The 54,987-nt window shown below is 59.2% G+C and carries 58 protein-coding genes, 1 tRNA gene and 1 other RNA gene (1 of these 60 only partly in view); 26 read left to right on the top strand and 34 right to left on the bottom strand.

The genetic code is table 11. The features are described from left to right. The 5 genes from nagA to ACR0J2_RS05580 all read left to right on the top strand — a co-directional run. Positions 1-193, top strand: the end of a protein-coding gene (nagA, locus tag ACR0J2_RS05600; protein WP_480811916.1) for an N-acetylglucosamine-6-phosphate deacetylase. The gene continues 950 nt to the left of window position 1, outside the view; 193 of the gene's 1,143 nt are visible here — the last part of the coding sequence; the start codon falls outside the window, past its left edge; it ends in the stop codon at positions 191-193. 76 nt (positions 194-269) lie between these two features. Continuing rightward, a tRNA-Gly gene (locus ACR0J2_RS05595) sits at positions 270-344 on the top strand. 129 nt (positions 345-473) lie between these two features. Then, positions 474-2,294, top strand: coding sequence for an ABC transporter transmembrane domain-containing protein (locus tag ACR0J2_RS05590; protein WP_480811915.1), 1,821 nt, complete (start codon positions 474-476; stop codon positions 2,292-2,294). A gap of 156 nt (positions 2,295-2,450) precedes the next feature. Continuing rightward, complete coding sequence (locus tag ACR0J2_RS05585; RefSeq protein WP_480811914.1) at positions 2,451-4,340, top strand: acyl-CoA synthetase; 1,890 nt, start codon at positions 2,451-2,453, stop codon at positions 4,338-4,340. A 13-nt stretch (positions 4,341-4,353) separates the two neighbouring features. Further along, positions 4,354-5,277, top strand: coding sequence for an alpha/beta hydrolase (locus ACR0J2_RS05580; RefSeq protein WP_480811913.1), 924 nt, complete (start codon positions 4,354-4,356; stop codon positions 5,275-5,277). Positions 5,278-5,286: 9 nt separating this feature from the next. Here ACR0J2_RS05580 and ACR0J2_RS05575 read toward each other — a convergent pair whose 3' ends face one another. The 15 genes from ACR0J2_RS05575 to ACR0J2_RS05505 form a co-directional block, all read right to left on the bottom strand. After that, positions 5,287-6,123: an alkaline phosphatase family protein gene (locus ACR0J2_RS05575; protein ID WP_170609820.1), complete on the bottom strand. Its 837-nt coding sequence runs from the start codon at positions 6,121-6,123 to the stop codon at positions 5,287-5,289. A 158-nt stretch (positions 6,124-6,281) separates the two neighbouring features. Then, positions 6,282-7,919 (bottom strand): ABC transporter ATP-binding protein, encoded by a 1,638-nt coding sequence (locus ACR0J2_RS05570; RefSeq protein ID WP_170682045.1) that lies wholly within the window; start codon positions 7,917-7,919, stop codon positions 6,282-6,284. Then, a complete protein-coding gene (locus ACR0J2_RS05565; RefSeq protein ID WP_170610901.1) occupies positions 7,916-8,731 on the bottom strand; it encodes an ABC transporter permease in 816 nt (271 codons plus the stop codon). The genes ACR0J2_RS05570 and ACR0J2_RS05565 overlap by 4 nt, the downstream gene beginning before the upstream one ends. Beyond that, positions 8,731-9,687, bottom strand: a complete 957-nt coding sequence (locus ACR0J2_RS05560) for an ABC transporter permease (protein WP_480811912.1) — start codon at positions 9,685-9,687, stop codon at positions 8,731-8,733. The genes ACR0J2_RS05565 and ACR0J2_RS05560 overlap by 1 nt, the downstream gene beginning before the upstream one ends. Positions 9,688-9,702: 15 nt before the next feature. Beyond that, positions 9,703-11,289: an ABC transporter substrate-binding protein gene (locus ACR0J2_RS05555; protein ID WP_170609826.1), complete on the bottom strand. Its 1,587-nt coding sequence runs from the start codon at positions 11,287-11,289 to the stop codon at positions 9,703-9,705. Positions 11,290-11,645: 356 nt separating this feature from the next. Continuing rightward, the gene (locus ACR0J2_RS05550) at positions 11,646-12,749 is read right to left on the bottom strand and encodes a glycerate kinase type-2 family protein (RefSeq protein ID WP_480811911.1); all 1,104 of its coding nucleotides are present in this window, start codon (positions 12,747-12,749) and stop codon (positions 11,646-11,648) included. After that, positions 12,749-13,186 carry a D-aminoacyl-tRNA deacylase gene (gene dtd / locus ACR0J2_RS05545; RefSeq protein ID WP_480811910.1) on the bottom strand — a complete coding sequence of 146 codons (438 nt, stop codon included), beginning with the start codon at positions 13,184-13,186 and terminating at the stop codon, positions 12,749-12,751. The genes ACR0J2_RS05550 and dtd overlap by 1 nt, the downstream gene beginning before the upstream one ends. A 39-nt stretch (positions 13,187-13,225) precedes the next feature. Further along, positions 13,226-13,894, bottom strand: coding sequence for a nitroreductase (locus ACR0J2_RS05540; protein WP_480811909.1), 669 nt, complete (start codon positions 13,892-13,894; stop codon positions 13,226-13,228). A gap of 82 nt (positions 13,895-13,976) precedes the next feature. Continuing rightward, positions 13,977-15,101: a TFIIB-type zinc finger domain-containing protein gene (locus tag ACR0J2_RS05535; protein WP_480811908.1), complete on the bottom strand. Its 1,125-nt coding sequence runs from the start codon at positions 15,099-15,101 to the stop codon at positions 13,977-13,979. A gap of 35 nt (positions 15,102-15,136) precedes the next feature. Beyond that, on the bottom strand, positions 15,137-15,583 hold the full coding sequence (locus tag ACR0J2_RS05530; RefSeq protein ID WP_480811907.1) for a hypothetical protein: 447 nt from the start codon (positions 15,581-15,583) through the stop codon (positions 15,137-15,139). A 4-nt stretch (positions 15,584-15,587) separates the two neighbouring features. Then, on the bottom strand, positions 15,588-16,736 hold the full coding sequence (locus ACR0J2_RS05525; RefSeq protein ID WP_480811906.1) for an SPFH domain-containing protein: 1,149 nt from the start codon (positions 16,734-16,736) through the stop codon (positions 15,588-15,590). Between the two features lie 22 nt (positions 16,737-16,758). After that, the gene (locus ACR0J2_RS05520; RefSeq protein WP_170682037.1) at positions 16,759-17,754 is read right to left on the bottom strand and encodes a DUF2927 domain-containing protein; all 996 of its coding nucleotides are present in this window, start codon (positions 17,752-17,754) and stop codon (positions 16,759-16,761) included. After that, positions 17,729-18,919, bottom strand: coding sequence for a toxic anion resistance protein (locus ACR0J2_RS05515; protein ID WP_480811905.1), 1,191 nt, complete (start codon positions 18,917-18,919; stop codon positions 17,729-17,731). Before ACR0J2_RS05515 ends, ACR0J2_RS05520 begins: the two co-directional genes overlap by 26 nt. Positions 18,920-18,949: 30 nt before the next feature. Beyond that, positions 18,950-19,864 carry a 5-bromo-4-chloroindolyl phosphate hydrolysis family protein gene (locus tag ACR0J2_RS05510; protein WP_480811904.1) on the bottom strand — a complete coding sequence of 305 codons (915 nt, stop codon included), beginning with the start codon at positions 19,862-19,864 and terminating at the stop codon, positions 18,950-18,952. A 177-nt stretch (positions 19,865-20,041) separates the two neighbouring features. Then, complete coding sequence (locus ACR0J2_RS05505; protein ID WP_480525629.1) at positions 20,042-20,857, bottom strand: pseudouridine synthase; 816 nt, start codon at positions 20,855-20,857, stop codon at positions 20,042-20,044. A gap of 62 nt (positions 20,858-20,919) precedes the next feature. Between ACR0J2_RS05505 and ACR0J2_RS05500 the strand changes: the two genes are divergently transcribed. Continuing rightward, the gene (locus tag ACR0J2_RS05500; RefSeq protein ID WP_480811903.1) at positions 20,920-21,378 is read left to right on the top strand and encodes a nucleoside deaminase; all 459 of its coding nucleotides are present in this window, start codon (positions 20,920-20,922) and stop codon (positions 21,376-21,378) included. 27 nt (positions 21,379-21,405) lie between these two features. Here the strand turns inward: ACR0J2_RS05500 and ACR0J2_RS05495 are convergent, their stop codons facing one another. Together ACR0J2_RS05495 and ACR0J2_RS05490 are read right to left on the bottom strand one after the other, a co-directional pair. Then, entirely contained in the window at positions 21,406-22,377 is a 972-nt protein-coding gene (locus ACR0J2_RS05495; RefSeq protein ID WP_480811902.1) for an adenylate/guanylate cyclase domain-containing protein, read from the bottom strand. 7 nt (positions 22,378-22,384) lie between these two features. Then, a complete protein-coding gene (locus ACR0J2_RS05490; protein ID WP_480811901.1) occupies positions 22,385-23,077 on the bottom strand; it encodes a metal-dependent hydrolase in 693 nt (230 codons plus the stop codon). A 57-nt stretch (positions 23,078-23,134) separates the two neighbouring features. Here ACR0J2_RS05490 and ACR0J2_RS05485 point away from each other — a divergent pair, with 57 nt between their 5' ends. Next, positions 23,135-23,788, top strand: coding sequence for a ceramidase domain-containing protein (locus tag ACR0J2_RS05485; protein ID WP_480811900.1), 654 nt, complete (start codon positions 23,135-23,137; stop codon positions 23,786-23,788). Here ACR0J2_RS05485 and ACR0J2_RS05480 read toward each other — a convergent pair. Continuing rightward, a complete protein-coding gene (locus tag ACR0J2_RS05480; protein WP_480811899.1) occupies positions 23,779-24,351 on the bottom strand; it encodes a DUF4202 domain-containing protein in 573 nt (190 codons plus the stop codon). The genes ACR0J2_RS05485 and ACR0J2_RS05480 overlap by 10 nt on opposite strands. 151 nt (positions 24,352-24,502) lie before the next feature. Further along, positions 24,503-24,661 (bottom strand): hypothetical protein, encoded by a 159-nt coding sequence (locus ACR0J2_RS05475; protein WP_480811898.1) that lies wholly within the window; start codon positions 24,659-24,661, stop codon positions 24,503-24,505. Between the two features lie 233 nt (positions 24,662-24,894). On the opposite strand from ACR0J2_RS05475, the gene gatC reads away from it, so the two are divergent. The 5 genes from gatC (at position 24,895) to rnpB (ending at position 28,596) form a co-directional block, all read left to right on the top strand. Further along, complete coding sequence (gene gatC, locus ACR0J2_RS05470) at positions 24,895-25,182, top strand: Asp-tRNA(Asn)/Glu-tRNA(Gln) amidotransferase subunit GatC (protein WP_170325838.1); 288 nt, start codon at positions 24,895-24,897, stop codon at positions 25,180-25,182. Between the two features lie 3 nt (positions 25,183-25,185). Next, positions 25,186-26,673, top strand: a complete 1,488-nt coding sequence (gene gatA, locus ACR0J2_RS05465; protein ID WP_480811897.1) for an Asp-tRNA(Asn)/Glu-tRNA(Gln) amidotransferase subunit GatA — start codon at positions 25,186-25,188, stop codon at positions 26,671-26,673. A gap of 38 nt (positions 26,674-26,711) precedes the next feature. Beyond that, the gene (locus ACR0J2_RS05460) at positions 26,712-27,413 is read left to right on the top strand and encodes a hypothetical protein (RefSeq protein ID WP_170816665.1); all 702 of its coding nucleotides are present in this window, start codon (positions 26,712-26,714) and stop codon (positions 27,411-27,413) included. Next, positions 27,364-28,065, top strand: a complete 702-nt coding sequence (locus ACR0J2_RS05455) for an N-acetylmuramoyl-L-alanine amidase (protein ID WP_480811896.1) — start codon at positions 27,364-27,366, stop codon at positions 28,063-28,065. The genes ACR0J2_RS05460 and ACR0J2_RS05455 overlap by 50 nt, the downstream gene beginning before the upstream one ends. 139 nt (positions 28,066-28,204) lie before the next feature. Beyond that, an RNA gene (gene rnpB / locus ACR0J2_RS05450) (RNase P RNA component class A) lies at positions 28,205-28,596 on the top strand. Positions 28,597-28,602: 6 nt separating this feature from the next. On the opposite strand, the gene ACR0J2_RS05445 is transcribed toward rnpB, so the two are convergent. The 3 genes from ACR0J2_RS05445 to ACR0J2_RS05435 all read right to left on the bottom strand — a co-directional run bounded on the left by ACR0J2_RS05445 (position 28,603) and on the right by ACR0J2_RS05435 (position 30,491). Beyond that, positions 28,603-28,935, bottom strand: coding sequence for a GYD domain-containing protein (locus tag ACR0J2_RS05445; RefSeq protein WP_170609866.1), 333 nt, complete (start codon positions 28,933-28,935; stop codon positions 28,603-28,605). Positions 28,936-29,000: 65 nt separating this feature from the next. After that, entirely contained in the window at positions 29,001-29,843 is an 843-nt protein-coding gene (locus ACR0J2_RS05440) for a DUF2182 domain-containing protein (RefSeq protein ID WP_480811895.1), read from the bottom strand. A 12-nt stretch (positions 29,844-29,855) separates the two neighbouring features. Then, positions 29,856-30,491 carry a DUF1326 domain-containing protein gene (locus tag ACR0J2_RS05435; RefSeq protein WP_480811894.1) on the bottom strand — a complete coding sequence of 212 codons (636 nt, stop codon included), beginning with the start codon at positions 30,489-30,491 and terminating at the stop codon, positions 29,856-29,858. Between the two features lie 348 nt (positions 30,492-30,839). Between ACR0J2_RS05435 and ACR0J2_RS05430 the strand changes: the two genes are divergently transcribed. From ACR0J2_RS05430 to ACR0J2_RS05420, 3 genes are all read left to right on the top strand, one after another. After that, complete coding sequence (locus tag ACR0J2_RS05430) at positions 30,840-31,544, top strand: DUF533 domain-containing protein (protein WP_321252040.1); 705 nt, start codon at positions 30,840-30,842, stop codon at positions 31,542-31,544. Between the two features lie 128 nt (positions 31,545-31,672). Beyond that, positions 31,673-31,840 (top strand): 50S ribosomal protein L33, encoded by a 168-nt coding sequence (gene rpmG, locus ACR0J2_RS05425; RefSeq protein WP_010441901.1) that lies wholly within the window; start codon positions 31,673-31,675, stop codon positions 31,838-31,840. A 215-nt stretch (positions 31,841-32,055) separates the two neighbouring features. Then, positions 32,056-32,562, top strand: coding sequence for a hypothetical protein (locus tag ACR0J2_RS05420; protein ID WP_480525646.1), 507 nt, complete (start codon positions 32,056-32,058; stop codon positions 32,560-32,562). 53 nt (positions 32,563-32,615) lie between these two features. On the opposite strand, the gene ACR0J2_RS05415 is transcribed toward ACR0J2_RS05420, so the two are convergent. The 3 genes from ACR0J2_RS05415 to ACR0J2_RS05405 all read right to left on the bottom strand — a co-directional run bounded on the left by ACR0J2_RS05415 (position 32,616) and on the right by ACR0J2_RS05405 (position 34,336). Beyond that, positions 32,616-33,098, bottom strand: coding sequence for an N-acetyltransferase family protein (locus ACR0J2_RS05415; RefSeq protein ID WP_480811893.1), 483 nt, complete (start codon positions 33,096-33,098; stop codon positions 32,616-32,618). Between the two features lie 70 nt (positions 33,099-33,168). Then, a complete protein-coding gene (locus ACR0J2_RS05410) occupies positions 33,169-33,945 on the bottom strand; it encodes a Bax inhibitor-1/YccA family protein (RefSeq protein ID WP_170609877.1) in 777 nt (258 codons plus the stop codon). 172 nt (positions 33,946-34,117) lie between these two features. Further along, positions 34,118-34,336 carry a DUF1127 domain-containing protein gene (locus tag ACR0J2_RS05405; RefSeq protein ID WP_170682019.1) on the bottom strand — a complete coding sequence of 73 codons (219 nt, stop codon included), beginning with the start codon at positions 34,334-34,336 and terminating at the stop codon, positions 34,118-34,120. Between the two features lie 126 nt (positions 34,337-34,462). Between ACR0J2_RS05405 and ACR0J2_RS05400 the strand changes: the two genes are divergently transcribed. Next, complete coding sequence (locus ACR0J2_RS05400; RefSeq protein ID WP_480811892.1) at positions 34,463-35,344, top strand: LysR family transcriptional regulator; 882 nt, start codon at positions 34,463-34,465, stop codon at positions 35,342-35,344. Between the two features lie 6 nt (positions 35,345-35,350). Here ACR0J2_RS05400 and ACR0J2_RS05395 read toward each other — a convergent pair whose 3' ends face one another. Continuing rightward, the gene (locus ACR0J2_RS05395) at positions 35,351-36,307 is read right to left on the bottom strand and encodes an NADPH:quinone oxidoreductase family protein (RefSeq protein WP_480811891.1); all 957 of its coding nucleotides are present in this window, start codon (positions 36,305-36,307) and stop codon (positions 35,351-35,353) included. A gap of 344 nt (positions 36,308-36,651) precedes the next feature. On the opposite strand from ACR0J2_RS05395, the gene ACR0J2_RS05390 reads away from it, so the two are divergent. The 3 genes from ACR0J2_RS05390 (at position 36,652) to ACR0J2_RS05380 (ending at position 39,310) form a co-directional block, all read left to right on the top strand. Beyond that, positions 36,652-37,023, top strand: coding sequence for a helix-turn-helix domain-containing protein (locus ACR0J2_RS05390; RefSeq protein ID WP_170609884.1), 372 nt, complete (start codon positions 36,652-36,654; stop codon positions 37,021-37,023). A gap of 44 nt (positions 37,024-37,067) precedes the next feature. Beyond that, a complete protein-coding gene (gene hisN / locus ACR0J2_RS05385) occupies positions 37,068-37,859 on the top strand; it encodes a histidinol-phosphatase (protein WP_480811890.1) in 792 nt (263 codons plus the stop codon). Positions 37,860-37,975: 116 nt separating this feature from the next. Beyond that, positions 37,976-39,310, top strand: a complete 1,335-nt coding sequence (locus ACR0J2_RS05380) for an 8-oxoguanine deaminase (protein ID WP_480811889.1) — start codon at positions 37,976-37,978, stop codon at positions 39,308-39,310. A gap of 65 nt (positions 39,311-39,375) precedes the next feature. Here ACR0J2_RS05380 and guaD read toward each other — a convergent pair whose 3' ends face one another. After that, positions 39,376-40,665, bottom strand: a complete 1,290-nt coding sequence (guaD, locus tag ACR0J2_RS05375; protein WP_480811888.1) for a guanine deaminase — start codon at positions 40,663-40,665, stop codon at positions 39,376-39,378. A 138-nt stretch (positions 40,666-40,803) separates the two neighbouring features. Between guaD and mgtE the strand changes: the two genes are divergently transcribed. Beyond that, positions 40,804-42,198: a magnesium transporter gene (gene mgtE, locus ACR0J2_RS05370; protein ID WP_170609891.1), complete on the top strand. Its 1,395-nt coding sequence runs from the start codon at positions 40,804-40,806 to the stop codon at positions 42,196-42,198. Beyond that, positions 42,195-42,767 (top strand): 5-formyltetrahydrofolate cyclo-ligase, encoded by a 573-nt coding sequence (locus ACR0J2_RS05365; protein ID WP_480811887.1) that lies wholly within the window; start codon positions 42,195-42,197, stop codon positions 42,765-42,767. The genes mgtE and ACR0J2_RS05365 overlap by 4 nt, the downstream gene beginning before the upstream one ends. A gap of 3 nt (positions 42,768-42,770) precedes the next feature. On the opposite strand, the gene ACR0J2_RS05360 is transcribed toward ACR0J2_RS05365, so the two are convergent. Next, a complete protein-coding gene (locus ACR0J2_RS05360; RefSeq protein ID WP_480811886.1) occupies positions 42,771-43,004 on the bottom strand; it encodes a putative hemolysin in 234 nt (77 codons plus the stop codon). Between the two features lie 89 nt (positions 43,005-43,093). Between ACR0J2_RS05360 and ACR0J2_RS05355 the strand changes: the two genes are divergently transcribed. The 3 genes from ACR0J2_RS05355 to ACR0J2_RS05345 all read left to right on the top strand — a co-directional run bounded on the left by ACR0J2_RS05355 (position 43,094) and on the right by ACR0J2_RS05345 (position 46,620). After that, positions 43,094-43,915 (top strand): TIGR00282 family metallophosphoesterase, encoded by an 822-nt coding sequence (locus ACR0J2_RS05355; RefSeq protein ID WP_480811885.1) that lies wholly within the window; start codon positions 43,094-43,096, stop codon positions 43,913-43,915. Positions 43,916-43,997: 82 nt separating this feature from the next. Further along, positions 43,998-45,776, top strand: coding sequence for an SLC13 family permease (locus tag ACR0J2_RS05350; protein WP_480811884.1), 1,779 nt, complete (start codon positions 43,998-44,000; stop codon positions 45,774-45,776). Positions 45,777-45,873: 97 nt separating this feature from the next. Continuing rightward, positions 45,874-46,620, top strand: a complete 747-nt coding sequence (locus tag ACR0J2_RS05345) for a YbaY family lipoprotein (RefSeq protein ID WP_480811883.1) — start codon at positions 45,874-45,876, stop codon at positions 46,618-46,620. A gap of 4 nt (positions 46,621-46,624) precedes the next feature. Here ACR0J2_RS05345 and ACR0J2_RS05340 read toward each other — a convergent pair whose 3' ends face one another. The 4 genes from ACR0J2_RS05340 to ACR0J2_RS05325 form a co-directional block, all read right to left on the bottom strand. After that, on the bottom strand, positions 46,625-48,286 hold the full coding sequence (locus ACR0J2_RS05340; RefSeq protein ID WP_480811882.1) for an FAD-binding dehydrogenase: 1,662 nt from the start codon (positions 48,284-48,286) through the stop codon (positions 46,625-46,627). Positions 48,287-48,297: 11 nt separating this feature from the next. Beyond that, the gene (locus ACR0J2_RS05335; protein ID WP_170805294.1) at positions 48,298-49,155 is read right to left on the bottom strand and encodes a bile acid:sodium symporter family protein; all 858 of its coding nucleotides are present in this window, start codon (positions 49,153-49,155) and stop codon (positions 48,298-48,300) included. Between the two features lie 72 nt (positions 49,156-49,227). After that, positions 49,228-49,962 (bottom strand): glutamine amidotransferase, encoded by a 735-nt coding sequence (locus ACR0J2_RS05330; RefSeq protein WP_480811881.1) that lies wholly within the window; start codon positions 49,960-49,962, stop codon positions 49,228-49,230. A gap of 16 nt (positions 49,963-49,978) precedes the next feature. Then, positions 49,979-51,751 (bottom strand): SLC13 family permease, encoded by a 1,773-nt coding sequence (locus tag ACR0J2_RS05325; RefSeq protein WP_480811880.1) that lies wholly within the window; start codon positions 51,749-51,751, stop codon positions 49,979-49,981. Between the two features lie 110 nt (positions 51,752-51,861). Here ACR0J2_RS05325 and ACR0J2_RS05320 point away from each other — a divergent pair, with 110 nt between their 5' ends. Continuing rightward, on the top strand, positions 51,862-52,602 hold the full coding sequence (locus tag ACR0J2_RS05320; protein WP_170609910.1) for a YebC/PmpR family DNA-binding transcriptional regulator: 741 nt from the start codon (positions 51,862-51,864) through the stop codon (positions 52,600-52,602). Between the two features lie 72 nt (positions 52,603-52,674). Here the strand turns inward: ACR0J2_RS05320 and ACR0J2_RS05315 are convergent, their stop codons facing one another. Continuing rightward, complete coding sequence (locus tag ACR0J2_RS05315) at positions 52,675-53,364, bottom strand: nitroreductase family protein (RefSeq protein WP_480811879.1); 690 nt, start codon at positions 53,362-53,364, stop codon at positions 52,675-52,677. 37 nt (positions 53,365-53,401) lie between these two features. Continuing rightward, a complete protein-coding gene (locus ACR0J2_RS05310) occupies positions 53,402-54,286 on the bottom strand; it encodes a LysR family transcriptional regulator ArgP (RefSeq protein WP_480811878.1) in 885 nt (294 codons plus the stop codon). 85 nt (positions 54,287-54,371) lie between these two features. Between ACR0J2_RS05310 and ACR0J2_RS05305 the strand changes: the two genes are divergently transcribed. Continuing rightward, complete coding sequence (locus ACR0J2_RS05305) at positions 54,372-54,971, top strand: LysE/ArgO family amino acid transporter (RefSeq protein WP_480811877.1); 600 nt, start codon at positions 54,372-54,374, stop codon at positions 54,969-54,971. The last annotated feature ends 16 nt before the right edge of the window (positions 54,972-54,987 follow it).

Below are 54,987 nucleotides of genomic sequence, written 5' to 3'. Positions count from 1 at the left end.
TTTGACGACCGCTGTCAGAACCCTGGTTGAACAGGTCGGTGTGCCCTTGCGGGACGCTCTTGTGGCCGCGACAACAACACCTGCACGGATGATCGGGTTGCCGCCTGCGCCCTTGCAGGCGGACACAATGATCCGGATATCTTCTGACCTGAAATCCTGCGCGTGGTTGTCCAAAAGCCTGCCCCCTGCCTGAGGCAGGTTTTTTGATTTCCACCCGGCGAACTGCGCTTGACGCGGTCTGATGCATCGCTTAAACCGCCACCTGCTGAGCGGGCGTCGTATACTGGCTATTACCTCAGCCTTCCAAGCTGATGAAGCGGGTTCGATTCCCGCCGCCCGCTCCAGATCAGCCCCGAAAACTCTGCGTCAAATGGCCCATGTGGACCGCTGATTTTGCCATGCGGCTTGACCCTGCCGGTCACTGCCGCCAAGAAAGCGGTCACTCAAACCCGATCAAGACACAAGGGCCAGACATGGCAAGAAGCACGACCGCCAGTCCAGCAACAACACCGGCCCCCGGTGCCAGCGAAGAGCGTAAGGGATCGAGAAAGGTTGGGGTACTGACGTCTCTCTGGCCGTTCATGAAACCGTATCGGTTGCTGATGATCGGGGCCACTCTGGCGTTGGTGTTGACGGCGAGCATGACGCTGACACTGCCGCTGGCGGTGCGTCGGGTGGTGGACAATTTCCGCATCGAAGACGGTGAGCTGCTCGATTGGTATTTTCTGGCCGCACTGGGCATCGCGGCGGTGTTGGCGGTCGGAACCGGGGTTCGTTACGCTCTGGTGACGCGGCTGGGTGAGCGTGTGGTTGCCGATATCCGCAAGGCGGTGTTTGAACGTGTGATCGGCATGAGCCCGGAATTTTATGAACGTATCATGACCGGCGAAGTTCTGAGCCGCATCACCACAGACACAACCTTGATTCAATCTGTGTTGGGGTCGTCGGTCTCGATTGCGCTGCGCAACATGCTGTTGTTTTTCGGTGGTCTGGTGCTGATGCTGCTGACCTCGGCCAAGCTGACCGGCATGGTTTTGCTGCTGATCCCGATCGTGGTCGTTCCGATCCTCGTTCTGGGCCGCCGCCTGCGCGTGATCAGCCGCGAGAATCAGGACTGGATCGCCGCTTCGTCAGGCAATGCGGGTGAGGCGCTGGGTGCCGTTCAGACCGTGCAGGCCTTTACCCACGAAGACGCCAGCCGCAAGCAGTTCGGTGATATGACCGAGACTTCGTACGTGGTTTCGCTGCGCCGTATCCAGACCCGTGCGGTGTTGACCGTCATCGTTATCTTCCTTGTGTTTTCAGGCATCGTCGGCGTGTTGTGGATGGGCGCGAATGATGTGCGGAACGGGGTCATGACCGAAGGTGTTCTGATTCAGTTCGTGATCTATTCGATCATCATGGCAGGCTCGGTCGCTGCGCTGTCGGAAATCTGGAGCGAGCTTCAGCGCGCCGCAGGGGCAACCGAACGGCTGGTTGAACTGCTGAACGCCGAAGACACCGTGATCGATCCGGCGCAGGGCCAAACACTGCCACAGCCTGTACGGGGCGAAATCCGGTTCGAAGACGTGACTTTCCGCTATCCGGCGCGTCCGGACATCGTGGCGCTGGACCACCTGACGTTGCAGGTCAAACCGGGCGAAACGGTTGCTTTTGTTGGTCCGTCCGGGGCAGGCAAGACAACCGTGATCCAGATGATCCAGCGGTTCTATGACCCTGACGGAGGTTATGTCAGCCTCGACGGAGTGAACCTGCGCGATCTGAGCCGTGCCGATTTCCGCCAGCACATGGCGTTGGTGCCTCAGGATCCGGTGATCTTTGCGGCCTCTGCGCGGGAAAACATCCGTTTTGGCCGTCTTGAAGCAACCGATGCCGAGGTTGAGGCCGCCGCACGTGCCGCCGCCGCGCATGACTTCATCTCGGCGCTGCCGGAAGGCTATGACAGTTTTGTCGGCGAGCGAGGCGTCATGCTGTCTGGCGGACAGAAACAGCGTATCGCGATCGCTCGCGCAATCCTGCGGGACGCGCCGGTTCTGCTGCTGGACGAGGCGACCTCGGCACTGGATGCCGAAAGCGAACGGGCGGTGCAGGGCGCGGTGGATCAGATGCGCGCAGGGCGGACCACGCTGATCGTTGCGCACCGTCTGGCCACAGTTAAAAAGGCCGATCGCATCGTTGTGCTCGAAAGCGGCCGGATCGTGGCGCAGGGCACACATGAGGATCTGGTGGCGCAGGATGGCCTCTATGCACGTCTGGCGCGCCTGCAATTCACAGATGGCGTCGCTGCGGAATAGCCTGACGTATGGGCAATTCCGATTTCGCCGTGGCGTAATTCTACAAATCTTCTGCATCTCCCGATAAGCCGTTGCTTGATAACGCTCGGTTTTGGCCGCATCCTTGCATGCAAAGCAAACCCGCGCGTGACGTGGGAGAGATAAGGGAGGAGCCACATGGCCTTTGTGGGATTGGAAGACAAGGCGAGAATGGAGCAGGAGATGCCGTGGGAGGACCGCGACGTTCCGGTTACCTTCCATCAGTTGCTGTCGCGTACGGCCGGGCGTTTTCCCAACCACAAGGCAATCAGCTTTCAGTTGTTGTCTGGCCCGAAGGACAAGGCGGAGACCCTGACCTGGTCAGAACTGCTGGGCAAGGTTAATCAGGCGGCCAATCTGTTCCGTTCGCTTGGCATCGGGGAAAAGGACGTGGTGGCCTATGTGCTGCCCAACTGTAACGAAACGCTGGTCACTCTGATGGGTGGGGCGGTCGCGGGTATCGTGAATCCGATCAACCCGTTGCTGGAGCCGGAGCAGATCGCGGCCATCCTGCGTGAGACAGGTGCCAAGGTTGTCGTCACGTTGAAGTCATTCCCCAAGGCGGATGTCGCGCAGAAAGTGGAAGAAGCCGTACGGCACGCGCCAAGCGTCAACACCATTCTCGAAATTGATCTGAACCGCTATCTCACGCCTCCGAAATCGTGGCTGGTGCCGTTCCTGCGTCCCAAAATGGGCGACAAGGAGCACCTTGCCCATGCGGACTACAAGGATTTCGGACAAGAGCTGACCAAACAGCCGACAACGCTGACGTTTGAAGACAGCAAGGAAGACCGCGTCGCCTGTTTCTTCCATACCGGAGGGACAACCGGTATGCCAAAGGTCGCGCAGCACAAATATTCCGGTCTGATTTACAATGGCTGGCTGGGCAACACGCTGTTGTTCGATGAAAACGACGTCATCATGTGCCCGTTGCCCATGTTCCATGTCTTTGCTGTGCATGTGATCATGATGGCGGCGGTGTCCTCTGGCGCACATGTGATTTTCCCGACGCCTGCAGGGTATCGGGGCGACGGGGTGTTCGACAATTTCTGGAAACTGATCGAACGCTGGAAAGTTACCTTTATCATCACCGTACCCACCGCGATTTCCGCCAAGATGCAGCGCCCCGTGGATGCTGATATCTCAAGCGTTAAAACCGCCTTTTCGGGTTCGGCCCCGTTGCCGGTGGAGCTGTTCCGCCGGTTCGAGGAAGCGACCGGCGTTACAATTGTCGAAGGTTATGGCCTGACCGAAGCAACCTGCCTTGTTTCGTGCAATCCGGTGGATGGCGAGAAGAAGATCGGCTCGATCGGTATTCCGTTCCCATACACCGACGTCAAAATTCTGCGCGACGGGGCGGATGGCCCGACGGAATGCAACGTAGACGAGATTGGGGAAATCTGTGTTTCGAACCCCGGTGTCTACGCGGGCAATACCTATACCGAAGTGGACAAGAACGTTAACCTCTATCATTTCGACAAGTATCTTCGGACGGGTGACCTGGGGCGGTTTGACGAGGACGGGTATCTGTGGATCACCGGTCGTGCCAAGGACCTGATTATTCGCGGCGGCCACAACATCGATCCGGCCGAGATCGAAGAAGCACTGCTGGGGCACGAGGCGGTCGCCTTTGCCGGCGCAATCGGACAGCCGGACGCGCATTCGGGCGAGGTGCCGTGCGCTTTCGTGGAACTGGTCGACGGGGCCAGCGTGACCGAAGAAGAACTGTTGGAATACTGCAAGGTTCACGTTCACGAGCGTGCAGCGCAGCCCAAGCATATGACAATTCTGGACGAATTGCCAAAAACGGCGGTGGGCAAGGTCTTTAAGCCCGAACTGCGAAAACAGGCGATTACCCGCATCTACAACGGTGCGCTCGAGAAGGCGGGCGTCGACGCGCGCGTGGTTTCCGTGATCGACGACAAAAAGCGCGGGCTCGTCGCACAGCTTGACGCGAACGGCTCATCCGAGGACGATGTTTCCAAAGTGCTGGGATCGTTCACCCGGCCATGGGAATGGGCTGCCTGACCGCGGAGGGACAATGGATTATGAACGTCTGATCGATGAAGAAACCTGGGCGTTCATAAGACGAACGGCTGAAAGCTATCCCGAAGATGCCGTCGAGTTGTCGATTGACGATCAGCGCCGCGTCTATGACGCGATGTGTCAGGACTTTCGCCAACCCCGGCCGCCGGGCGTAAATACGCAGGACAGGTCCGCCAACGGTGTACCAGTCAGGGTCTATACAGCCGGAGATCCCACCCGCACCGTGGTTTATTTTCACGGCGGCGGATTTGTCGTTGGTGGCCTTGAAAGCCACGATGACGTCTGTGCCGAAATCTGCGCGCAAACCGGATACCACGTTGTCGCCGTCGACTATCGGCTTTGCCCCGAACATGTGCACCCGGCGCAGTTTCAGGACAGCTGGACTGCGGTCACCTGGGCCGCGCAGGAGTTCGGCGATCCCATGGTACTGGCTGGCGACAGCGCCGGGGGTAATCTGGCGGCAGCGGTTGCACACTATGCGCGCGGGCGACTGGACGACGTTCTGGGGCAGGTCCTGATTTATCCGGCTCTTGGTGGGGACAACTCAAAGGGGTCGTATGTCGAACATGCGCATGCCCCGCTTTTGACGAAGGAAGAAGTGACGTTCTATGAAAAAGTCCGCTGCGGCGGTTCCGTGCCGGATCATGATCCGACTTTTGCGCCTTTGCACGATTCTGACTTTGCCGGTCTCCCACCAACCGTTGTCGTAACCGCTGATTGCGATCCTCTGCGGGATGACGGGTCAGAATATTGTGAAAGGATCATAGCCGCTGGCGGGCAGGCCTGTTGGATCAACGAACCTGGTCTGGTTCACGGCTATCTGCGCGCCCGAACATCTGTCACACGCGCAGCAGCCAGCTTTGAGCGAATTTCCGTCGCCATCGAGGCGCTGGGGCAGGGCATCTGGTCTTACGACTGATCCCCTGCCTTATTTCAGAAACGCCTTAGCCTTCATCGTGTCGGCAATGGGGGCGCCCAGACGGGAAAGGATTGTCGGGGCAAGCTGTAGCTGGTCGATCACCTGATCGGCTTCAGGCCCCTTTGCGTCCCCAAAGTAATACAACGCTGTTTCCTGTTGCAGCGGGCTGCGCCCGCCGTGGTGGCCGCGTTCGTCCTGACCGTGATCGGCAGTCACGATGACCTCGTAGCCCAGTTGCCGCCAACGTGGGATGAACGGGGCCAGCATTTCGTCCGCGACGAAACAGGCGTGATCCATCTCTTCGCAATCGTGGTAGAAGCGGTGTCCCATGCTGTCCAGTGTACAGGCGTGAAGCAGCCCGTAATCCAGCCCGTGACGCAGGCAGAGGCTGGTCAGAGTGGCATATAGGTCTACGTCGGACGGCGTCATCTGATTGGCTTTGCCGTAGCCGGTCATGGTGTGGAACCGGCCGTGGTTGATCGTCTTGCTCTCAGGCTCATCATATTCGATGTCGCGGACGTAATCGAACGGGTGCCGGTTGAAGAATTGCGACCAATAGCTGTGGGTCACGGCGCCGGTCACGCCACCAGCCTCACGGACCTGGCTGAAGACGTCCTTGTGGCTTAGCCGGAACACATTTCCGTTGCCCGTGCAGCCGTGCTCCTGCGGTGTCACTCCGGTATGGATCGACGCATAGCAACTGGCCGATGTGGATGGCAGAACCGCGCGCAGTTTCCAGACCCGTGCCTCGCCATTTTCGACCCAGCCTTCAAGGTTGCCGAACAGTCTCCGGAAATTGCGCCACGGAACACCGTCCAGAATGATGAGGAGTAGTTTGCGGTCCATGTCATTGGCCTTTTGATTGAATATTTCAGGCGACCCTAGGGGATTCGCGGTCAGGGTTCTGCCCGTTCGCGCCCCCAATGGCAAAATCCCGACACCTGTCATTGAACAAGGTGTCGGGATTTCAGATTTTCACCGAAAAGTCACGGAAAGGGCAGGGATCAGTTCCCGGCACTTTCCATCTTGCGGTGGGCGACGACCTCTTCCAGCCAGCCCAGATGCATCTCGGGGACCGAGCTGAGCAGCAGGTCGGTATAGTCGTCGAACGGCGGGCTCAGAACCTCGGATTTCGGACCGTACCGGACCACGCGGCCCTGGTACATTACGGCAATCGAATCCGAGATCGCGCGCACAGTTGCCAGATCGTGGGTGATGAACAGATAGGCCACGTCCTCGATCTTCTGCAGGTCCAGCAGCAGCTTGAGGATGCCGTCCGCAACCAGCGGGTCGAGCGCCGAGGTCACCTCGTCACAGATGATCATCTTGGGCTTGGCCGCCAGCGAGCGCGCGATACATACACGCTGTTTCTGACCACCGGACAGTTCCGCCGGGTAGCGGTCGATGAACTTTTCGCCCAGTTCGATCTCATCCAGCAATTCGATGATCCGCTTGCGCTTTTCCGCGCCGCGCATGTTGAAGTAGAACTCCAGCGGCCGGCCGATGATCGTGCCAACCGTTTGACGGGGGTTCATCGCCACGTCGGCCATCTGATAGATCATCTGCAACTCGCGCAGGTCCTCGCGGGAACGCCCCTTTAAGTCGGGCGACAGCTTGCGCCCGGCAAAGGTGATCTCTCCGTCGCGGGGCGGCAGCAGGCCAGTGATCACCCGTGCAAGCGTCGATTTACCCGAACCGGATTCCCCCACGACCGCCAAAGTCTGCCCCGGATGAAGCTCGACATTGACGTTGTGCAGCACGTCGAAATTCAGCCCCTTGTAGCGCGCGGTGATGCCGTCGACGCTCAGCACCGCTTCGGGTGTGGGCTTCTTTTCTTCGTGTTCGATGGACCGGACCGAGACCAGCGCCTTGGTGTACTCTTCTTGCGGGTTGTTGATGATCTGATCGGTATTGCCGTATTCGACAGTGTTGCCCATTCGCAAAACCATAATGTCGTCGCTCACCTGCGCAACAACAGCAAGGTCGTGCGTAATGTAGAGCGCGGCAACGCCGGTATCGGCAATGGCTTCCTTGATGGCCATCAGAACGTCGATCTGCGTGGTAACGTCCAGCGCCGTGGTGGGTTCGTCGAACACCACCAGATCGGGCTCGGGACACAACGCCAGTGCTGTCATGCAGCGTTGCAACTGGCCGCCCGAGACCTGGTGCGGGTAGCGTTCGCCAATATTGTCCGGGTCAGGCAGACCCAGCTTGGCAAACAGCTCCCGTGCGCGGCCTTCGGCCACTTTCCGCGAGAACTTTTTCTGTTCGACTGCGGCCTCGACCACCTGATCCATGATCTTTTTGGCCGGGTTGAACGAGGCAGCGGCGGACTGAGACACGTATGTGACCTCACCCCCCCGCAACTTGCGGATATCGCCATGCGACGCTTTCAGGATATCTCGTCCGTTTACCCAGACCTCACCACCGGTGATCTTCACACCGCCCCGGCCATAGGCCATCGAGGCCAGTCCGATGGTGGATTTACCGGCGCCGGATTCACCGATCAGGCCCAGCACCTTGCCGGGCGCGAGGTCAAAGCTGACCCCGTGCACGATTTCGATGTCATGGGGCTTTTCGCCCGGCGGGTAGACGGTCGCGCCGATTTTGAGGTCGCGGACCTTGAGAAGGGTATCACTCATCCCCGGCCTCCTTTCAGCGATGTGGTACGGTTCAGAATCCAGTCAGCCACAAGGTTGACCGAAATGGCCAGTGTTGCGATAGCCACAGCGGGGTAGAGCGCTGCGCCAATGCCATAGACGATGCCGTCCTTGTTCTCTTTCACGATGCCGCCCCAGTCCGCCAGCGGCGGCTGGACGCCAAGACCCAGGAACGACAGGGTCGAGATGAACAGAACCATAAAGATGAAACGCAAACCGAACTCGGCCACCAAAGGCGACAGAGCGTTCGGCAGAATTTCCCGAAAGATGATCCAGCCCCGGCCTTCACCGCGCAGTTTGGCGGCTTCGACATAGTCCATGACGTTGATGTCCACGGCGACAGAGCGTGACAGGCGATAGGGTCGCGTTGCGTCCAGCAGGCCCATCACCAGGATCAGGATCGGAACGGTTACCGGAACGATTGCCAGAATGACCAGCGCCAGGATCAGCGTTGGGATCGACATGACCAGATCAACCGTCCGACTGAGCGCCTGATCGGCCCATCCGCCCAGAACCGCAGCCAACAGGCCCAGAGACGTGCCGGTAATGAAACTGAGCAGTGTCGCAGCGGCGGCGATGAAGATCGTTGTCCGACCGCCATAGATCATCCGGGTCAGCAGGTCGCGTCCGATATTGTCGGTGCCCAGCAGATGCTCGGCGCTGGCGGGCTCCCAAACGTCGCCGACGACTTCAGCCATTCCGTAAGGCGCAATCAATGGAGCAGCGATGGCCACAAAGAAATACGCGCCGGTGAACATAAGGCCGATCAATGCCGAAAGAGGAATATTCTTTATCATTTCGGATGCCTCAGTCTTGGGTTGGCAAGGATCGACACGATATCCGCAACCATGTTCAGGCCGATATAGACCGCCGCGAACACCACGCCGCAGGCCAGAACAACGGGCACGTCACGCTTGGTCACGGCGTCCACAAGATACTGCCCCATGCCGGGATAGACGAACACAACCTCGACAACGACGACACCCACAACCAGATAGGCGAGGTTCAGCATAACCACGTTGACAATCGGCGAAATCGCGTTGGGAAAAGCGTGTCGGGCAATGACCTGAAACGTGCTCAAACCCTTCAGTTCTGCGGTTTCGATATAGGCCGACTGCATCAGGTTCAGAATGGCCGCACGCGTCATGCGCATCATTTGCGCCAATACCACCAGCGTCAGAACGAAGGCCGGCAGCGCAATTGCGTTCAGCTTTTGCCCGAAGGACATGGAATCATTAATCATCGCTAGTGATGAAAACCATCCCAGCTTGACCGAAATATAGTAGATGACAACGTAGCCGATCAGGAACTCCGGGATAGAAACTGTCGTCAGGGTCACCGCGGAAATCAGTTTATCCGGCCAGCGGTTACGGTACCGGACGGCAAGCAGCCCCAGAAAGATCGCAAGCGGGACGGACACGATTGCGGCAACACACGCCAGAAACAGAGTGTTCCCAAGACGTTTTCCAATGCTCTCGGCAATATCGAGCTTGTTGGTGAGTGACTGGCCAAGATCACCCTGAACGATACCTCCCAGCCATTCGAAATAGCGGGACAGGGCAGGGCGGTTAAGGCCCATCTCCTCACGAAGGTTGGCCAGGGCTTCAGGCGTTGCGGACTGCCCCAGGACGGCTTGCGCGGCGTCTCCGGGAAGGGCTTCGGTTAGGCCGAAAATCAGGGCCGAAGCGCCGAACAGCAAAAGGATTCCCAGCGCAAGGCGCTGGGAAACCAGTTTGATGATGGGGTGCATTATCCGTAGCCCGTATCAGACGAACCACATTTTGCGGGACATGTTGCCGTTCATCATCTCCTGAGTCGGGTCAGATTCCCAGCCGTCCAGCTGGTTGCTCACGCCTTCGACAAAGTCGTTGAACATCGGACAGATCAGGCCGCCTTCGTTGCGGACCATTTGACCCATCTGGCTATAGATGCCCTTGCGCTTCTCGGCGTCCAGTTCCGCGCGCGCCGCGAACAGCAGATCGTCGAACGCCTGAACCTTGAACCGCGTGTCGTTCCAGTCGGCGCTGGACAGATATGCGGTCGAGTACATCTGATCCTGAACCGGACGGCCACCCCAGTACGACGCACAGAACGGCTGAACGTTCCAAACCTCGGACCAGTATCCATCGTTGGGTTCACGCTTGATTTCCAGCGGAATACCCGCCTGCGAAGCGGTTTGCTGGAACAGTGCAGCGGCGTCCACAGCACCCGGAAAGGCACCGTCGGCGACACGCAGAACGATCGGCGAGCCGTCATGGCCGGACTTCTTGTAGTGCTCAGCAGCTTTTTCAACACTGAACTCACGCTGTTCGATGGTCTCATCAAACAGGGGGTAGGCTGCGTTGATCGGCATGTCATTTCCGATCGAGCCATATCCGCGCAGCACTTTGTCCACCAGTTCCTCGCGGTTGATGGCGTATTTCAGCGCGGTGCGCAGTTCGTTGTTGTCAAACGGCGCCGTGTCGCAATGCATGATGAAGACATAATGTCCGCGACCAGCAGTCGAGTGCACCGTCAGGTTCGGTGCGCGGCCCAGCAGGTCGGCAACTTTGGGTTCAACACGGTTGACCGCATGGACCTGGCCGGATTGCAGCGCAGCCGTCCGTGCGGTTGCATCGTTGATAACAACGACTTCGACGCTGTCAAAGTTGCCGAAATCGCTGTTCCAGTGGTTTTCATTTTTGGTGAACAGGTGACGGACACCCGGTTCGTCCACTTCCAGCTTGTAAGGGCCGGTACCGATACCCGCACCAGGGTTGTCCATGCCGCCATCCGGCTGAATGATCAGATGGTAGTCGGCCATCAGATAGGGCAGGTCCGCATTCGGCTCGCTCAACGTGACCTGGAAGTTGTCGCCATCGGCCTTCATCGACTCGATGCCCTTCATGATGCCCAGAGCACCCGACTTCGAATCTTCGTTCGAATGACGCTGCATGGTCTTCAGCACGTCTTCGCTGGTCATTGTCTTGCCGTTGTGGAATTCGACACCCTGACGCAGCTTGAAAGTCCAGACCTTGGCATCTGCGCTGCCTTCAACGCTTTCGGCCAGACGCGGTTCGATCGTGCCGTCCGGCGCGACTTCGACCAGCTGGTCTCCGAATTGCTTGCCGTTCTGGAACGGAACCGAACTTGCATAGGTTGCCGGGTCAAGCGAGTTCGTGGATTCGCCGCCCTGCAGGCCGAACTTAAGATCACCGCCCTTTTTCGGGCCTGCCGCACGCGCGGCATCTGCAAACATGGTGCTGGCCATTGCCGCAGTTACACCCAATGCCGCTGCTTTCCCCATGAATTCGCGACGGGTCAGCTTGCCGGCTGTAACCTGTTTGGTCATGTGAGTGAGTTGTTCGTTCATTCAAGAATCTCCCGGTTGGTAGAGTTGCAGGCCCTTTCTGGGCTTTTTATTGACGCACGAGTCAAAGTTCGCGCATTTTAGAGCAGGCGACAAGAACTAAAATTTCAAGAAATGCCGTCCCAGCCTAAAAATGTTGTGTCTCGACGGTCGCTCATCCAGAGGGAACGCGACCAGATTACTTGTCCTTCAATACTATATCGCGATCCAGGCGTATCTCATCAGTGAAACTTTCTTCACGAAAGGTTTGATAACTGTCGATGTGCGGGCGCAAAATACGTCAGTTTTTCTGGTTTTGCGGACCGACCTCTGTCCGAAACGACCAACATCGCGCGACTTCGGGACCAGATCATTCCCGTTCACGCGCGCACCACGACAAGCAGGTCCATAACGTTCGTTCCGGTTGGACCGGTGATCAGCAATGCGCCTGCTTTGTCCAGAAAGCTCCCGCTGTCGGCCCGTTGCAATGCCTGCTCTGCGCCCTCGCCCCATGTTGATCCGTCGATGATCGCACCCGCAGCCAGTGTGGGACCATCGGTTCCATCGGTCCCGCCGACCACCAGTGTCAGCCCCTCGGTCCCGGCGATTTCCCGTGCCAGAGCCAGCGCGAGCGCCTGATTCCGCCCCCCGCGGCCGGGGTTTTGCGGCAGTACAACCGTTGGTTCACCACCAAAAATCATGGCCCCCGTCGACATGGACCGCAACCGCGGCCCCAGCGTCCGGGCAATTTCCAGATAATCGTCGTGCAGACACTCCTCGTTGGCCAGCACCGTGTATCCGGCGTCCGCCGCCAATTCGGCCGCTGCGCCCCGCGCATGTGCATTCGACGCCACGATCCGGGCCGTGGCCTGGTAGGCGTGATCATCGGGCAGTGCGCCGATGCCCGAACCGATGACGTTGATGTCATCACCGGGCACATCGGATATGGCCAGAACGGTCACGCGCGCGCCCGAAAAACCAGTCAACAGACCGCCGCCCTTGATCCGCGACAGCTTGCGCCGTTCGGCGTTCATGGCGGCAATATCCAGCCCCTCGGACAACAGTCTTTTGTTCAACTGTTCCAGATCGGACAGAGTTTTGCCCGGCACCAGATCCTCGGCCAGCGACGAGGCGCCGCCGGACACCAGCAACAGAAGATGTGATCCGTCCGCCATGTTCTCGACGGCTTCACGCAGGGCTTTGCCGCCCGCAAGACTGCGGTGGTCTGGAACAGGGTGCGAGGCCTCGATCACCTCAACATGCGGAGGCAGGTCGCGGCCGTGATCGTCCTTGGTTACGACAAGTGTCGGCAATGCACCAAAATGCTCCAGCGCCGCCCGCGCCATGGCCGCTGCCGGTTTGCCCACGGCAAGGATGCGATCGGGCGTCGGGATATCGCTCAACGCCTGTCTAACAGACGTGTATCCATCCACCGCCGAAACGCCGGCCTGCCAGATCCGCTGTGCTTTTTCCGCTTGGGACATCAGTTTTCCACCCAGATTGTGACCGGTCCATCGTTGACCAGTTCGACGGCCATTGTCGCGCCGAATTCTCCTGTTTCGACGGCAACACCCTGAGCCGCCAGTTTGTCTGCAAACGTTTCATAAAGCTGTTTGCCCTGTTCCGGAGGCGCAGCCTCAGAAAATCCTGGTCGGGTGCCGCGAGACGTATCGGCGGCCAGTGTGAACTGACTGACCACGAGGGCCGATCCGCGGATATCCAGCAGCGACCGGTTCATCTTTCCGGCGTCGTCCTGAAAGATACGCATTTTGGCAATCTTCTGCGCCAGCTTGTCCGCCTGCTGTTCGTCGTCACCCCGCATAGCACAGACAAGGATCAGCAGACCGGTGCCGGACTGACCGATCACTGTTCCGCCGACCGATACGGATGCGCGCGTCACGCGTTGCAGAAGGGCCCGCATGTCTTCTCTCCTAGTCCATTTTTTTCAGGAACACCGGCGTCAGCCCCGCCAGTCCACGATTTCATCCACGCCTGCGCGGTTGGTTCGAAAACCGTTCGCAGGGTGGTCCCTGTCCGGGTACCCGAAAGAAATCGCACACAGGATCAGGCGATCATCCGGGATCTGAAAAAACCGGTGCAGAAACGGGCTGTAAGCGGCCAGTGCCGCCTGGGGAATGGTGGCCACGCCCAGAGCCTGCGCCGCCAGCGTAAACGCCGTGACAAAACCACCGCAATCCATCACACCGTAAGGGCCTAGCTCGGCCGGGCTGGAAATAATAGCGCAATGTGGCGCACCGAAAAGGGCAAAATTCTCGCTCATTTGCCGCGCCGACGCCGCGCGGTCGCCGCGCTCGATCCCGACCGATTCGTACAATGCCCATCCACAGGCACGGCGGCGTTCCTGATAGGTTCCTGAATATGAGCTGGGAAAGGGCAGATCCGGGGCAGGGGTGCCGGTCGCGGCTTCATGCATCATGGCCTGCCGGAACCGCTCGGTTTCCGCGCCGCTGGTGATAACAACCTGCCAGGGCTGTGCATTACACCAACTTGGCACCCGGGACGCGCTGGTCAGGATTTTCCGGATATCACCCCGCGGTACCGGATCTGACAAAAAGGCGCGGCAGGAGTGTCGATCCTCCAGCAAGCCGTTCAATGCCGATAGCGTCACCCGATCTCTCCTTCGCCCCAACGCCGCGCAGGATGGCTGCGGGTTGGGCGAAGATCAAGGGTCCGGACGACGGATTGTAAGTCTATTGCTGGCCCGTCGCCGCCAGGTAGCCAACCCCGGCCGCGACCAGAAGTCCAAGCACCACCGCGATCGTGATCTTGATGGCCGACCAGGGCCGTTCCCCCTGAACCCGGCCGGTCCGCCCGTTCACTACGAATCGATAGGTCTGACCGCGGTATTTGTAGGCCGCCATCCAGACCGGCAGCAGGATATGTTTGAAGGTAACATCCCGCACATCGGTTTCGACCGCATGCACGCGCTGACGGTCGCCCCCGATGTCAAAGCGTACATCCCGTTCTATGACGCGCGCCATATGCGCCCGCGCCTCGGCATACCCGTCCTTCAACTCGACCGTGTAGGCTTCGGCCCGAAAGCCTGCCAGGTACTCGGGCTGATAAGGCTCCAGCGCTGGCAGGTCCCAGGGCTCCAGTGCATCGGTGTAACGTTTCGGCAATGAGCGAGAGGCGAGCACAAGAACATCATCAAAAAACCGCGCCACGCGGCCCGATTTGGGCGACCAGCGCACCTTTGCGACCTGTTGCTGAACCCGCTTCCCATCGCGCATGACCGTTATGGTTTCATAGTAGATCACACCCCGCTCACCGCGATATCGGGATTTGGTATCGGCATCGAACGTCCAGTAGGGCACGTAGATACCCTGCATCTTCCGCCCCTTGCGGGCGTATTCTTTCAGGCCATTCGGGGCGAACCACAGTCGGCCGAGCCAATCACCCATGGCCTTGTGGGCCGAACGTTCATCCAGCGCAAACGGCAATACCCCTTTGGGTTTGATGTGACGGTTCACGCCCGAATCCGTGACTACTGGCGTGGCGCAGAACGGGCATTCCGCCGCGTGCGTGGCGGGGTCGAATTCGACCTGTGCGGCACAGTTCGGGCAGGACAGAACTCGGGTTTCCTCAATCTCGCTGTCTGGCAGTCGATCTGCAACTGCCGCGTCAAAATCCAGCTCACGCAGGCTTGCACCACCCCACGGACCCGCACCAATCGACACCGAGTGCCCACAGTGATCGCAGGTCAACGTGCCGTCGCCGGGATTGAACCGGTAATCAGCGCCACACTGGTTGCATGGAAAGCGGTGTTCGTCTGTTTGTGTAACAGTGAGTTGCTCAGGATCGGTCATTGCCATTTCACCAGGGTTTACTGCCTCTTACAGGCGCGTGTTCAGTTGCTTTCCAAATGGTCATAGAAATCAGATGCCGGAACGACCTGCGATTGGTAGCTGCGTCTGGCGCCATTGCCGAACTCGACCTGAATCAGAATTGTGCCTTCGGGATTGTCGAATAGGTCAAGGCACGCGCCTGACCACTGATCAGCCGCAGCCAGACATATCCGGTTGCCTGACATCTCCGACACATAGGTGGACGTGCGAAGATCGGATAGCGCCCCAAATGACCGGTATTCAGCCCGGCCATTCTGGAATATCCGGAAACCGTCGCCTTTGGCATCGAACAAATCGACGGCAGCCCCCGGATGAGCCTTGAAAAAATTCTGCCGCGTGGCGTCCACCGCGAGCGCAGGAAGAGAGGGCGTGGCCGGTTCCCGGCCCGGTCCCGCACATCCGCTCAGCAAAGCGACGGCGATGAAGACTGGGGCAACAGACCTGCCCATCGGGTCACGCACCCGGCGGCGGCGGCGGGAGAATGGTGAAAAGTTGCGCCAGTTCCTGCACATCACCAGCCTTTTTCCAGCCGTCCTGTCCGGCCGTCCAGACATGCGTGTCGCGGGTGATTTCGCCATCCGTGGCCATGCGGCCCATTTTGGCTTTGGAAAACGGTCCACTGACCTGTCCGTCCACCGCGATGTGCCAGACATGTTCTACGGGCGGCGGGGGCGGCGGTGCCACACGCGCCGTCGGTTGCGGAGCAGCGGGGGCGGACGCACCCCAAGGGCCGCTCGGCTGACCCGCTGCCATGTTCGACATCTGCTGCGCCATCGCCATGCCCATTCCCATGCCAAGACCCGCGCCCATACCGTCTCCCTGACCGGGGTTGCTGGCGGCGGCCGTCATTGCTTCGGCTGCGGAATACTGGGTGAACTTGCCAAGATCTCCCGCCAGCCCCATCGATGTCCGCTTGTCCAGCGCAGCCTCGACCGCGGGCGGAAGCGAGATGTTTTCGATATAGAACTCAGGCATTTCCAGCCCGTAGCCATCCAGCACCGGCGACACCTCTGCCGCGATCAGCTTGCCCAGATCGGCTGTATTGGCCGCCATGTCCAGAACCGGAATGCCCGACCCGGCGATCACCCGGCTGAACTCCTGCACGATGATGTTGCGGATCTGAAAACTGATCTCGTCCATGGTGAATTCGCCATCAGTGCCGACGATTTCGACCAGGAATTTAGCGGGGTCCTTCACGCGGATCGTGTAGGTTCCATAGGCCCTGATGCGGGTCGGACCGAACTCGGGATCGCGCAACATGATCGGGTTCTTGGTGCCCCATTTCAGGTCATTGAACCGGGTCGTGTTGACGAAATAGATCTCGGATTTGAACGGAGACTGAAAGCCGTGGTCCCAATGCTGTAGCGTCGTCAGGATCGGCATGTTGTTAGTCTCAAGCATGTAAAGGCCCGGCGTGAACACATCCGCCAGTTGCCCCTCGTGCACAAACACCGCCGCCTGTCCCTCGCGCACCGTCAGCTTGGCGCCATACTTGATCTCGTGTCCTTCGCGTTCGAACCGCCAGACCATCGTATCCCGGGTGTCATCCACCCAATGAATGACGTCAATGAATTCGCCGGTCAGAAAATCTAAAATTCCCATCTGGGTTCTCCTGTCCTTGAGGTCAGAGCGACTGACCCATCAACTCGCGTGAAATGATACGCACCACGGGCCTGGCATCTTCAACAGACACGCCAGGCTGCAGACGTGGATCGTAAAGAATAGTCAGCAATTTCTCGTCATGGCTGGTCAGAAGCGCAAACTCGTCATCGTCGTTGAAAATCGACGGTCGCGCTGTGGGGCTGTCGTTGGACAGACCCAGGCCTTGGGCGATTTCCTCGTGAATGCAGCTGCGCCGCACCAGATCAGGCAATTCGGAACGGATCAGCGTGACAGCACGTACGTATTTATACGGTGACGTTCTTGTGGCCGAGGCCAGCACGAAACAGTCGAAGCTGGCGCGGGGATTGGCGATCAGATCCAGCGAGGCCTGACTGATATTCGGTATCAGCTGTTTCACGCGGGCGACGACGTAGGCGCTGTCGTCCTTGCCGGCAAAGAAGACGTGAAAATTGGCCTTGCGACTGACGACCGACACAGGGTGCCCCGTCAGTTTCGCCAGACGTTCGGTGTAGCCTTGGACAAGTTCCGAATCCCGCTTGCGTGTTTCGGGCAGAACTGACGGCCCGAACTCGGTCTGGATGCGTACGGGCCCCGACCAGCGACTGAGCTGCCCATCGGTCTGTCCTGAACCAATCGCCACGGCGTGATCAGGGTATTCACTGTAAAACGCGATGGCTTCGAAATTGCGAGCCAGATCGTCGGCATCATAGGGCGTATCCGGGCCGCCACCGTCCACACGAAGCAATCCGCGTGTCAGCAGATCGCGCTCGACCCGCTGATAGAAACGCGCCAGATCCTGACTGGCCGCAGACGGGGGAACATAGGCATTGGGCTGCGGCGCCGGTTCAGCCGGGCGAGCCTCGGGAACAAGTGAGGTCGTCAGCGCTTCGTCGCAATTGGCCAGAGCCAACAGCGAAACCAGTCCCAGCAGGACCTTGAGACATTTCAACGGACGCACGCCCCGACCCGCCTCAGCCCGATACAGCGGTTCCGGCATTGTCGCCAATGCCATCCTTTCGGGCTTTGGCCGCCGCCAGAGTGTCACGCAGTTCAGCCTCCATCTTTTTCAGCTCTTCTTCGGCGGCAGCGCGTTTGGCTTTGCCCTCATCGGCGATGGCAAGGCTTTCGTTGATCGTGCCGATCAGGTCTGCATTGGCCTTTTTGACGGCCTCAATGTCAAAGACACCGCGTTCCATTTCCTCGCGGATCATCTTGTTGGACTGGCGCAGATTGGCCGCGTTCGAGGTCAGCAATTCGTTGGTCAGGTCGTTGGCTTCGCGCACGGCCGAGGCAGCCTCGGCGCTGCGCTGGATCGTGACGGCCTGCGCAAGCTGCGTCTCCCACAGCGGGACTGTGTTGACCAAGGTCGAGTTGATCTTGGTCACCAGCGACTTGTCATTTTCCTGAACCAGACGGATCGACGGCAGCGATTGCATTGTCACCTGCCGGGTCAGCTTCAGGTCGTGAACGCGGCGTTCCAGATCATCGCGCGCGGCGCGCAGATCGCGCAGCTCCTGCGCTTCCATTACCTGTTCGCCCTCAGCGGCGGCCTGAACCTCGGCCTCTTTTTCCGGGATGTCGTGGCTGTCCAGTTCGGTCAGCTTTTCCTCACCCGCCGCGATGTAAAGCGCCAGTTCGTCATAAAAGCCCAGTGTCTTTTCGTATAGCAAATCCAGCGACTTGATGTCCTTGAGCAGGGTGTGTTCATGCCCCAGAAGATCGTCGGTGATCTTGTCGATCTGGCCTTGCACATCTTCGAACTGCGCTGTGAATTTGGTAAAGGGCGCGGCCTTGCCCAGCAATTTCTCCCACCAGCTACGTTCGCGGCGTACGTCCAGTTCACTGACCGAGAACCCGCGGATCGTGGTTACGATATCGCGCAGGCTGTCGCCAGCGGGACCAACATCCTTGTTGCGTACGTCCGCAAGCATGGCCTGGCTGATCTCTTGCAACTCGGCCTGTGCCGACGAACCAAAGGACACGATCGAATTGGTATTGCCCATGTCGATCTCTTCCATCCGTTTGCGAATTTCGGCGCCGACAGGTTCATCGGCCTCTTCCAGCGGAACAATATCGGCCTTGGGCTCGGGCAGGGCCACGGCAGTCACTTCCTGCACAATCGTTTCAGCTTCAACGGCCTTTTTCTTGATCTCATCGGACATGGGGATATTCCTCGCTCAAATAATGGCCGGTCAGTCCAACCGGACGCCTTCGCGCTGCAGCCTTTCGCGCAGCACTTCAATTTCAACCGTCAGATCACTTCGGTCATCCAATAGCATCTTGCGGGTGCGCGCGGCGAAATTCTGTTCAAGATCATCCAGCAACGATGAATAATCTGACAAGGCCTGCGCATCGCGGGTGCGCGCATAGACATCTGCAAACTTGATCGTCGCATCGCGGGCACCTTGCAGATAAACCGTCAGGTATTTGCGGGCACCGGCCAAATCGCGCGGGTCTTCCTCGACTGTGCGGAAAAGATCGCGGGCGGTGTCCTGAAAGCGTTCAACCCGAGCTTCGACAGTACGGTCCCCGGCACGTTTGATTGCGTCGGTCATCTCGGACAGGTGGGCTTCGGCGTCTTCCACCACACGTGCGACGCGATCCTGTTGAAAGGTGTCTATACCTTCCATGCCCTTGTCTTTCATCGGATCAAGGCCAAACGAGACCGAGTGCAGAACCGCCGCCGCCGCGCCAAACAGAACAGGCGCTAGCAGACTGACCTGCGACACCGCCTCGGCATCCAGATACTCGGTCCGGTACGAAGCAAGCGCCACACCCACCCCGGTCAGAATGCTAGCGAAAATCTTGCGTGGAAAGGCGGGGCGGCGGGCTGTGCGACGGGCGTTGTAGGCCCCTTCGGCGCGCAGGCCTTCGCGCAGCAGAAACGCAGCCGCCGTCAGCAAACCGGCAGCCACAAGACCCATGGTCATGCCGATGGCACCGTCGTTCAGAGACAGGAACACCAGGGGGATTGCCGGAATGAAAAGAACATTCGCCCGCGCGCCCGCAGGTTCGACCCGCGCACTGTCAAATTGTCCGCGCTTGGGCTGATCCGAAGGTGTCGTATCACCCTGGGGGCTGTATTTTCCGCCGTACTTTTTGGCCATGCGCCTATAGCCCTCCCAGCAGGCCGGTGCATACTCCAAACAACAGCACCAGCAGTGCCGCGTAGGCCAGTTTTTGCACTCCGCTTCCGGACATGGCACCCCCAAGGACTTCCGCGTTCACAGAAAATTTAGTGTATGCGCTGGCTTGGCGCTAGGGGGAAGGTTGTCCGACAGGCGTCACTTGCGAGTTTTCTTGCCGACCGGGGGACGTTTTCGTTGTGGGCGCGTGGTCCGTTTAGCGGTGCCATCGGGTTTTTCGCCGCCTTCCAGCCCCAGCTGATCCCGCATCACGCGGCGGCGCACTTCTTCGACCTCGCCGGGCTTCAGGTCGCCCAACTGGAATGGTCCATACGAGACCCGGAGCAGGCGGTTCACCGCATACCCGATATCCTCGATTGCACGGCGAATCTCGCGGTTCTTGCCTTCGCGCAGGCCGATCGTCAGCCAGGCGTTCGCCCCTTGTTGGCGGTCCAGGGAAACGGTCATCGGCTGAAACCGTTCCCCGTCGATCACCAGCCCCTTGCGCAGCGGCTCGAAGTCTTCATCTTTCGGCCGGCCGTTTACCCGGACGCGGTATTTGCGCAGCCAACCGGTCGAAGGCAGCTCCAGCTTGCGCTTGATGCCACCGTCATTGGTCAGCAGCAGCAACCCCTCGGAATTGAGGTCAAGCCGCCCGACGCTCATGACCCGGGGCATGTCCTCGGGCAGTTTGTCAAAAATCGTCGCGCGGCCCTTTTCGTCGCGTGTGGTTGTCACCAGCCCAGAAGGTTTGTGATACAGCCAAAGGCGCGAGGGTTCGGGTTCGGACACCGGCTTGCCATCGACCACAATTCTGTCTTTCGAGGTGACATTCAGCGCCGGGCTGTCGATCACCTTGCCATTCACGGCCACGCGACCTGCTTCGATCATGCGTTCAGCCTCGCGGCGCGAGGCGACGCCCGCGCGGGCAAGGACCTTGGCGATCCGGTCGCCGGGAGGAGGGGTGTTGCTCATGGACCCGGCCATAACCTATCCTGCCCGCTTGCGAAAGGCAGGTTTCTGATGCAGTCAGAGATATGGAATTCAGATCGCATATGAGCGCGGCGCTGGAACAGGCCAGATTGGCAGGCGAACGCGGAGAGGTACCGGTCGGTGCGGTTATCATCGCGCCCGACGGTCGGATTGTTGCGACCGCAGGCAACCGGACGCGCGAGTTGAATGATCCGACCGCCCATGCCGAGATTCTGGCCCTACGCGCTGCCTGCGCCGATACCGCGTCCGAGCGACTTCCGGATCATGACCTTTATGTCACGCTGGAGCCGTGCGCGATGTGCGCTGCCGCTTTGGCCGCCGCGCGCATCCGGCGTGTTTATTACGGGGCTGCCGATCCGAAATCGGGCGGTGTGGCACATGGCGCACGGGTCTTTACCCACCCGCAGACGCATCACAAGCCGGATGTTTATGATGGTATCGCAGCCAAAGAATGCGAAACCCTGCTGCTTGAGTTCTTTGCCGATAAGCGGGCAGGTAGGTGACTTTACCCTGACGTGGTTTGAAAGGGTCTAGGTCCAGTCCAAACGGTAGACTGTCTGGTGCCCGCCGAACCCTTTCAGCTGAACTGGTTTTGGGGCACTGAACTTCAATCCGGCGGTGTTGCCCACCAGCAGCCTTGTCACGTCAGTCACGTGAATTTCGTATGGCCCGCTGACATTCGTAACCCGCGCCGCCTTGTTGACGACGGACCCAAAGAAATCTTCGTCTTTGTGGATGACGTCGCCGGTATGAATCCCAATCCGAAGGCCAAGCGCGGTGTCGACGGTTGCCGACCTGTTTTCCCGTTGGAAATTGACGGCCGCCTGAACTGCGTCATGGACGGACGGAAAAATCGACATGGTGCCGTCGCCGAGCGATTTGACCAGACGCCCCTGATGCGCATGGATCACTTTCTCTGCCAGATCAAAGTGATGCGATATGACTTTGATCCACTCCTGATCGCCCAGTCGCCGTGTGATTTCGGATGATCCGGCAATGTCTGTGAACATGACCGAGGCGGTGCCCTCGCTCTGCTCCTGCTTGAACTCGCGCCGTGCCGCTTCGATCAGTGCATTCAGAGCCTCATGTTCGATCCCGATCTTTTCCATGTTAGAGGTCGGATTGGAGACATGCATTTGCACTATTTTCCAGACGCCGTTTTCCAGATGGAGAACAAAGGTAAATCGGTGCAACGCGGCTTTGCCGTTCGTGGCAAAGGTCAACGTCGCTTCACAGTGCGCCCAACCGGCGTTTCCGCACTCGAAGGCTTCCAGCGAATGTTCCTGCCAGGCATAGTCGGGAATTTCTTTCGTATGATCGGCGAAACCCTGTCGGAACACCTGCCCGGACCAGGATTCTTCATCCGCCGATCCCTGATAACGCAGGTGTTCCGAAGTTGAGAGCATGTTCTCCAAAACCGCGCGGTCCCTGTCTTGCACGGCCTTGTTCCATCGCCGCACAACCGCGATCAATTCCGGTGAAGGAGAAACCTCGCCGCTCACATCGGACCTATAGTTTAATCGCCTGCATCACTTCAGGCTCGATCACATCGACGCCGGGCAGGCCGTCTTTCAGATCCTGCGCAGATTGCTCAAGGATCGGGAAGGTTTTGTAGTGGCAGGGTATCACGGTCCGAAAATTGAAATAGCGCTTGGACGCATAAGCCGCGCCTTTCATGTCCATGGTGAAATGGCCGCCCGCGGACAGAATGCCGATATCCGGTTTGTAATAGTCGCCCATCCAGTCCATGTCGGCCATGATATCGGTGTCACCAGAGACATACAGCGTTTTGCCCTCGGTGACGATCATGAATCCGACCTCGGTGCCGCCGGTGCGCAGCCCCTCCGGCGTCGAAAAGGTTGAACTGTGCGACGCAGGTACCATCGAAACCTTGATGCCGTTCAGGTCGACCGTGCCGCCTTTGTTGAACCCGACCGTTTCGATGCCTTCAGTTTCGCCCCAAAAACCCATCAGATCGTATTGGCCGACAACCGGCACGCCCAGGCGTTTCGCCAAGGGAAGGATATCGACCACATGGTCGAAATGGGTATGTGTCAGCAGGATATGCGTGGCCCCTTCGATCGCCGCGTCATGCTGAGTTTCGGGCAGGACGGGGTTACCGCTCAGCCAGGGATCGATCAGCAAGACCTGACCGCTGGTTTCGATGCGGAAACTGCCGTGGCCCAACCAGATGATATTCATGAAAATCCTCCCATTCAGACTGTTGGCCTCAGCCTAGCATCGGCTATGTAAAAATCCATGGACTGGATGCAGGAAATCGATGGCTATTGCGAACGACTGTCGCCCGCCTATTGGGCTGAACCGGTCAATGCGCTGACCAATGCGGCCTTCCTGGTTGCTGCATGGGTAATGTGGCTCCGGGTGCGAGGGCAGGGTATGCCCTTGGCGATGGTGCTGGTCGCAGTGCTCGCCCTGATCGGAGTGGGCAGTTTTCTGTTTCACACTCATGCACAGCTTTGGGCGGCTATTGCCGATACAACGCCCATCCTGCTGTTCATTCTGGTCTACATCTATGCGGTTAACCGCGACATCTGGCGGATGTCTCCGGGATGGGCGCTGGTCGGCACCGCGCTTTTCATACCTTATGCGGCTGCGACAATCCCGCTGTTTCGGTTTGTGCCGGGTCTTGGCGGGTCCGCTGCCTACGCGCCGGTCCCGTTGCTGATCCTGATCTATGCTGCATTGTTGCGGTCAAAAAAACCTGTTCTGGCGCGCGGCATGACCGCCGGGGCAGTACTGCTGATCCTGTCCATCACGTTCCGCTCGCTTGATCCGGCCCTGTGTGCCCAGTTCCCGATGGGCACACACTTTATGTGGCATCTGTTGAACGCAACGATGCTGGGTTGGATGATCGAAGTCTACAGAAAGGCCCTGGCCGAAAATCAGGTCTGATCGGCGCGAAAAGCATCGGCCAGATGATCGGGCAGGTCGAATTCCCGCAACACCCGCGCGCGCCCTTCGCCAGACATCTTTCGGGCCGTTTTCTCGACGATGCTTTGAATCTTCTCGGCCGAGTGTTTTGCGGCAAAGGGCTGGAAGTACCATTTGAGAAAGACGAAACAGATCACGTCTTCCAGGGCCTGCACTTCGGCATCGCGTTTGATGCCTTGCTTGCGCAGCATCCGGCCCGCGGCATCGATCTGATCGGTGCCGTAGCCTTCCTTTTCCATCAGGCCCATGACGACTTCGGCATGGTGAACGCCCTGCGCCTTGCGCCAAGCCAGATAACCGGCCCGCCCTTCGGGGTATTCGCTGCGCGCCAGTTTCCAGCGTTCCACGTGCTGACCGCGTGCCGCAATCTGCAGCGCGTCAGAGGCGTCGGGGAACAGCCGCGCAAGCTCCTCGCTCATCCGCTTGCCATAGAGCAGGGCCTCCGGCTCTCCGCCATCCTGGTTGGGATCTTGTATGTTGACTGCGTCGATTGCGTCCAGGACGGCTTGTTTTTGTGCGCTCATGTATGGCTCCATAGTCTGGCAAGTCTGCACCTGCCGGATTTCCCGGCAGGTCCTTTCGCCCTATGGTAGCGGCTTGTCGCATGGTCCGCAGCATGCAATTGCAGCAACGCCGGATCAGTCGCGCCATATCTGATCCGGCGTTTTCTTCTATTTAGTTTCCGCGAATTGTGGTGTCCTTGGTGACCGGCTGGGTAACCGGTTCGGGGAAGGTCAGGGTGCGGGTCAACGGGTTGAAATCAAAGCCCGAAGCCATTGCTGGCGCAATGGCGGCAGTTGCGGACAAAACGAAGGCGGTGATGAAGGTTTTCATGATCTTTCTCCGGGTTTTGTGCTGTTGCACATGTCAGAAAGTGAACAGAGCAGTTCAGTTTTTCAAGACGCAAAGTGAACCGTGTAGTTCACTTTTTTGCATATGAGATATTCAGAATTGAATGGGGTGCTGCGGACCTGCCATGATCACCTTCGATCATCCGCCGAGTCTGTTGGTCTTGCGACCGGTGCGGCAGACGGGTAAATGCCCCCTAACGCATATGAGGTTTTCCGATGTCGATTGACCAAAGCACCGCCGCCAAGGTGGCCAAACTGGCCCGGATCAAGGTCGAGGACGACGCGCTGCCGGCGCTGGCGTCCGAGTTCAACACCATTCTTGGGTTCATCGAGCAACTCAACGAAGTGGATGTCGAAGGCGTCGAGCCGATGGTCTCGGTTGAGCCGATGCGCCTGAAACGTCGCGAGGATGTGGTTACGGACGGAAACCAGCAGGACAAGGTTCTGGCCAATGCCCCCGACGCCCGCGAAGGCTTTTTCGCAGTCCCCAAAGTGGTGGAGTAAGACATGAGCGATCTGAACAAACTGGGCCTGGCCGAAGCCCGAGACGCGCTGCGCAAGGGTGACGTGACCTCAGTCGAGTTGACCGAAGCCTGCCTGAAAGCAATCGATCAAGCAGATGCTTTGAATGCTTTTGTCCACAAGACGCCCGAGATTGCACTGGAACGCGCCAAGGCGGCTGATGAGCGGATCAAGGGCGGCGACGCATCGTCGATGTGTGGCTTGCCGATTGGCATCAAGGATCTGTTCTGCACCAAGGGTGTGCCCTCGCAGGCGGCCTCGAAGATTCTGGAAGGTTTCAAGCCGGAATACGAATCCACCGTTTCGCAGCAACTGGCCGATGCGGGCGCGGTTATGCTGGGCAAGCTGAACATGGACGAGTTCGCCATGGGCAGCAGTAACGAAACTTCTGTATATGGCAACGCGGTCAGCCCCTGGCGCCGCGGCAATGACGACGCGCAACTGACACCAGGCGGTTCATCCGGTGGGTCGGCTTCGGCCGTGTCTGCCGACCTTTGCCTAGCGGCAACCGGTACCGATACCGGCGGTTCGATCCGTCAGCCTGCCGCCTTCACCGGCATCACCGGCATCAAGCCGACCTATGGTCGTTGCTCGCGCTGGGGTATCGTCGCCTTTGCCTCTTCGTTGGATCAGGCTGGTCCGATGACCAAGAACGTGCGCGATGCTGCGATCATGCTCGAGGCGATGTGCGGTCACGATCCCAAGGACTCGACCAGTGCCGAACTGGCGGTGCCGAACTTTGAGGCGATGCTGACCGGCGACATCAAGGGCAAAAAAATCGGTATCCCCAAAGAATACCGCATGGATGGAATGCCTGCTGAGATTGAAAAGCTCTGGGCCGAAGGGGCCGAGATGCTGAAAGCAGCGGGTGCCGAGATTGTCGATATTTCGCTGCCGCATACTAAATACGCGTTGCCCGCGTATTACGTGATCGCACCGGCCGAGGCGTCCTCGAACCTTGCGCGTTATGACGGTGTGCGTTATGGCCGCCGCGCGCAACTGGCGCAGGGTGACGGCATCACCGAGATGTACGAAAAGACCCGCGCCGAGGGTTTCGGACATGAGGTGCAGCGCCGTGTCATGATTGGTACTTATGTGCTGTCAGCCGGTTTCTATGACGCCTACTACAACCGCGCTCGCCGCGTTCGGACCCTGATCAAGAAAGATTTCGAGGACGCGTTTGCCGCCGGAATCGATGCGATTCTGACACCTGCGACACCGTCGGCCTCCTTTGGTCTGGGCGAGATGACCGAAGCCGACCCTGTTCAAATGTATTTGAACGACGTGTTCACAGTGACGGTGAATCTGGCCGGTCTGCCCGGTATTTCGGTGCCTGCGGGTCTGGATTCACAAGGTCTGCCCCTTGGCCTGCAACTGATCGGACGTCCGTGGGACGAAGGCGATCTGCTCAACACCGCCTATGCGCTGGAAAACGCGGCCGGTTTCGTGGCCAAGCCGGGGAAATGGTGGTAAGCCTCTGGCAACCAGAGCAGCAGACACGGAGCAGTCACATGCGCTTTTTGCTTCTGATCCCCGCCATCGGCGTGGTGGCGGCTTGCACCGACGTGGCACCAGTGGCCAACACGGGATTCAACACGCCTGATTACCAGGCGCAACGCGAGGCTGAACTGGCCGGGCAGGGATTGGGCGGTAATCCGTTGCTTGGCCCGGTGGACGTGTCCGCACAACCGCTTGGCGCTCCGGGTGCGGTGACACCCGTGGCGACCGGGGCCAATGCGGACATCGCTTCTCAGACAGCCGCCGCCTTGGCCAGCACTTCTCCGCAGGGCGCATCCACTCCGATCCCGGTGTCCAATGCACAGGGAATTTCCGACGAACAGGATTTTGCGGCCGTATCCAACCGCCGCAGCATCGAATCCGACGCCGCCCTGATCGAACAGAACCGCCAGACATACGAGGTGGTCGCACCAACCGCCGTACCGCAGCGCGGGTCGGACGGACAGCCCAACATCGTTCAATATGCTCTGAACACGTCGAATCCCGTGGGGACCCAGCTTTACAGCCGCGCGGGGTTCAACCTGCAGGCCAAGGCGCAGCGCAACTGCGCGAAATATCCTTCCCCGGATCAGGCACAGATCGATTTTCTGTCAAATGGCGGCCCGCAGCGGGATCGTCAGGGGCTTGATCCGGACGGTGACGGCTATGCTTGCAACTGGGACCCAAGCCCGTTCCGCAGTGCCGTCAGCAACTGATCCCCTGACGCCGATCTGGCTCCGGTCCCCCAATTTCGGACCGCGCCGCGACGGGTTGAAGCCGTCTTTGGTTGTCCTCCACTACACAGCGATGGACAGCGCGCAGGCGGCCTTGGAACGTCTGTGCGATCCGCAGGCCGAAGTCTCCGCACATTACCTGATCGGAAATGATGGCACCCTCTGGCAATTGGTGCCCGAGGAAGACCGCGCATGGCATGCCGGGGCAGGGGAGTGGCTCGGTCAAAGCGATATCAACTCGCGCTCGATCGGGGTCGAGCTGGACAATACAGGCTTTCATCCCTTTTCGCACCTTCAGATGAATGTGCTGGAACACCTGTTACCCCAAATCATGACGCGCTGGTCGATCCCGCCGCAAGGCGTGATCGGGCATTCCGACATGGCACCGGGCCGCAAATCAGACCCCGGCCCCCGCTTTGACTGGCCTCGGCTTGAACGTCAGGGGCTTGCGGCGCGGCGAGGGCAGGGAAGATGCCCTCTGAACGCGTTGACACAAGAGTTCCGCACCAAGGCCCGCCTGGCGGGCTATACCGCTGACACGGATGACGAAACACTCCTCACCGCCGTTCGGCTCAGATACCGCCCCTGGGCCAAAGGTCCACTCACACCCGCTGACCTTGCGCCGATCAGCTGAGTCTCCCCAGAACAAGTCCGGGCTTCATCTGGCCAAAAATATCCCGGGGTTGAATTGGCCGCAGGCCAAGAAGGGGCTGGCCCCTTCGCACCCTGACCACTCTTGACGCCACCGCCCCCAAGGCATACCCAACGTCAGCGCGGAGGGCCGGATGGCCGCTGGGGTGCAAGCCCGAGAGGAAAGTCCGGACTCCACAAGGCAACGGTGCCGGGTAACGCCCGGGCGGGGCAACCCGACGGAAAGCGCCACAGAAAACAAACCGCCTTGCTTGCAGGGTAAGGATGAAACGGTGGGGTAAGAGCCCACCGCGCCGCTGGCAACAGCGGCGGCACGGCAAGCCCCACCGGGAGCAATGCCAAATAGGGTCCCAGCGCGGGCCGGTCGGCGCAAGCCGATACCGCCGCTAAGCGCGTCTTGGCCGAGAGGGACCGGGTTGGCAGCTTGAGCCGCGCAGCAATGTGCGGCCTAGAGGAATGGTCATCGAAGGGGGCAACCCCGGAACAAGATCCGGCTTACAGGCCCTCCGCGCGTATCCTCTTACCCTCCGGGCGGTGTGTAGGCACCGGTCAGGGCTGCCGCTTTTTCCGTGATGGCAACAAAATCCTCTGCCGTCCACGCGCGGACCGTCTCTATCTTGTCGACGGCGCCCGATGCGCCGACGGCCATTCCGACCGCAACTGCGTCGGTGCCGTCAGGTGCCTCACTGATCACAACCACATCGTTCGATCCGGTGGTCATATAGAATGCCAGCAGCTTGCCGCCCACCTTGTCAAGCAGGGCTTTGACCGGCGCGGTGCGGTCCGATGGCTTTTGCAGCATTCCTTTGATGCCGGATTGGGAATAGGTGGCGTACGTTATGAATAAAGGCATTTTCTCCTCCTGGGATCAATGTGACGGAACCCTGAATTCGGCCGGTTCCCTGGCCGTTTGAGCGCCTAGGTGCCGGAAGATATCGCGCTTGCCAGCACCCAGGCACCTGTTGCAATCAAACCGATGCCCGTCGCCGGGATCAGCCAACGGGCTCGGGGCAGAAGTTTTTCCAGCGCAACGTAAATTGCGATGGCGACAATCCAGTAGAGGTTCATGATGCCGCCGACGAACAGCAAGAGCATCAGGGCCCAGCAGCAGCCCAGACAAAATGTCCCGTGAATGACGCCCATGCTGAACGCACCCGATGCGCCGGGCCGATTGTGTTCGGCAAGAAACCGGGCGGGGCTTTGGCAATGTCGCAGACAAGCGGATTTGAGCGATGAAAGCTGATAGAGGCCCGCCGCAATCAGGACACAGCCTGCAAATGCCTTTGACCGGACGGTCATCATGGGGCCATCAGACAGGCCGACATGCTCAAGACCCCATTGCGCCAGTGTCGCAAGCAGGCTGAAGCCCCCCCAGGCGATTAGGTATCCTGCGAGGAACAGCAAGCTGAGGCGGGCCGCATTGGCCTTGTCAGCGCCGACACGTTTGAGGGCCAGAAACAACAGGACAACAGGGGCCGCGCTTGGGGTCATCATGGCGATCATCATGACCCACCACATCAAAAAGATGAGCAGCGCGTAGGGCAGGCTCCATGGCCGGTCGACCGGCATCTGCATGGGCTCGCCGATTGGCCGGGCCATCCTTGTCATTTCGACGGCAGACATGTTCATGCCGATCCCGGCAATCGTGTACCATGAGGCCCCGAGAACGATGACCAAGACACTGACCAGAACGATCAGCCTGTCCTGTCGCAGCAACCGCTCAGCGACCGCCACGGGCGGTGCGTCAGAGTTTTGTGTCATGCGACGCCCCTGTTAAGCGCCCAAAACACCGTGGCCGGAAATGTTGAGATGCGCCAAGTGCGCGTGGGTGGCATCAAATGTCAGGCTTATGGCACCCCCGGATGTTCTCGTCGTACCTGCGGCGGATTCCGCGTGGCGGTACTCGAACCCGTTCGGCAGCTGGATGGATGCGCGGTGCGGCGCTCCGGATACGATATGCGGGATCGGGTTGACCTCGACGTCGAAGATACCGTGGACTTTCGCGAACCCCTTGCGTTCCTCGCGATCCCAGTCCAGCTCGATCGGAAGGTACAGAGTTTCGTGTTTCTGCGGGGCCATGGCGCTGTAGACGTACCACATGGTGGCCATTTCATCGGTGTCCTCGCCGGTCATGATCGCTTGCAGGGCCGCCCGCTGATCGGGACTGGCGCTTTCGTCGATGATAAGCTGCATCTGACCGCCGCCTTCATGGATCGGTCCGGGCCAGTAATAGACACCGGCAGCGCGCAAGCCCGCCAGATCGGTATCGCCATATTTGCCAGATTCAATGTCAAAGACGACAACCGCTTCGCAATTCCCATGTGTTGGAAGTACGCTGAACTGGCAAGGACAACCGAAATTGCAGTTACAATTGGCCAGCTCTTCCCCCTGAATAGTCCATTCTGTCATGATAGCCCCCCAGAAAAACATGCCTTAAAACTCTGCTAACAGAGGTTTCGCCTGCTTTCAGTGCCTCAAGCGTTAAGCGCTTAGATGGCTTCTTGGGTCTGTGAATTGGCGGCACGGTATCACGAATTCGTGATCCGGGCAATTGAAGCTCCGCATGTGCGGGAAAGCGCCAATTTAATGATGGAAATGCACAAGCGCGTACATGGTTTTTCGTTTTCGTATACTCTTGTGTCTGCTGAGTTTTCAGTCCGCAACAGTCCAGCCGTTGTCCGACGAATTTCGAAAGCCGGGTTCAAGGCCGTCTGAGTAGGTGCGGTAAGGAGTAATTTTTGAATCGGGAGGACGATTATGAGTTTCATGAAAGCACTTGCCTCGGTGGCCGTAGGGTTTGCTGCCGCGAAAGGACTGGAGAAATACAAGCAGATGGGCGGTATGGCCGGCCTGCAGGATGCAATGCAGGGTGCGGGGGGCGGATTTGGCATGGACCAGCTTGGCAAGATGGCCGAGCAGTTCGGCATGCCCGGCGGGGCCGCCGGACTTCAGGAGATGATCGGCAAGCTGGGTATGGTAAACCCGGCTGGTGCCGCTGGGCTGGGCGGTCTGATGAACGCCATGCAGGGCGCGGCTAGATCGGGCAGCCAGCAAACGGCGGACATGATGGATACCGTGTTCCGGGGAACACCCGGTGGCGCCGTCATGGAGGAGCAGGCCAAGCTGATGCTGCGGGCGATGATTCAGGCGGCCAAGGCGGATGGTGAACTGGACACCCATGAAAAAGAAACAATTCTGGGAGAGTTGGGGGACGACATCAGCGATGAGGAGCGGGCCTTCGTTCAAGAACAACTGAACGCGCCGATTGATGTCATGGGCTTGGCGGCCGCTGCGGGCGGACCTTTGAAAACACAGATATACGCCACGTCTCTGGCTGCGATTCGTCTGGATAACGCGCGTGAGGCGTCATATCTGCGTCAGCTGGCAACCGCATTGGGGCTGTCGGACGCGGAATGTAATCAGATTCATACCTATATGGGGGCACCGACACTTCCTGCATAAGGCCATCCCACCTTCTGCTGCCTCGATGCGCGCGATAGCCCTTGACATGGGCTGTGCAGCGCGTAAAAGCGCACGCTCATAGGAATTCAACCGAAAGGCCCCTGCCTTTTCGGACGCAGGAGATAACCATGGCGAAGCCGACGACAATCAAGATCCGTCTGAACTCGACCGCGGGCACGGGCCACTTCTACGTGACCAAGAAAAACGCTCGCACCATGACCGAGAAGATGACCATTCGTAAATACGACCCGGTCGCTCGCAAGCATGTCGAGTACAAGGAAGGCAAGATCAAGTAATTTGCCTGTCCATCCGGACACAGTTAAAGGGTTCTGCGAAGCAGGACCCTTTTTTTGTTTTTCAACGTTTCACAAGCGCGTTTGTGCTTTCCTATGCACGTCCATGGCCGTTGCAGCAGAGCATCAGCATATGGCCCAATCGCATCGCCGGCGTCTTGCTTTTCGTGGCGACCTGCCGCTACGGTTGAGCAAACCGCCACAAAACGTTGAGCGCCATGAAAAAAATCTTGTTATCTTCGACCCTCGTTCTGAGCCTGTCGGCCTGTGAGGACCCGTTCAACCGCCAAGGCGTTGGTTTTACCGGCATTGATGGTGAGCCGCGCACGGTCTCGGAAGTCGAAGGCGCAGTTGCATTTGCACCGCCAGCGACCAATGTACCCGCGGAACTTGCAAAAATTCCGACCGTTTCGGTCGTCTCGGATGAGACTGAATTGTCAAAAATCGCCGGTGTGGCGATTGCCAATGGCGGGCAATCCGATGTCAGTGCTGTTCAATTGTCCAACCAGGGCAACAACCTGTACCTGAGCACTGTCAGCGTAAACGGCACGCTTTTCGGGGTTCTGCGCACCGCCAGCAACGGTGGAAAAGTGGACAGTTCCACAGGAGCGGCGTTTGGCGCCAACACTGAACGGTTCACCGGGTGCCTGCCAGCTGGCGAAGTGTACCGGAAAGGGTCTGACAGTCGCAGCTCCGGTTTTGCGGTGCCTCTGAACTGTAGCTGATACTCGGGCTGACAACGAATTTGATTGGGCCCCACCTTTTCGGTGGGGCTTTTTCATTGAGGGATCGGATCGCGCCATTCCATCGTGGTCAGAGAATGGTTCAGCCCGGAATGGGCCATAAGGGCCTGGGACGGGGCGTTGAAACTGGCGACCGAGGCCGTGAGAACGCTTCCGCCAACCAGCCTCAGCCGCGATTTGACGGTTTCCAGCAGCGCGGTGCCGATGCCACGGCGGCGCGCGGCCCTGTCGACGCTGATCTGGTGGAGCACAGCGCGGGTATCAACCGGGTGAAAGGGTGACGCGGGGCGCCGGGAAATCTCGAAAATGGCATAACCCAGCAGCTTGTCGCGTTCGAAAAAACCGACAGTGAACAGGTTGGGCTGCATGAGCCAGGATTGGATGTAGTCGGTCAGTTCGGCATCCGGCGGCAGTGCTGCGTATCTTTCAGGCTGATGTTCCAGATGCAGGTCATGAACCTGGTGTAGCAGGGGTAAAATCAGATGGGCCTGATCTGGCCGGATATCCTGGATCGTCATGGGCTTCCTTTCGGCAAAAAAAAGGGCGGGTCTTTCGGACCCGCCCTTTCGTATTGGATTGTGCGCCGCGTTATTCGCGGTTGCCAAACAACTGGAGCAGGAACATGAACATGTTGATGAAGTCCAGATAAAGGCTCAGCGCGCCCATGATGGCGGCTTTGCCCAGCCATTCCTGATCACCCGAGTGGGCCATTTGCAGGTATGTGGCCTTGATGTTCTGCGTGTCATACGCGGTCAGACCGGCAAAGATCAGAACGCCGATGACCGAAATGGCGAAAGCCATGGCGGACGAGGCGATGAAGATGTTGACGATCGACGCCACGATCAGGCCGATCACGCCCATGATCAGGAACGTACCCATCGCCGAAAGGTCTTTTTTGGTGGTGTAGCCATACAGCGACAGGCCCGCGAAGGCGATCGCGGTGATCAGGAACACCTGAATGATCGACTGGCCGGTGAAGACCAGGAAAATCCAGCTGATCGATACCCCCATGACAGCGGCAAACAGGTAGAACACCGTCTGTGCGCCGGCTGCGGACAGGCGATTGATCCCGGCGCTGAAGCCAAAGATGAAGGCCAGCGGAGCGAACATGATCACCCATTTAAGCGGCGAAGCGAACAGTGCGTATCCGAGCGACGTCAGATACTTGGTCTCGCTCAGCTGAGCTGCCGCGGCAGACGGATCAGTTGTGGTCGCAAGGCCGGCGATGGCCCATGCAGCCAGGAAAGTGATCAGCATACCCACGGACATGGTGCCGTAGACTTTGTTCATGTGGGCGCGCAGGCCCTCGTCAATCTGGGCGGCGCGCGCACCGGTCGCCGTCCGGATCGTGTCAAATTGTGCCATTAAGGGTCTCCCTTCGCAATTCTGGTTCAGCCCGCAGTTGCAGACCGATTTCCCTGCAAATATCGGAGAGTGAGGCACATGTTTCAAGAGTTTTACGCCCAAAACCTGCTAAAACACTCGACAAATCTGACGGCATTGTTTCAGTTGCCGCCAGATCGCGATGCTTGACCGGTCAATAAAGGCGTTTGTGCCAGTTTTCGGGAGCATCCCAGAACGGGCGGGCTGCTTCGCGACTGGCCTCGATGTGTGTCACACCGATGTCTTTCAGTGCGTTGCCATCCAGCTTGGCAAGGTCACGACGCTGCCGGGCAAGGCCAAGAAGATCCCGCAATCTGTAGCCTTTCGATGGCTGTTTGCATACGTGCTCGTGTGATGCTGCAATTTGGGTCATAACGGTTGTCCTTTCCTTGCTCTGTGATGATTAATGCGGTTTGCATCAACTTCCTTGATTTATATGTATCACTGTGGCACATTTTAAAAATGAATGTTTTTGACGTGAACCATCAGGATTCGTGAAATGAGAAATTTGGACATCACCACTTTGCGGTCCTTCGTTGCCGTGGCCGATCAGGGCGGCGTCACACGCGCCGCCGGTTTTCTGCACCTGACGCAATCTGCGGTTTCGATGCAGCTCAAGCGGTTGGAGGAGCTTCTGGGCCTTGAGCTATTGGATCGCAGCGGCAGAACCATCGCGTTGACGGCGTCGGGCGAACAATTGCTGGCCTACGCGCGCCGCATGATCGCCCTGAACGACGAAGTGATCTCGAAACTCACCGATCAGGCTTTCGAAGGCGAAGTCGTGCTGGGCGTGCCGCATGACATTGTTTATCCGGCGATCCCGCGCGTGCTACAGCGTTTCAACGCAGATTTTCCGCGCGTCCGCGTCCAGCTGGTTTCGTCCTATTCGCTGCAACTCAAGGACATGTACAAGCGCGGCGAATGTGATCTGATACTGACGACCGAGGCCTCGGCGGCCGAAGGTGCGGAAACCGTGGCCGAGTTGCCGTTGCGCTGGATTGGAGCTTCTGGCGGGTCGGCGTGGCGCAAGCGCCCATTGCCTTTGGCGCTTGGTCGGCGCTGTTTGTTCCGGCCTCAGGTCATTGCGGCGCTGGACGCGGCGGGTATCCCCTGGGAATTGTCTGTCGAAACAGAAAACGACCGTACAATCGAAGCGACCGTCAGCGCCGATCTTGCCGTTCACGCAATGCTGGATGGAACGGAGGCCGCGCATCTGCAGCAAATCGACTCGGGTGGGGCATTGCCAGAGCTGCCTGCCCACATGATCAACCTTTACGGAGGGGATCCCGGTCGCAGCGCGGTGATCGAGGAGCTGGCGTCGCTGGTTCGTCAGAATTTCCGCATGGTGGGCGGCACACCATTGAAGGCCGTGGTCGGGTGACAGGCCTCAGATCGTGATGACGATCTTGCCGGTTGATTTCCGTTCTTTCAGCAAACGCATGCCCTGTTCCACGTCCTCCAGTGGCAGGGTGTGGCTGATATGCGGTTTGATCCGGCCTTCTGCGCGCCAACGGAACAGCGTGTCAAAGCTGTCGCGCACGATCTGCGGCCTGAATTTCAGATACCCACCGATATAAAGCCCGATCACGGTCAGGTTCTTGACCAGAAGATGGTTGGCCGGAATTTGCGGAACCTCTCCACCCGCAAAGCCGATCGGTAGCAGTCGGCCTTCGGGGTTTGTGGCACGAAAGGCGGCTTTGAACACGTCGCCGCCAATCGCATCATAAACCACGTCCGCCCCACCCAGTTCCCTGACGCGGGCGCGCAGGTCTTCGGAAGCATCCACGAGATGATCCGCACCTGCCGCGCGGGCCACCGCAAGCTTTTCAGAACCACGGGCCTGCGCAATCACTGTCGCGCCGATCAGTTTGCCGATTTCGACGGCAGTCAGGCCGACGCCGCCCGCCGCGCCGGTGACCAAAAGGGTTTCGCCGGGTTGCAGGCGCGCACGATGATCCAACGCGATATGGCTGGTGCCGTATGCAATCTGAATGGCGGCAGCGTCCTCGAAGTTGATCTGATCGGGCAGGAGAATCGCCCTTTCGGCATCGAATACGCCAAACTCGGCCAATCCACCCTGACCTGAATAGACCGCAACACGGTCCCCGGGCTTCAGATGAGAGACATTGTTTCCAATTTCATCAACAATACCCGCGATCTCCATGCCCAACGTGAACGGAGTATCCGGCGTGTCCTGATACGTGCCGTTCTGCATAAGCAGATCCGCAAAATTCAATCCGCACGCTTTAATAGCGACCCGAACCTGGTCCTGCCCCGGCTTTGGGACGTTGATGTTGCAGAGCCGGGCTGTTGATTCTCCGGATTGAAGGCGAAAGGCCAGCATCGTCGCGCTCCTTGTTTTTCGCATAGGCCAGCGATGCGGGGGGAATGTCAATCAATTACCAGAGAGCGCGTGAATGATGTATAATAGGGCTTCGTTGATTGTGTCTGTTCGGGAAACAGAACGCTCAAAACCGGCGGTTGTACAACCACAAACCATTATACGATGTTACTGATTCAACCTTCTTGAAAAAAAAGACAAAAGAGGTGATATTGAAATCTGGTGCTGTTTCGGGGGGAGCACATTCCTGAATTAGGGAATAGTTAACAGCGGCTCGCTAGGTTGGCGAACACGTTTGTTTTTTGCGTAACCCCCGGCAGTTGTGTGTGTAGTAGAGGAGAATACCAATGACTCATCACGTCGATGTCCATGTGGGCAAACGCGTAAGGCATCGCCGCTGGCTGATTGGCATGACCCAGCAGCAGCTGGCCGAGCAGGTTGGTATCAAGTTTCAGCAAATCCAGAAATACGAAACCGGGGCCAACCGGATCAGCGCATCGCGCCTTTGGGACATCGCCGAAGCATTGGATGTGCCGGTCAGCTTTTTCTTTGAGGGTCTGGAAGAAACCCAGAAAGAAGATGCCGGGAAGAAATCGGTGCCTGCCGATCTGATGGGAGATAAGGAAGCTTTGGATCTGGTTCGCTCGTACTACGCGATCCCGGAAAACCAGCGCCGTCGTCTGTTCGAACTGGCGCGTGTTCTCAGTGACGTCGCCTGATCAGCAGGCTTGACTTCGGAACGCGCTGACCGCACGGGTTGCGCATGTATCAAAGTTCAGCAACCGATCTGGAAATCGCCGGGGAAATGGCCGATGCGGCGCGCGCGGCCATACTTCCTTACTTCCGGCAGTCCGACCTTGAAACGTCCAACAAACTTGCTGATGGGTTTGACCCCGTAACCGTCGCTGACCGCGAGGCGGAAAAAGCGATGCGGGCCGTTCTGGCCCGGCGCTGCCCGCAGGATGGCGTTTTTGGCGAGGAATTCGGCCATGCCGATGGCACCAGCGGGCGGACCTGGGTTCTTGATCCGATCGATGGTACGCGAGGGTTCATCAGCGGCACCCCGACATGGGGCGTTCTGATTGCATTGAGCACGCAGGACGGGCCGATCCTGGGTGTGATTGACCAGCCTTATATTGGTGAGCGGTTCGTGGGGTCCGCACACGCGGCACAGGTCACAGGCCCGACAGGCACCCGACAGCTCAGGACCCGGTCCACGCAATCGCTGGATCAGGCGATGGTGTTCACAACCTTTCCCGAAGTTGGAACGCCTGAAGACCGGGCCGGGTTTGAGGCGGTGTCTCGGCAAGCCAGACTGACCCGTTATGGAATGGACTGTTACGCCTACGCCCTTCTGGCGGCAGGGCAGGTTGATCTGGTGATCGAGGCCGGACTGAACGCTTATGACATTCAGGCGCCAATCGCCGTCATTCAGGCGGCGGGTGGTATCGTGACAGATTGGCAGGGCAGACCGGCCCACAACGGAGGCCGCGCTCTGGCGGCTGCCAACCCGGACATCCACGCCTCTGCGCTGGAGATTCTTCGCAATTTCTGAAACCTGTTGATGGCACCCGCAGCCGCCGGTACAGTGCCGATGGCTGGTTCTTGTGTCCGTTTTCCGCCAGCCCATGCACTTCTTGCACGAGACGGACTGATGCAGGAGGGCACAAATTGACTTATACTCTAATAAAGAATGCCGATTTCATTCTGACAATGAATGACGATCGGCAGGAACTGAATGGCGCGGACATCCTGATCCGGGACGGCGTTATTGCTGAATTGGGGCAGGGGCTTACCACAACCGGTGACGTGCACGACGCCAAGGGCTGCGTCGTGACCCCCGGCCTGGTGAATACGCACCACCACCTTTACCAAACTCTGACCCGGGCGGTTCCCGGAGGTCAGGATGCGCTGTTGTTTGGCTGGCTGCAAACACTCTACCCGATATGGTCCCGCTTTGGCCCGGAAGAGATGTTCGTCTCTGCTCAGATCGGATTGGCCGAACTGGCGCTTTCGGGATGTACGCTCAGTTCCGATCATCTGTATCTTTATCCCAATGGCGCGCGACTGGACGACACCATCGCCGCCGCCGCCGAACTGGGCCTGCGCTTTCATCCGACACGCGGTGCGATGAGTATCGGTGAGAGCGATGGTGGCCTGCCGCCGGACATGTTGGTCGAAGCAGAGCAGGATATTCTGTCTGACATGATCCGGGTTGTGGACAAATTCCACGATCCATCCGAAGGGTCGATGTGCCGCGTCGGTCTGGCCCCGTGCTCACCATTCTCGGTCAGTCGTGAACTTATGCGCGACACGGCGGTGCTGGCACGGGACAAGCGCGTGATGCTGCACACGCATCTGGCTGAAAACGACGAAGACATTGCCTATTCCCAGTCACAATTCGGATGCCGTCCGGGCCAGTATGCGCAGGAGTTGGGGTGGACCGGTTCGGACGTCTGGCACGCCCATTGCGTCAAGCTGGACAGTGCCGAGATCGATCTGTTTGCCCGAACCCGCACCGGTGTTGCGCATTGCCCGTGTTCAAACTGCCGGTTGGGGTCAGGCATAGCGCCGGTCCGCGCAATGCGCGACGCGGGCGTTCCGGTTGCGTTGGGCGTTGACGGGTCGGCCAGCAATGACGGCGGCAATCTGGTGGCCGAGGCCCGGCAGGCGATGCTGTTGCAGCGGGTCGCGAATGGCGCGGATGCCATGTCGGCCCGCGAAGCGCTCGAGATAGCAACCCGTGGCGGTGCAGACGTGCTCAATCGCCCCGATTGCGGGCGGCTTATGCCGGGCAAACGCGCCGATATCGCGATCTGGGATGTATCCGGCATAGAAAGCGCGGGAAGCTGGGATCCGGCCGCCTTGCTGCTTGCGGGGCCGTTTCGGGTCAAACATCTGTTCGTCGAAGGCAGACAAATCGTGCGAGATGGGCACATAACCACGCTGGACATGCCCCGCGTGATCGAACGCCAGAATGAACTTGCGCGGGCGCTTGCCAGATAAGCGTCGATCTCGTCGTCTGTTCAGAAATTCCGTTGCCGGAGGAATGCGCCGTCAGGCGTATTCCTTCAAACCGTGACTGGTTTGCCGGCAATCCGGACCTCGGCAATGGCCCGGTCATCCCCCATCATGATGGTTGGGAAAACGGCTTCCCACAGGTCTTCTGCGCAGGCTTCGCGCTGGGCAATGGCCGGGGTCGAGGCCAGGTCGAGAACCACCAGATCCGCCTCCATCCCCGGGGCGATATTGCCGATGCAATTGTCCATTCGCAGCGACCGGGCCGATCCGACGGTGGCCAGCCACAACAATTGTGCCGCATGCAACGGCGATCCGCGCAACTGGCCGATCTCGTAAGCTGCGGCCATTGTCCGCAACATCGAGAAACTCGAACCTCCGCCGGTATCCGTCGCCAGCCCGACCCGGTGACCGTCCTTCATCAGCCCGGCCATGTCGAACAGGCCCGAGCCTATGAACGTGTTCGAGGTCGGGCAGTGAATCAGGGCCGCATCCAGTTCGCGCAACCGGTCGCGTTCCCGTGGCTCAAGATGAATGGCGTGACCGTACAGGCCATGGCTGGCCAGCAGACCGAACTTTTCGTAGGTGTCCAGGTAGTCGCGCGCGTCGGGAAACAGCGTCCGGACCCATTCGATCTCATCTGTTTGTTCGCTCAGGTGCGTCTGCATCAGGCAATGTGGGTGCTCGGCCCACAATGCCCCCATGGCTTCAAGCTGTTCCGGGGTCGAAGTTGGTGAAAAACGGGGCGTAATGGCATACGACAGCCGGTCGATGCCGTGCCACTTCTCCAGCAGTGCTTCGGACTGATCATAGGCCGTCTGTGCCGTGTCGCGCAGACCCTCGGGTGCATTGCGATCCATACAGGTCTTGCCGGCCACGACCCGCTGTCCACGCTGCTGCGCCGCAGTGAAAAAGGCGTCGACGCTTTCCGGGTGGATGGTGCAGAAACTGCACATCGTTGTTGTCCCATGCGCAGCCGTCAGGTCCAGATACCGGTTGGCGATCTCGGTGGCATAGGTGATTTCACCAAACTTCATCTCTTCGGGGAATGTATAGGAGTTTAGCCAATCGATCAGCCGCTTGCCCCAGCTGGCAATCATGGCTGTCTGCGGATAGTGCACATGCGCGTCAACGAACCCTGCCATGATCAGGTGCTGTCCGTGATCGACGATTGCGGCATCCGGATGCGCTTCTGTCAGGCTCCGGGTGTCACCAACGGCCGCGATATGGCCTTCATCGATGACGACCGCCTCGCTGATGGTGACGGCATCTTTCGGTTCACCTTCGAAAGGTGAGCCCGAAAAGCTCAGGACACGTCCCTTCAACAGTGTTTTTTGCGCCATTTCCGCTTTCCTCCGCCCGGCTGAGACCGCGAAACACCATAAGCGCGCGGAAGATGCCGGTAAATTGGCGCATTGTCATTGTTTTCCGGTAGCTGCTTCTTCTAATTAGGGGCAAATGGAAATGCGCGGGGGCAGCATATGACAACAGGCTTTGATGAACCCGTAACCGAGTCCGCCGAGGACGAAGATGTCTACGCGCTGGACCGCCGGACTGTGGCAGCCATCCTTTATGCTGTCGATGTAGAAGATCGCGACAAACTCGTCGAATTGATGGAGCCGCTGCACGCGGCTGACATCGCCGACCTTCTGGAGCAGATCAATCCGTTCGATCGTGCCCGGCTGATCCGGCTGTATGACAAGGAGTTCGACGGCGACATTCTTTCCGAACTGGATGAAGTGGTTCGGGAAGAGGTGATTGGCGTTCTGCGCCCGGATGTTCTGGCCGATGCTGTCCGCGATATGGAAAGCGACGATGTCGTCGACCTGCTGGAAGACCTTGAGGAACCTCAGCAGGAAGCCATCCTGGGCGCGCTGGAGCATGCCGAGCGGATCGCGGCCCTGCAGGCGCTGTCTTACCCGGAAAATTCCGCCGGTCGCCTCATGCAGCGCGAAGTGGTCATGGCGCCTGAGCATTGGACAGTGGGTCAGGCCATTGATTTCATGCGCGCCAATGACGACCTGCCCGAGCAATTCTATCACGTCATTCTTATCGATCCCCGCCTGAAACCGGTGGCGCAGGTCGCCCTGGGAAAACTGATGGCAACCCGGCGCGAAGTTCCGCTGCGCGACATCGCAGAAGAGGAATTCTATACCATCCCCGTCGATCAGGACGAAGAGGATGTGGCCTATGCCTTCAACCAGTACCACCTGATCTCGGCTCCGGTCATGGATGACGATGGGCGGCTGGTGGGTGTAATCACCATCGACGATGCGATGGTTGTTCTGGACGAAGAACACGAGGAAGACATCCTGCGTCTGGCCGGGGTCAGCGACGAAAGCTCACTGTCCGACAGCGTGGCTGCGACCAGCAGGCGCCGACTGCCGTGGCTGGCGGTGAATCTGTGTACCGCCATCTGTGCCTCGCTGGTGATTTCGCAGTTCGAAGCGGCCATCGACCAACTGGTAGCTCTGGCGATCCTGATGCCGATCGTTGCATCGATGGGCGGCAATGCGGGCACTCAGTCTCTGACGGTTGCCGTGCGGGCACTTGCAACACGCGACCTGACGGGTTCGAACGTTAGGCGCGTGATCCGGCGGGAGTTGCTGGTTGGGATGCTCAACGGTCTGTGTTTTGCGGTCGTTCTGGGCACGGTTGGCATGTTGTGGTTCGATTCGCCGCTATTGGGTGTCGTGATCGGGTCCGCGCTGGTCGTGAACATGATCATCGCGGGCTTTGCAGGTACGGTAGTACCGGTCTTGCTGGACCGTATGGGTGTTGACCCGGCGCTGGCATCTGGAACCTTTGTGACGACAACCACGGATGTCATGGGGTTCTTCATCTTTCTGGGGCTTGCCAGCGTGGTGCTATTGTGACCGAAACGACCGATCTGACAGAAATCAAGGCCGCCGCCCGAAAGGCCGCTTTCGCCCGCCGCAAGGCGGCGTTTGACACGCGCATGCCCGGCGCGGCAGGGCGGTTGTCCGAGGTGCTGGCCGGGTACCGCGGGGTGCCGCTGTCGGGCTACATGCCGATCCGCACCGAGATCGACCCGCTGGCGGCAATGGCCGAGGCGTCGGCCTGCGGGCCAGTCGGCGTTCCGGTGATTCAGGCCGCGGGGCAACCACTGAGGTTTTCCCGTTGGACCCCCGATGGTGTTTTGAAAGATGGGCCGTTTGGCGCCAAAGTGCCCGAGGTCGACGATTACTTCGACCCCGAGATCCTGATCGTGCCATTGGTTGCTTTTGACGCGCAGGGCGGCAGGCTGGGCTATGGCGGCGGGTTCTATGATCGCACGCTGGAGGGGCTGCGCGCCAAACGCCCGACGTTGGCGATCGGGTTTGCATTTGATGCGCAGCAGGCCGAGGGGTTGCCTCTGGAACCGACAGATCAGCCGCTGGATATGGTGATCACTGAAAGCCGCGTTCTGACCTTTTCCGATTGATCGTCAGGCCGGGTTGTTTTCGCGGAAATACTCCCAGGCGTCGACTTCGCGCCCGTCTTCCAGAATGCAGACGCCGGACTGGCCGTCGGCACCGTCCCGGATCTCATACCGTGCGCCGCTTTCCACGCAAAAGGTAGCGGCCGGGTTGGCCAGCTGAGTGGAAGACTCGCCGGAAGAAGGCTGATCACATGCTGCCAACGAGGCCAGACCAACAATCGCCACAAAGATGCGGAACATACAAATTCTCCTGTGTTGGGTATATTGACGGATTGTGCAGACAGTTTAACCGCTTGTGCTTGCCTGATGCCACACTTAGGACGGTTTGAATGAGGATACTTTTTCTGGGTGACGTCATGGGCCGTGCGGGACGCGCGGCCATACAACAGCATCTGCCGCGTCTGCGCGACGAATGGCGGCTGGATTTTGTTGTGGTCAACGGTGAAAACGCCTCGAACGGGATGGGGCTGACAGGGGATCACGCAAAGCTGTTGCTGGATGCGGGGGCCGATTGCCTGACACTGGGCGATCATGCGTTCGACCAGAAAGACATGCTGCAATTCATCGAGAAAGAATCGCGCATCGTGCGGCCGGTGAATTTCGCCAAGGGTGCGCCCGGTCGGGGGCATCGTCTGTTCAACGCGCCGAGTGGACGCAAGGTGCTGGTTGTGCAGGTGTTGGGGCAGGTGTTCATGAAGCGGCCCTTTGACGATCCGTTCTCGGCCATCGAGCCGATCCTAAAGTCGCATCCGCGTGGCGGGCAGGCGCAGGCCATCATTGTCGACATGCATTGCGAGGCAACGTCCGAGAAAATGGCCATGGGTCACTATTGCGACAGGCGTGCCAGCCTTGTGGTCGGCACGCACACGCATGTGCCGACGGCAGATGCGCAGATATTGCCGGGCGGCACGGCTTATCTGACGGATGCCGGGATGTGCGGAGACTACGATTCGGTCATCGGCATGGACAAGCAGGAGCCGATGAGGCGTTTTATCACCGGAATGCCCAAGGCCCGGTTCACACCTGCGAATGGCGATGCCACGCTAAGCGGAGTTTTTGTCGAAACCGATGATCGCGACGGTCAGGCCAAGTCGATTCACATGGTGCGGGTGGGCGGCCGGCTGCAACAAGCAGGCCCGCCGGGTGCATGACAGGCTTGCTCAACCCCGAGCAATGCGTGAAACTGCATGTCAGGCGCTCAGGCCGGGTTAGGGTTCGGACAGAATACCACGAATGCAATTCCTTCAATTGACAGACACCGGCAGCGCGATACTGGCGCTTGCGATTGTCGCGGGCATGTTCGTCATGTTCCTGCGCGAAGTTTATCCGACCGAGGTCGTTGCCATCGGTGGGGTCGCACTGATGCTGGTAACCGGCATTCTGCCCTACCAAAGCGCGCTTGCGGTCTTGTCCAACCCGGCCCCGTGGACCATCGCCGCGATGTTTATCATCATGGGCGCTCTGGTCAGGACCGGGGCGTTGGACGCCTTTACATCGACGGCGCAGAAACAGGCGCAGGTCAATCCACGAATAGCAATTGGCCTGTTGATGGGGTTCGTCATTCTGGCCTCGGCCGTCGTGTCCAACACACCGGTGGTTGTTGTGATGATCCCGGTGTTCGTACAGATCGCACGAACGCTGAACATGCCCGCTTCGAAGTTGCTGATTCCGCTGAGCTATGCTGCCATTCTGGGCGGAACCTTGACGCTGATCGGCACCTCGACCAATCTTTTGGTCGACGGCGTTGCCCGGGCGCAGGGAATGACCCCCTTTACCATCTTCGAAGTGACCCCGTTGGGGATCGCTCTGGTGATTTACGGCATGGTCTACCTGCGCTTCATCGCGCCGCGCCTGCTGCCTGCACGCGACAGTATGGCCACGATGCTCAGCGACCGTTCGAAGATGAAGTTCTTCACCGAAGCGGTGGTGCCGCCTGACAGCAACCTGATCGACCGCGAAGTGATGGGCGTGCAACTGTTCAAACGGCCCGGAGTGCGCCTGATCGACGTGATCCGGGGGGACGAGTCGCTGCGGCGAAATCTGAAGGACGTGAACCTGAAAGTCGGGGATCGCGTTGTTCTGCGGACCGAGATGACCGAGTTGCTCAGCCTTCAGCGCAACAAGGAACTCAAGCGGGTCGATCAGGTTTCCGCTGTCGAAACCAAGACGGTCGAGGTTCTGATCACACCGGGCTGCCGCATGGTTGGCCGAACCCTTGGCGCGCTGCGCCTGCGCCGCCGGTATGGCGTTTACGTGCTGGCCGTGCACCGCCGGAACCAGAATATCGGACGTCAGCTGGATGATCTGATCGTGCGCGTGGGCGATACCCTGCTGCTGGAGGGCGCGCCCGCGGACATTCAGAGACTGGCGGCGGATATGGATATGGTCGATGTTTCCCAACCTTCGGCGCGGGCGTTCCGGCGCAGTCACGCGCCAATTGCCATCGGCGCTCTGGTGGGCATCGTCGCTCTGGCTGCCCTTGGTGTGGCACCGATACTGCTGTTGTCGATCCTTGCGGTCGCCGTCGTTCTGATTACCCGATGCATCGATGCGGATGAGGCGTTTTCCTTTATCGAAGGCCGGTTGCTGGCCCTGATCTTTTCGATGCTGGCAATCGGAGCGGCCCTGGACAAATCCGGCGCCGTGTCCCTGATTGTCGAGGCGATCGCGCCGGGCCTGAGTGCCCTTCCGCCGTTCCTGATTATATGGGCAGTCTATCTGCTGACATCCGTTCTGACCGAGCTGGTCTCGAACAATGCGGTGGCAGTTGTGGTGACGCCTATCGCTATCGGACTGGCGCAGGCGGTCGGCATCGATCCGCGCCCGTTGGTGGTGGCGGTCATGGTGGCGGCGTCTGCGTCTTTTGCGACCCCGATCGGGTATCAGACCAATATGATGGTCTATGGCCCCGGCGGGTATCGGTTTACCGACTTCCTGAAGGTCGGCGTTCCGCTGAACCTGACGGTTGGTTTGCTGGCCTCGCTTCTGATCCCGTTGATCTGGCCATTGTAGGACCGGCGTGGAACCGCCGAATTTGGCGGGTTGCTCTTGTAAATGCCGATCCGGGCACAATCTTTTCTGCTTAGAGTATCAAAGCAAGGACAGAACAATGCCTTTTCCCAGGATAGGGCAGGCCATAGTCGCCTGCGCAGTATTTTTGACCCTGCTTGGCAGTCAGAGTTCCGCCGGAACTCTGACCGGAACCGCCACATATCGCGAACGGATAGCGGTTCCGCCCGATGCGACCCTCTATGTGCAATTGCAGGATGTTTCGCGTGCGGATGCCCCGGCGCTTACGCTCGCCTCTCAGCGTTTTGCCCTTGATGGCGTACCGGCGACATATGAACTGGCTTATGATGACGCGCTGATCCGTGATGAAATGCGCTATGTCGTCCGGGGATCGATTTTTCTGGGCGACAAGTTGTTGTTCACCACCGATACCGCATATCCCGTGTTGACCGGAGACGCTGGTAACACCGCAGACCTTTTGCTGGTGCAGGCCCGCCCACAGGGCGCGGAAGCTTTGCAAGGGACGACCTGGGTGGCGATGGGCCTGAACGGTGCGGTTCTGGAAACGGACAAATTCCCCGAAATTACATTTGCTGAAGATGGCAGTTTCTCTGGCAGCGGCGGATGCAATCGCTTTTCCGGTCAGGCAGAGATAGCCGGCACCGATATCGCTTTTCCTGACAACATGGCAGCCACATTGCGGGCGTGCCCACCGCCACAGGATGAGGTCGAGCGGGAGTTCTTCCAGGCGCTGCAGGACGTGACCACCTATGCGTTCAAAGGCGACACGCTGAATTTTCTGAACAGTGCCGGCGAACCGGTCGTGCAGCTAAACCGCGCAAAATAGATCCTCAGGCCAGGGCCCGGGACCGTCCTGCGTTGCGGCCTGAGAAAATGCAGCCACCCAGAAACGTGCCTTCCAGCGCGTTGTATCCGTGATAGCCGCCGCCGCCGAATCCCGCGACCTCGCCGGCGGCGAAAAGGCCGGGCACGGTCTGCCCGTCTGCGCCGATCATCTGGCTGTCCAGATTGGTTTGCAGACCGCCCAGCGTCTTGCGTGTCAGAACATGCAGTTTGACGGCGATCAGTGGCCCGTTTGAAGGATCAAGGAACTTGTGCGGCTTGGCCGTGCGGATCAGCCGGTCGCCGCGATAGTTGCGCGCCGCCAGGATCGCCATCATCTGTGCATCTTTCGAGAACGGGTTGTCGACCTGCGAATCCCGCGCTTCGATCTGGGCGCGCAAGTGGGCTTCGTCAATCAGGTCATCGCCCAGATGGTTCATGCCCCGCACCAGTTCGGTCAGGGTGTTGGCAACGACGAAATCCTCGCCCTTTTCCTTGAACGCCTCGACCGGCCCGGTGGCTTTTGAGCCGGATAGGACACGTTGACGGATCACCTCTTTCCAACTGCCCGAGGTGAAGTCCGGGTTCTGCTCGGACCCCGAAAGGGCAAATTCCTTCTTGATCACTTTCTGGGTCAGGACAAACCAGCTGTATTCGTATCCCGTTTTCAGGATTTCACGCAGCGTGCCCAAAGTGTCGAAACCCGGCAGGCAGGGCGGTTCCATCCGGTTGCCCTTGGCATCGAACCACATTGAACTGGGGCCGGGCAGAATGCGGATTCCGTGGGCTGGCCAGATCGGATCCCAGTTCCGCACTCCCTCGGTGTAGTGCCACATCCGGTCGCCGTTGATGACATGCCCGCCAGCCTTTTCGCTGATCGGGATCATCCGGCCATCGACGTGAAAGGGAACGCCCGCAACCATGTCCTGCGGCGGAGCGCCCAGACGCTCGCGTGGCCAGCTTTTGCGCACCATTTCGAAGTTGCCGCCAATGCCGCCGGACGTGACGATGATTGATGGCGCATAGAACTCGAACTCGCCAACCTCGTCGCGGTTGGTCTTACCACCGCGCTGGGCGTCGTCGTCGGCCAGAACTTCGCCCGAAACGCCTTTGGCCGCGCCGTTCTGCATGATGATGTGGCTGACCTGATGGCGGAATTCCAACCGGATCAACCCGGCGCTGACATGTTCGTTCACCCGGCGGATGAAGTGTTCCAGCACGCCCGGTCCGGTGCCCCATGTAATGTGAAAGCGCGGGACCGAATTTCCATGTCCATCCGCGAAAGATCCGCCACGTTCGGCCCAGCCCACCACAGGAAACCAGCGCAGGCCCATCTGATGCAACCACGGGCGCATCTCGCCAGCGGCAAACTCGACATAGGCTTCGGCCCATTTGCGGGGCCAGAGGTCATCGTCGCGGTCGAACTGCGCACTGCCCATCCAATCGCGCAGGGCAAGATCCTGACAGTCGCGGATGCCCATGCGGCGTTGCTCGGGCGTGTCGACCATGAACAATCCGCCAAGGCTCCAGAACGCCTGACCGCCCAGAAAGTGTTCAGGCTCCTGATCAACGATGATCACTTTCTTGCCGCGGTCGCCAAGTTCCGCCGCCGCCGCCAGACCGGCAAGACCGCCGCCAACGACAATTGCATCTGCAGTATTGTTGGTCATGAAATGTCCTTTCAGCGGTTGCGGAACCAGACGAGAAACGGAAGAGCCACGAAATACATTGTGATGCCATAAACGGCCGAGGGAAGGGCCAGCGGGCTGAACCCGCTTTCTGTTCCAGTGATCAAGGCCGCCAGCGTGATACCCAGTGTCGAGTTCTGAATGCCGGTTTCGATGGAAATCGTCTTGCTTTCATTCCACGACAGATTGGCTGCGCGCGCCAGTCCCAGTCCGATCAGCAGCAGCGCCAGGTTCAGTGTGACCAGCCCCGCACCCATGATGCCGAGGTTGTCGATGAACAACTGCCAGTTTCCGGCCAGGGCGGCGATGACGATCAGGATGAATAGGATAGTAGCGGTTTTGGCCAGCGCAGGTTCGACCCGATCGGCAAACCCGGTTGCAAAATGGCGCAGGCCGACACCAATGGCCACGGGCAGGGTGGTGATCAGAAACATGGCGATGGCCAGTCCGCTGATCGACACCTCGGGCGCATCCTCGGCCATGAAATGGCTGATCGACCATGCGGCCAGTACGGGCACTGTCACGATGGACAACAGGCTGATTACAGCGGTCAGACTGACGGACAGCGCGACATCGCCCCTGGCAAGCCGGGACAGGATGTTGCTGGTCACGCCGCCGGGGCAAAAGCTCAGCAACATGAACCCGACTGCGATTGCGGGCGGTAAGGCGAACAGCTTTACGACAGCAAAAGCGGTGACGGGCAGCAAAACTACCTGAGACAAGGCACCGATCGCGAACGGATACCGTCGGCTTAGCACGCGACGGAAATCGGCCGCCTCCAGTCCGATACCAAGAGACAGCATGATGATGGCCAACGAAACGGGCAGGCCGACATTGATGAGCAGATCCAAGAACAACTCCTCCCAAAGCTGTTCGGATCAACCTATGCGAGGGGCGACGGATCAGGCAACCACGTCGTTGGGTCAGCCATAGCGCTGAGCGAACCGCCGCAGGATTTCGCCGGGTTGGGTAACGTCGGCGGCGTGGCACAGATCGATCAGCGTTTGCGCGTCTTCGGGCGGGAAATAACCGTGGTCTTTGTAGATGTTGATGCGCTGTTCAAAGCCCTCTGCATCCGCCTCGGGGTGGAACTGCGTGGCATAAACGTTCTGCCCCCATCGGATCATCTGGAACGGGCAGGGGTCCGAAGCCACCAGATGCACGCAACCATCCGGCAGGTTCTGGACGGCTTCCTTGTGGCCAACAAAGGCCTCGAATTCTGATTGCAGACCCGCGGTCAGCGGGTCGGCCGCGCCGGCTTCGGTCAGGCGGCAGATCGAAGGGCCGACCGGCTCGCCAAAGCGGTTCTTGCTGACGTCGCCCCCCAGATGTGCGGCCAGAATGCCCAACCCGTAACAACAGCCCATAAAGGGATGATCCAACGCGGTGATCTGCGGCATCAATCCCATGATGGTGTTTTCGATACGAGCATCCAGCGGCGATTTCGAAGCCGGATCGTCACTGACGCAGCCAGGACCTCCCCCCACGATAATGCCCGCGTAGTCCGAAACACTAAGCCCCTCGGGCAAAGTCTCGCAATCCAGCCGGATGCGATGGGTCTGGTCTGCGTGAAGCCCGGTTTTGTCGAGAATCGAGGCGTACTCGGCGTCCGATGCATCAGTTTCAGGGCGCAGTTGCAGGATCAAAAAGCGTTTCATGTTCTGCCCTTACCCGTCAAAGCGGCCAGAACACAAGTATGGCCGGAACCGAAACCGCGATAATCAGGATCTCCAGCGGCAGGCCCATGCGCCAATAGTCGCCGAAACGATATCCGCCCGGCCCAAGAACCAGTGTGTTGTTCTTGTGCCCGATGGGCGTCAGGAACGCAGCCGAGGCGGCAACTGCGACTGTCATCAGGAATGGATCGGGCGACACTTCAAGCGTTCGGGCCATCTGGATGCCGACAGGGGCCGCAACGATGGCAGTTGCCGTGTTGTTCAGAACATCCGAAAGGGTCATTGTGACGATCATCAGCACGGTCAGAATGGCCCAGGCCGGCAAGCCGTTTGTCAGTTGTATCAGCGCGTTTGCGATCAATTCGGTGCCGCCTGAAGATTCCAACGCACTGCCCAACGGGATCATGGAACCCAGCAGGACAACGACCGGCCATTCAATATGGTTGTAGATATCGGCAATCGGCATGATCTTGGTCAATACATAGGCGACGACGACCAGTCCCAGGGCAATCGGCAGGTAGATCAGACCGACGCTGGCAGCCAGTACGGCGGCGGCGAAAAGTCCGATGGCAAGCCACGCTTTGTCGTTTGCCGTGACATTCAGCCCGCGCGTGGCCAGCGGAAGACAGCCGAGCCATTCAGTAACGTCCGCCCCCCGATCCCGTGGGCAAAGCAGAAGCAGGATGTCACCCGCTTCAACCTGGGTCTTCCGGACCTGTTCGGTGATGTTGCGGCCTTGACGCGAAATGCCCATCAGTACGGTGCTCTGCCGCCAGGCAAGGCCCAGCCCTTGCGCCGTGCGGCCCGTGATGCGGGCGCTTTCGGGGGCGACGACTTCGATCACTTCCAACCCGTCGCCTTCGGCGGTCAGCAACTCCTGTCGCCGCGTGTCCGAGAAATCCAGGTTGAGCGCCGTGCGGAACTCATCCAACGCCTCGGGTCGCGCCTCAAGGACCAGCGCGTCGCCCTCGTGCAGCGTGGCATGGGTGGATCGGCCATAACGGCGTTTGCCATCCCGGATCAGCCCGATGATGGCGACGTCCGATTTTTCCGCCACCTCGTAAAGCTCACTGACCCGTTTGCCGATATGAGGGGACTCGGGCGGAACAGTGAGTTCGGCGATGTACTCGGCCAACGCTTCGGAGGTTTCCGTCTGCGGCCCCCGGTCCGGGATCAGTCGCCATCCGATCAGCGCAACAAAGGCCAGCCCGGCAATCGCGGCCAACCCGCCAACGGGGGCGAAATCGAACATGTGGAACGGCTCGCCAAGTGTTTCAGCCCGGATCGATGCAATGATGATGTTGGGCGGGGTGCCGATCAGCGTGGCCATGCCGCCCAGAATCGTGGCAAAACTTAGCGGCATCAGGCTTAGTCCGACCGATCGGCCCGCTTTGCGGGCGGTCTGAATGTCCACTGGCATCAGCAGCGCCAGCGCCGCGACGTTGTTCATAAAGGCAGACAGCACAGCCCCGATCCCGCCCATCAACGCGATATGGGCGCCAAGTCCGCGCGAAGCATCGACTAAGGTGCGGGTGATCAGGAACACCGCGCCGGACCGCACCAACCCGGCAGAGACCACCAGGACCAGAGCGACAATGATCGTGGCCGGATGGCCGAAGCCTGAAAAGGCATTGTCAACGGGCACAACGCCCAGCACAACACCGATCAGAAGTGCCGAAAACGCGACCAGATCGTATCGGAACCTGCCCCACAGAAGCAGTGCAAATACGGTAATGAAAAGTGCGAATAGAATGATCTGGTCAGTCGTCATGGGGCCACCATACCCACGCTGACGGGTTGGACAAGCCGCTCTCTTGATCCCACACCCTGCAACCGTCTATATGAGCGCCGAATACGCAATCACTATCACGAGGACGCAACATGGCAGGCCATTCCAAATGGGCCAACATCCAGCACCGCAAGGGGCGTCAGGACGCCGCGCGGTCCAAACTGTTTTCCAAGCTGTCGAAAGAAATCACCGTTGCCGCCAAGATGGGCGATCCCGACCCCGACAAGAACCCGCGCCTGCGTCTGGCGGTGAAAGAGGCCAAGTCGAACTCGGTTCCCAAGGATGTGATCGACCGCGCCATCAAGAAGTCGCAGGCGGGCGAGGGCGACGATTACGAAGAAATCCGGTACGAGGGCTACGGCCCGAATGGCGTGGCCGTCATCGTTGAAACGATGACCGACAACCGCAACCGGACCGCATCGACCGTCCGGTCGACCTTTTCGAAGAACGGTGGAAACCTGGGCGAGACCGGGTCGGTCGGCTTCATGTTCGACCGCAAGGGCGAAGTGGTCTACCCGGCCTCGGCAGGCGACGCGGACACCATCTTTGAAGCGGCCATCGAGGCGGGTGCCGAAGACGTCGAAAGCTCGGACGACGGGCACATCATCTGGTGCGCGGATACCGATCTGAACGACGTGTCCAACGCGCTTGAGGCCGCGCTGGGTGAGACCGAGTCGACCAAGCTGGTCTGGAAGCCCACAACAACGACCGAGTTGGGCCTCGAGGACATGCAAAAGCTGATGAAACTGGTTGATGCGCTGGAAGATGATGATGACGTGCAGCGCGTCACCACCAATTTCGAGGCCTCGGACGAGGTTATGGCGCAACTGTAAGGCGTCGTATGACTGATTGAAAAACCCGGCCTGTCAGGCCGGGTTTTTTTGTGCCCTCGGTCTGACGGGTTGTCAGAAGAATGACGAGATGTCTTCCAGCGGTTTCTTTAGTTTTGCAACGGACGGGACGGTCGCTTCTGTAGCGGGATGGCCCACTGCGATAATCATTGTCGGTTTTTCGGAAGCAGGTCGGTTCAGTGCATCATTGAGAAAACGCATGGGGTTAGGGGTGTGTGTTAAAGTGCTGAGCCCGGCGTGGTGCAGCGCCGCCAGCAGAAACCCGGTGGCGATGTTGACGCTTTCTGGGACGTAGTAATTCTTGTACCGGGTACCGTCATCGAACTGCCCCCAACGCTGGGCGAAGACGACAATCAGCCAGGGGGCGACGGTGAGGTGTTCCTTGACCTCGTTTGTCCCGATCGGCTCCAGCGCCTTGATCCACTCATCACCAGCACCGCCTGCATAGAACCGGCGTTCCTCCTCCTCGGCCTCCTCTCGGATGCGCTGTTTGAGCCCCGGGTCAGATACGGCCACGAAATGCCATGGCTGATGGTTGGCGCCGGACGGGGCCGTTCCCGCAGTGCGGATGCAACTTTCAATCACCGCGCGCGGAACCGTTCGGTCGCAATAGTCGCGGACCGTGTGGCGCTTGCGCATGACGTCATAAAAGCTTTCGGCTGCCGTTGCCATCTCAGCGTCTGTCATATCGCTGCGGTCCGGCAGCGGTAGTGGGGTGTAGTTGATTTTATCACGTGAAAACATTGTATTCCTCTGGGTATTTAATCTTTGTTCGACGTGGTTATTCCGGGATCAACCACTGGGCGGCGGCTTGTCTGACCGCTTTGGTTAAGGGTTTCAAGGCTGGCGCCAGTACACGGCCCACCTGCCAACTGAGCGGGATGTCCAAAGGCGTGTCTGGAATGACTTCCTGCAAGCGCCCTGCGGCAATCGCCGGACGGACCAGCGTCTCAGGGTTCATGCCCCAACCCAACCCGGCCAGGGCTGCGTCGACAAACCCGTGTGAGGACGGCAGATAGTGCGACGGCGGTGAAATTCGACCGCTGAATTGGCGGGCAATCCACATCTTCTGCAAATTGTCCTTTCTGTTGAACGTCAGACACGTGGCCCGCGCCAGTGACGTTGCGTCGACACCATTCGGAAACCACTTCGCCATGAAAGCGGGACTGGCTGTCGGCAGATAGCGCAGGACGCCTAGCGGTGTGGTATCGCATCCGGTCACGGGCTGTCCGCCCACGGTGATCGCCGCACTGACCTCGCCGCGCCTGAGCCATTCTGCCGAATGGTCCTGATCATCCACGACCAGATCAAACAAAATACCCCGCGTCTGCGCCATCGCATCAATGAACCATGTCGCAAGAGTGTCCGCCGGAATGGCGATGCGTACTCTTGCTGTTTCCGGACCCTGCTTAAGGGTCAGTTCGCGGGACAACTGCGCCTCAAGAAGGCTGATGTCCTCAGCGTGCCTGGCAATGCGAATACCTGCAGGCGTACCCGAGCAGGGCGTGCCGCGGTTGATCAAAGCGGCACCGACGCGATCTTCCAGCGCTTTGATACGTTGTGAAATGGCCGAGGGCGTAACGGCCAGATCGGACGCAGCCGCTTCGAAACTGCCGTGACGCAGAATCGCCGACAAGGCGGACAGGTGGTTGGGATCCAGCATCATTAGCTGCGCTTAATCTGGCTCAACATCTTTAATTTGATAGATCGCCTTGCTGGTTTTAGTCAACGGTCGGAACGCAGGAGGTTTCATGTCCACATCTCTGATCGCCGGTTTTGCCTTGGGCTTTAGCCTGATCCTGGCCATTGGCGCCCAAAACGCCTTTGTCCTGCGGCAGGGTTTGCGTCGCGAACATGTCTTCACCCTTTGTCTGACCTGCGCCGTCTCGGATGCCGTACTGATCGCCGCCGGTGTCGCCGGGTTTGGCTCGCTGGCGCAGGCCGCTCCCTGGTTCGAGCCGGTAATGCGGTATGGTGGCGCCACCTTCCTGACATGGTACGGCCTGCGCAGCCTGCTGTCGGCCTGGCGTGGCGGCGCAGTGATGGAGGTGGGAAGTGGGCACCGTACCAGCCTGCGGGCGGCTTTGCTGGCTGTTCTGGCCTTCACATGGCTCAACCCGCATGTCTATCTGGATACGGTTGTTCTGATCGGGTCGATATCGGCGCAGTATGACGACCGACTGGGATTTGCGGTCGGAGCCATGATTTCCAGCTTTGTTTTCTTCTTTTCACTGGGATATGGCGCGCGGATCTTGTCGCCCATTTTCACCCGCCCCCGGGCATGGCAAATTTTTGATGTGGTGATCGGGATCATCATGTTGGCCATTGCACTGAAACTTGTTGCGATGTGAAGGGTTGTTCCGCCGC

This window comes from Ruegeria sp. CG4 (assembly GCF_056537185.1).
The sequence above is the reverse complement of the archived record's forward strand: the minus strand, read 5'-3'. Positions and strand labels throughout refer to the sequence as shown.

What these genes read in the sequence shown, in the direction of transcription:
- ACR0J2_RS05590 (WP_480811915.1), top strand. Translation starts at nt 474, where the DNA reads ATGGCAAGAAGCACGACCGCCAGTCCAGCAACAACACCGGCCCCCGGT.
- ACR0J2_RS05585 (WP_480811914.1), top strand. Translation starts at nt 2,451, where the DNA reads ATGGCCTTTGTGGGATTGGAAGACAAGGCGAGAATGGAGCAGGAGATG.
- ACR0J2_RS05580 (WP_480811913.1), top strand. Translation starts at nt 4,354, where the DNA reads ATGGATTATGAACGTCTGATCGATGAAGAAACCTGGGCGTTCATAAGA.
- ACR0J2_RS05575 (WP_170609820.1), bottom strand. Translation starts at nt 6,123, where the DNA reads ATGGACCGCAAACTACTCCTCATCATTCTGGACGGTGTTCCGTGGCGC.
- ACR0J2_RS05570 (WP_170682045.1), bottom strand. Translation starts at nt 7,919, where the DNA reads ATGAGTGATACCCTTCTCAAGGTCCGCGACCTCAAAATCGGCGCGACC.
- ACR0J2_RS05560 (WP_480811912.1), bottom strand. Translation starts at nt 9,687, where the DNA reads ATGCACCCCATCATCAAACTGGTTTCCCAGCGCCTTGCGCTGGGAATC.
- ACR0J2_RS05555 (WP_170609826.1), bottom strand. Translation starts at nt 11,289, where the DNA reads ATGAACGAACAACTCACTCACATGACCAAACAGGTTACAGCCGGCAAG.
- ACR0J2_RS05550 (WP_480811911.1), bottom strand. Translation starts at nt 12,749, where the DNA reads ATGTCCCAAGCGGAAAAAGCACAGCGGATCTGGCAGGCCGGCGTTTCG.
- dtd (WP_480811910.1), bottom strand. Translation starts at nt 13,186, where the DNA reads ATGCGGGCCCTTCTGCAACGCGTGACGCGCGCATCCGTATCGGTCGGC.
- ACR0J2_RS05535 (WP_480811908.1), bottom strand. Translation starts at nt 15,101, where the DNA reads ATGGCAATGACCGATCCTGAGCAACTCACTGTTACACAAACAGACGAA.
- ACR0J2_RS05530 (WP_480811907.1), bottom strand. Translation starts at nt 15,583, where the DNA reads ATGGGCAGGTCTGTTGCCCCAGTCTTCATCGCCGTCGCTTTGCTGAGC.
- ACR0J2_RS05525 (WP_480811906.1), bottom strand. Translation starts at nt 16,736, where the DNA reads ATGGGAATTTTAGATTTTCTGACCGGCGAATTCATTGACGTCATTCAT.
- ACR0J2_RS05520 (WP_170682037.1), bottom strand. Translation starts at nt 17,754, where the DNA reads ATGCCGGAACCGCTGTATCGGGCTGAGGCGGGTCGGGGCGTGCGTCCG.
- ACR0J2_RS05515 (WP_480811905.1), bottom strand. Translation starts at nt 18,919, where the DNA reads ATGTCCGATGAGATCAAGAAAAAGGCCGTTGAAGCTGAAACGATTGTG.
- ACR0J2_RS05510 (WP_480811904.1), bottom strand. Translation starts at nt 19,864, where the DNA reads ATGGCCAAAAAGTACGGCGGAAAATACAGCCCCCAGGGTGATACGACA.
- ACR0J2_RS05505 (WP_480525629.1), bottom strand. Translation starts at nt 20,857, where the DNA reads ATGAGCAACACCCCTCCTCCCGGCGACCGGATCGCCAAGGTCCTTGCC.
- ACR0J2_RS05500 (WP_480811903.1), top strand. Translation starts at nt 20,920, where the DNA reads ATGGAATTCAGATCGCATATGAGCGCGGCGCTGGAACAGGCCAGATTG.
- ACR0J2_RS05490 (WP_480811901.1), bottom strand. Translation starts at nt 23,077, where the DNA reads ATGAATATCATCTGGTTGGGCCACGGCAGTTTCCGCATCGAAACCAGC.
- ACR0J2_RS05485 (WP_480811900.1), top strand. Translation starts at nt 23,135, where the DNA reads ATGGACTGGATGCAGGAAATCGATGGCTATTGCGAACGACTGTCGCCC.
- ACR0J2_RS05480 (WP_480811899.1), bottom strand. Translation starts at nt 24,351, where the DNA reads ATGAGCGCACAAAAACAAGCCGTCCTGGACGCAATCGACGCAGTCAAC.
- ACR0J2_RS05475 (WP_480811898.1), bottom strand. Translation starts at nt 24,661, where the DNA reads ATGAAAACCTTCATCACCGCCTTCGTTTTGTCCGCAACTGCCGCCATT.
- gatC (WP_170325838.1), top strand. Translation starts at nt 24,895, where the DNA reads ATGTCGATTGACCAAAGCACCGCCGCCAAGGTGGCCAAACTGGCCCGG.
- gatA (WP_480811897.1), top strand. Translation starts at nt 25,186, where the DNA reads ATGAGCGATCTGAACAAACTGGGCCTGGCCGAAGCCCGAGACGCGCTG.
- ACR0J2_RS05460 (WP_170816665.1), top strand. Translation starts at nt 26,712, where the DNA reads ATGCGCTTTTTGCTTCTGATCCCCGCCATCGGCGTGGTGGCGGCTTGC.
- ACR0J2_RS05455 (WP_480811896.1), top strand. Translation starts at nt 27,364, where the DNA reads ATGCTTGCAACTGGGACCCAAGCCCGTTCCGCAGTGCCGTCAGCAACT.
- ACR0J2_RS05445 (WP_170609866.1), bottom strand. Translation starts at nt 28,935, where the DNA reads ATGCCTTTATTCATAACGTACGCCACCTATTCCCAATCCGGCATCAAA.
- ACR0J2_RS05440 (WP_480811895.1), bottom strand. Translation starts at nt 29,843, where the DNA reads ATGACACAAAACTCTGACGCACCGCCCGTGGCGGTCGCTGAGCGGTTG.
- ACR0J2_RS05435 (WP_480811894.1), bottom strand. Translation starts at nt 30,491, where the DNA reads ATGACAGAATGGACTATTCAGGGGGAAGAGCTGGCCAATTGTAACTGC.
- ACR0J2_RS05430 (WP_321252040.1), top strand. Translation starts at nt 30,840, where the DNA reads ATGAGTTTCATGAAAGCACTTGCCTCGGTGGCCGTAGGGTTTGCTGCC.
- rpmG (WP_010441901.1), top strand. Translation starts at nt 31,673, where the DNA reads ATGGCGAAGCCGACGACAATCAAGATCCGTCTGAACTCGACCGCGGGC.
- ACR0J2_RS05420 (WP_480525646.1), top strand. Translation starts at nt 32,056, where the DNA reads ATGAAAAAAATCTTGTTATCTTCGACCCTCGTTCTGAGCCTGTCGGCC.
- ACR0J2_RS05415 (WP_480811893.1), bottom strand. Translation starts at nt 33,098, where the DNA reads ATGACGATCCAGGATATCCGGCCAGATCAGGCCCATCTGATTTTACCC.
- ACR0J2_RS05410 (WP_170609877.1), bottom strand. Translation starts at nt 33,945, where the DNA reads ATGGCACAATTTGACACGATCCGGACGGCGACCGGTGCGCGCGCCGCC.
- ACR0J2_RS05405 (WP_170682019.1), bottom strand. Translation starts at nt 34,336, where the DNA reads ATGACCCAAATTGCAGCATCACACGAGCACGTATGCAAACAGCCATCG.
- ACR0J2_RS05400 (WP_480811892.1), top strand. Translation starts at nt 34,463, where the DNA reads ATGAGAAATTTGGACATCACCACTTTGCGGTCCTTCGTTGCCGTGGCC.
- ACR0J2_RS05395 (WP_480811891.1), bottom strand. Translation starts at nt 36,307, where the DNA reads ATGCTGGCCTTTCGCCTTCAATCCGGAGAATCAACAGCCCGGCTCTGC.
- ACR0J2_RS05390 (WP_170609884.1), top strand. Translation starts at nt 36,652, where the DNA reads ATGACTCATCACGTCGATGTCCATGTGGGCAAACGCGTAAGGCATCGC.
- hisN (WP_480811890.1), top strand. Translation starts at nt 37,068, where the DNA reads ATGTATCAAAGTTCAGCAACCGATCTGGAAATCGCCGGGGAAATGGCC.
- guaD (WP_480811888.1), bottom strand. Translation starts at nt 40,665, where the DNA reads ATGGCGCAAAAAACACTGTTGAAGGGACGTGTCCTGAGCTTTTCGGGC.
- mgtE (WP_170609891.1), top strand. Translation starts at nt 40,804, where the DNA reads ATGACAACAGGCTTTGATGAACCCGTAACCGAGTCCGCCGAGGACGAA.
- ACR0J2_RS05360 (WP_480811886.1), bottom strand. Translation starts at nt 43,004, where the DNA reads ATGTTCCGCATCTTTGTGGCGATTGTTGGTCTGGCCTCGTTGGCAGCA.
- ACR0J2_RS05355 (WP_480811885.1), top strand. Translation starts at nt 43,094, where the DNA reads ATGAGGATACTTTTTCTGGGTGACGTCATGGGCCGTGCGGGACGCGCG.
- ACR0J2_RS05350 (WP_480811884.1), top strand. Translation starts at nt 43,998, where the DNA reads ATGCAATTCCTTCAATTGACAGACACCGGCAGCGCGATACTGGCGCTT.
- ACR0J2_RS05345 (WP_480811883.1), top strand. Translation starts at nt 45,874, where the DNA reads ATGCCTTTTCCCAGGATAGGGCAGGCCATAGTCGCCTGCGCAGTATTT.
- ACR0J2_RS05340 (WP_480811882.1), bottom strand. Translation starts at nt 48,286, where the DNA reads ATGACCAACAATACTGCAGATGCAATTGTCGTTGGCGGCGGTCTTGCC.
- ACR0J2_RS05330 (WP_480811881.1), bottom strand. Translation starts at nt 49,962, where the DNA reads ATGAAACGCTTTTTGATCCTGCAACTGCGCCCTGAAACTGATGCATCG.
- ACR0J2_RS05325 (WP_480811880.1), bottom strand. Translation starts at nt 51,751, where the DNA reads ATGACGACTGACCAGATCATTCTATTCGCACTTTTCATTACCGTATTT.
- ACR0J2_RS05320 (WP_170609910.1), top strand. Translation starts at nt 51,862, where the DNA reads ATGGCAGGCCATTCCAAATGGGCCAACATCCAGCACCGCAAGGGGCGT.
- ACR0J2_RS05315 (WP_480811879.1), bottom strand. Translation starts at nt 53,364, where the DNA reads ATGTTTTCACGTGATAAAATCAACTACACCCCACTACCGCTGCCGGAC.
- ACR0J2_RS05310 (WP_480811878.1), bottom strand. Translation starts at nt 54,286, where the DNA reads ATGATGCTGGATCCCAACCACCTGTCCGCCTTGTCGGCGATTCTGCGT.
- ACR0J2_RS05305 (WP_480811877.1), top strand. Translation starts at nt 54,372, where the DNA reads ATGTCCACATCTCTGATCGCCGGTTTTGCCTTGGGCTTTAGCCTGATC.